The sequence below is a fragment of the Paenibacillus sp. GCM10027630 genome (assembly GCF_042676305.1).
Classification (GTDB): domain Bacteria; phylum Bacillota; class Bacilli; order Paenibacillales; family NBRC-103111; genus Paenibacillus_S.
The window spans coordinates 230,686-288,356 of sequence record NZ_JBHTGY010000015.1; the positions used below are offsets into that span (position 1 = coordinate 230,686).

The 57,671-nt window shown below is 45.5% G+C and carries 46 protein-coding genes; 12 read left to right on the top strand and 34 right to left on the bottom strand.

The genetic code is table 11. The features are described from left to right. Positions 1-43: 43 nt before the first annotated feature. The 3 genes from ACFQ0C_RS08710 to ACFQ0C_RS08720 form a co-directional block, all read right to left on the bottom strand. Positions 44-619, bottom strand: a complete 576-nt coding sequence (locus ACFQ0C_RS08710; RefSeq protein ID WP_379365870.1) for a xanthine phosphoribosyltransferase — start codon at positions 617-619, stop codon at positions 44-46. A gap of 224 nt (positions 620-843) precedes the next feature. Next, positions 844-3,525 (bottom strand): phosphoenolpyruvate synthase, encoded by a 2,682-nt coding sequence (locus ACFQ0C_RS08715; protein WP_379365872.1) that lies wholly within the window; start codon positions 3,523-3,525, stop codon positions 844-846. A gap of 11 nt (positions 3,526-3,536) precedes the next feature. Continuing rightward, positions 3,537-4,112, bottom strand: coding sequence for a TetR/AcrR family transcriptional regulator (locus ACFQ0C_RS08720; RefSeq protein WP_379365874.1), 576 nt, complete (start codon positions 4,110-4,112; stop codon positions 3,537-3,539). A 255-nt stretch (positions 4,113-4,367) separates the two neighbouring features. Between ACFQ0C_RS08720 and ACFQ0C_RS08725 the strand changes: the two genes are divergently transcribed. Beyond that, positions 4,368-11,246 (top strand): RCC1 domain-containing protein, encoded by a 6,879-nt coding sequence (locus ACFQ0C_RS08725; RefSeq protein ID WP_379365876.1) that lies wholly within the window; start codon positions 4,368-4,370, stop codon positions 11,244-11,246. Positions 11,247-11,409: 163 nt separating this feature from the next. Beyond that, positions 11,410-13,725, top strand: a complete 2,316-nt coding sequence (locus ACFQ0C_RS08730; RefSeq protein ID WP_379365878.1) for a UvrD-helicase domain-containing protein — start codon at positions 11,410-11,412, stop codon at positions 13,723-13,725. Between the two features lie 185 nt (positions 13,726-13,910). Here the strand turns inward: ACFQ0C_RS08730 and ACFQ0C_RS08735 are convergent, their stop codons facing one another. From ACFQ0C_RS08735 to ACFQ0C_RS08750, 4 genes are all read right to left on the bottom strand, one after another. Further along, on the bottom strand, positions 13,911-14,876 hold the full coding sequence (locus ACFQ0C_RS08735) for an ABC transporter substrate-binding protein (RefSeq protein ID WP_379365880.1): 966 nt from the start codon (positions 14,874-14,876) through the stop codon (positions 13,911-13,913). Between the two features lie 22 nt (positions 14,877-14,898). Then, positions 14,899-15,915 carry a FecCD family ABC transporter permease gene (locus tag ACFQ0C_RS08740; RefSeq protein WP_379365882.1) on the bottom strand — a complete coding sequence of 339 codons (1,017 nt, stop codon included), beginning with the start codon at positions 15,913-15,915 and terminating at the stop codon, positions 14,899-14,901. Further along, positions 15,916-16,851 carry a FecCD family ABC transporter permease gene (locus ACFQ0C_RS08745; RefSeq protein WP_379365884.1) on the bottom strand — a complete coding sequence of 312 codons (936 nt, stop codon included), beginning with the start codon at positions 16,849-16,851 and terminating at the stop codon, positions 15,916-15,918. 97 nt (positions 16,852-16,948) lie between these two features. Then, positions 16,949-17,812, bottom strand: coding sequence for an ABC transporter ATP-binding protein (locus tag ACFQ0C_RS08750; RefSeq protein WP_379365886.1), 864 nt, complete (start codon positions 17,810-17,812; stop codon positions 16,949-16,951). Between the two features lie 240 nt (positions 17,813-18,052). Here ACFQ0C_RS08750 and ACFQ0C_RS08755 point away from each other — a divergent pair, with 240 nt between their 5' ends. Both ACFQ0C_RS08755 and ACFQ0C_RS08760 read left to right on the top strand, forming a co-directional pair. Further along, positions 18,053-18,739, top strand: a complete 687-nt coding sequence (locus ACFQ0C_RS08755; protein WP_379365888.1) for a Crp/Fnr family transcriptional regulator — start codon at positions 18,053-18,055, stop codon at positions 18,737-18,739. A 66-nt stretch (positions 18,740-18,805) separates the two neighbouring features. Next, positions 18,806-19,198, top strand: coding sequence for a carboxymuconolactone decarboxylase family protein (locus ACFQ0C_RS08760; protein WP_379365890.1), 393 nt, complete (start codon positions 18,806-18,808; stop codon positions 19,196-19,198). A gap of 82 nt (positions 19,199-19,280) precedes the next feature. Here the strand turns inward: ACFQ0C_RS08760 and ACFQ0C_RS08765 are convergent, their stop codons facing one another. The 4 genes from ACFQ0C_RS08765 to ACFQ0C_RS08780 all read right to left on the bottom strand — a co-directional run bounded on the left by ACFQ0C_RS08765 (position 19,281) and on the right by ACFQ0C_RS08780 (position 24,748). After that, the gene (locus tag ACFQ0C_RS08765; protein ID WP_379365892.1) at positions 19,281-21,773 is read right to left on the bottom strand and encodes an S-layer homology domain-containing protein; all 2,493 of its coding nucleotides are present in this window, start codon (positions 21,771-21,773) and stop codon (positions 19,281-19,283) included. Between the two features lie 214 nt (positions 21,774-21,987). Beyond that, positions 21,988-22,971 carry a Rieske 2Fe-2S domain-containing protein gene (locus ACFQ0C_RS08770; RefSeq protein WP_379365894.1) on the bottom strand — a complete coding sequence of 328 codons (984 nt, stop codon included), beginning with the start codon at positions 22,969-22,971 and terminating at the stop codon, positions 21,988-21,990. Positions 22,972-23,323: 352 nt separating this feature from the next. Continuing rightward, entirely contained in the window at positions 23,324-24,088 is a 765-nt protein-coding gene (locus ACFQ0C_RS08775; protein ID WP_258215430.1) for a GTP pyrophosphokinase, read from the bottom strand. A gap of 450 nt (positions 24,089-24,538) precedes the next feature. Next, positions 24,539-24,748: a PspC domain-containing protein gene (locus tag ACFQ0C_RS08780; protein WP_379365896.1), complete on the bottom strand. Its 210-nt coding sequence runs from the start codon at positions 24,746-24,748 to the stop codon at positions 24,539-24,541. Between the two features lie 392 nt (positions 24,749-25,140). Between ACFQ0C_RS08780 and ACFQ0C_RS08785 the strand changes: the two genes are divergently transcribed. The 3 genes from ACFQ0C_RS08785 to ACFQ0C_RS08795 are packed head-to-tail and all read left to right on the top strand — an operon-like array spanning position 25,141 to position 26,517. After that, positions 25,141-25,839, top strand: a complete 699-nt coding sequence (locus ACFQ0C_RS08785) for a hypothetical protein (protein ID WP_379365898.1) — start codon at positions 25,141-25,143, stop codon at positions 25,837-25,839. After that, positions 25,826-26,386 (top strand): accessory gene regulator B family protein, encoded by a 561-nt coding sequence (locus ACFQ0C_RS08790; protein WP_379365900.1) that lies wholly within the window; start codon positions 25,826-25,828, stop codon positions 26,384-26,386. The genes ACFQ0C_RS08785 and ACFQ0C_RS08790 overlap by 14 nt, the downstream gene beginning before the upstream one ends. After that, positions 26,383-26,517: a hypothetical protein gene (locus tag ACFQ0C_RS08795; protein ID WP_258215285.1), complete on the top strand. Its 135-nt coding sequence runs from the start codon at positions 26,383-26,385 to the stop codon at positions 26,515-26,517. Before ACFQ0C_RS08790 ends, ACFQ0C_RS08795 begins: the two co-directional genes overlap by 4 nt. Before the next feature lie 79 nt (positions 26,518-26,596). On the opposite strand, the gene modB is transcribed toward ACFQ0C_RS08795, so the two are convergent. Then, positions 26,597-27,268, bottom strand: a complete 672-nt coding sequence (gene modB / locus ACFQ0C_RS08800; RefSeq protein ID WP_379365903.1) for a molybdate ABC transporter permease subunit — start codon at positions 27,266-27,268, stop codon at positions 26,597-26,599. 2 nt (positions 27,269-27,270) lie between these two features. Then, the gene (gene modA / locus ACFQ0C_RS08805) at positions 27,271-28,122 is read right to left on the bottom strand and encodes a molybdate ABC transporter substrate-binding protein (protein ID WP_379365905.1); all 852 of its coding nucleotides are present in this window, start codon (positions 28,120-28,122) and stop codon (positions 27,271-27,273) included. Positions 28,123-28,291: 169 nt separating this feature from the next. Here modA and ACFQ0C_RS08810 point away from each other — a divergent pair, with 169 nt between their 5' ends. Then, on the top strand, positions 28,292-29,236 hold the full coding sequence (locus tag ACFQ0C_RS08810; RefSeq protein ID WP_379365907.1) for a substrate-binding domain-containing protein: 945 nt from the start codon (positions 28,292-28,294) through the stop codon (positions 29,234-29,236). A gap of 96 nt (positions 29,237-29,332) precedes the next feature. Here the strand turns inward: ACFQ0C_RS08810 and ACFQ0C_RS08815 are convergent, their stop codons facing one another. Beyond that, positions 29,333-30,139 (bottom strand): helix-turn-helix domain-containing protein, encoded by an 807-nt coding sequence (locus ACFQ0C_RS08815; protein ID WP_379365909.1) that lies wholly within the window; start codon positions 30,137-30,139, stop codon positions 29,333-29,335. Between the two features lie 115 nt (positions 30,140-30,254). Here ACFQ0C_RS08815 and ACFQ0C_RS08820 point away from each other — a divergent pair, with 115 nt between their 5' ends. Together ACFQ0C_RS08820 and ACFQ0C_RS08825 are read left to right on the top strand one after the other, a co-directional pair. Continuing rightward, positions 30,255-31,463 carry an MFS transporter gene (locus ACFQ0C_RS08820; RefSeq protein WP_379366000.1) on the top strand — a complete coding sequence of 403 codons (1,209 nt, stop codon included), beginning with the start codon at positions 30,255-30,257 and terminating at the stop codon, positions 31,461-31,463. Positions 31,464-31,668: 205 nt separating this feature from the next. Next, a complete protein-coding gene (locus ACFQ0C_RS08825) occupies positions 31,669-32,652 on the top strand; it encodes an Ldh family oxidoreductase (protein ID WP_379366002.1) in 984 nt (327 codons plus the stop codon). Positions 32,653-32,902: 250 nt separating this feature from the next. On the opposite strand, the gene ACFQ0C_RS08830 is transcribed toward ACFQ0C_RS08825, so the two are convergent. The 19 genes from ACFQ0C_RS08830 to ACFQ0C_RS08920 form a co-directional block, all read right to left on the bottom strand. After that, entirely contained in the window at positions 32,903-33,322 is a 420-nt protein-coding gene (locus tag ACFQ0C_RS08830) for a hypothetical protein (RefSeq protein WP_379365911.1), read from the bottom strand. A 292-nt stretch (positions 33,323-33,614) separates the two neighbouring features. Next, positions 33,615-35,057, bottom strand: a complete 1,443-nt coding sequence (locus ACFQ0C_RS08835; RefSeq protein ID WP_379365913.1) for a DHA2 family efflux MFS transporter permease subunit — start codon at positions 35,055-35,057, stop codon at positions 33,615-33,617. Between the two features lie 96 nt (positions 35,058-35,153). Further along, entirely contained in the window at positions 35,154-35,729 is a 576-nt protein-coding gene (locus ACFQ0C_RS08840; RefSeq protein ID WP_379365916.1) for a TetR/AcrR family transcriptional regulator, read from the bottom strand. A 233-nt stretch (positions 35,730-35,962) separates the two neighbouring features. Beyond that, complete coding sequence (locus ACFQ0C_RS08845; protein WP_379365918.1) at positions 35,963-36,706, bottom strand: SDR family NAD(P)-dependent oxidoreductase; 744 nt, start codon at positions 36,704-36,706, stop codon at positions 35,963-35,965. 200 nt (positions 36,707-36,906) lie between these two features. Continuing rightward, positions 36,907-37,701 carry an energy-coupling factor transporter transmembrane component T family protein gene (locus tag ACFQ0C_RS08850; protein ID WP_379365920.1) on the bottom strand — a complete coding sequence of 265 codons (795 nt, stop codon included), beginning with the start codon at positions 37,699-37,701 and terminating at the stop codon, positions 36,907-36,909. Beyond that, positions 37,689-38,588, bottom strand: a complete 900-nt coding sequence (locus ACFQ0C_RS08855) for an energy-coupling factor ABC transporter ATP-binding protein (RefSeq protein ID WP_379365922.1) — start codon at positions 38,586-38,588, stop codon at positions 37,689-37,691. Before ACFQ0C_RS08855 ends, ACFQ0C_RS08850 begins: the two co-directional genes overlap by 13 nt. Next, entirely contained in the window at positions 38,585-39,397 is an 813-nt protein-coding gene (locus ACFQ0C_RS08860) for an ATP-binding cassette domain-containing protein (RefSeq protein ID WP_379365924.1), read from the bottom strand. Before ACFQ0C_RS08860 ends, ACFQ0C_RS08855 begins: the two co-directional genes overlap by 4 nt. A 19-nt stretch (positions 39,398-39,416) precedes the next feature. Then, positions 39,417-39,947, bottom strand: a complete 531-nt coding sequence (locus tag ACFQ0C_RS08865; RefSeq protein WP_379365926.1) for a CD3072 family TudS-related putative desulfidase — start codon at positions 39,945-39,947, stop codon at positions 39,417-39,419. Beyond that, positions 39,934-40,524 carry a CD3073 family putative ECF transporter S component gene (locus tag ACFQ0C_RS08870; protein WP_258215272.1) on the bottom strand — a complete coding sequence of 197 codons (591 nt, stop codon included), beginning with the start codon at positions 40,522-40,524 and terminating at the stop codon, positions 39,934-39,936. The genes ACFQ0C_RS08865 and ACFQ0C_RS08870 overlap by 14 nt, the downstream gene beginning before the upstream one ends. A gap of 493 nt (positions 40,525-41,017) precedes the next feature. Next, the gene (locus ACFQ0C_RS08875) at positions 41,018-42,064 is read right to left on the bottom strand and encodes an ABC transporter ATP-binding protein (RefSeq protein WP_379365928.1); all 1,047 of its coding nucleotides are present in this window, start codon (positions 42,062-42,064) and stop codon (positions 41,018-41,020) included. 1 nt (position 42,065) lies between these two features. Then, positions 42,066-42,926, bottom strand: a complete 861-nt coding sequence (locus ACFQ0C_RS08880; protein ID WP_258215270.1) for an ABC transporter permease — start codon at positions 42,924-42,926, stop codon at positions 42,066-42,068. Beyond that, positions 42,923-43,765: an ABC transporter permease gene (locus tag ACFQ0C_RS08885; RefSeq protein WP_379365931.1), complete on the bottom strand. Its 843-nt coding sequence runs from the start codon at positions 43,763-43,765 to the stop codon at positions 42,923-42,925. Before ACFQ0C_RS08885 ends, ACFQ0C_RS08880 begins: the two co-directional genes overlap by 4 nt. After that, positions 43,752-44,957, bottom strand: a complete 1,206-nt coding sequence (locus ACFQ0C_RS08890) for an extracellular solute-binding protein (RefSeq protein WP_379365933.1) — start codon at positions 44,955-44,957, stop codon at positions 43,752-43,754. Before ACFQ0C_RS08890 ends, ACFQ0C_RS08885 begins: the two co-directional genes overlap by 14 nt. A gap of 128 nt (positions 44,958-45,085) precedes the next feature. Beyond that, entirely contained in the window at positions 45,086-45,814 is a 729-nt protein-coding gene (locus ACFQ0C_RS08895; protein WP_258215267.1) for a GntR family transcriptional regulator, read from the bottom strand. Positions 45,815-46,076: 262 nt separating this feature from the next. After that, a complete protein-coding gene (locus tag ACFQ0C_RS08900; RefSeq protein WP_379365935.1) occupies positions 46,077-47,267 on the bottom strand; it encodes an iron-containing alcohol dehydrogenase in 1,191 nt (396 codons plus the stop codon). 13 nt (positions 47,268-47,280) lie between these two features. Then, positions 47,281-48,129 (bottom strand): AhlS family quorum-quenching N-acyl homoserine lactonase, encoded by an 849-nt coding sequence (ahlS, locus tag ACFQ0C_RS08905; RefSeq protein WP_379365937.1) that lies wholly within the window; start codon positions 48,127-48,129, stop codon positions 47,281-47,283. Positions 48,130-48,141: 12 nt separating this feature from the next. Then, positions 48,142-49,575, bottom strand: a complete 1,434-nt coding sequence (locus ACFQ0C_RS08910; RefSeq protein ID WP_379365939.1) for an aldehyde dehydrogenase family protein — start codon at positions 49,573-49,575, stop codon at positions 48,142-48,144. A 294-nt stretch (positions 49,576-49,869) separates the two neighbouring features. Beyond that, positions 49,870-51,573: a sigma-54 interaction domain-containing protein gene (locus ACFQ0C_RS08915; protein WP_379365941.1), complete on the bottom strand. Its 1,704-nt coding sequence runs from the start codon at positions 51,571-51,573 to the stop codon at positions 49,870-49,872. Between the two features lie 579 nt (positions 51,574-52,152). After that, a complete protein-coding gene (locus tag ACFQ0C_RS08920; RefSeq protein WP_379365943.1) occupies positions 52,153-53,154 on the bottom strand; it encodes an ABC transporter substrate-binding protein in 1,002 nt (333 codons plus the stop codon). An 843-nt stretch (positions 53,155-53,997) separates the two neighbouring features. Here ACFQ0C_RS08920 and ACFQ0C_RS08925 point away from each other — a divergent pair. Beyond that, on the top strand, positions 53,998-54,999 hold the full coding sequence (locus tag ACFQ0C_RS08925) for an ABC transporter substrate-binding protein (protein WP_379365945.1): 1,002 nt from the start codon (positions 53,998-54,000) through the stop codon (positions 54,997-54,999). Between the two features lie 144 nt (positions 55,000-55,143). Here the strand turns inward: ACFQ0C_RS08925 and ACFQ0C_RS08930 are convergent, their stop codons facing one another. After that, complete coding sequence (locus ACFQ0C_RS08930) at positions 55,144-56,058, bottom strand: MerR family transcriptional regulator (RefSeq protein WP_379365947.1); 915 nt, start codon at positions 56,056-56,058, stop codon at positions 55,144-55,146. A 138-nt stretch (positions 56,059-56,196) separates the two neighbouring features. Between ACFQ0C_RS08930 and ACFQ0C_RS08935 the strand changes: the two genes are divergently transcribed. Beyond that, positions 56,197-57,123: a methyl-accepting chemotaxis protein gene (locus ACFQ0C_RS08935; RefSeq protein WP_379365949.1), complete on the top strand. Its 927-nt coding sequence runs from the start codon at positions 56,197-56,199 to the stop codon at positions 57,121-57,123. Positions 57,124-57,671: the final 548 nt, after the last annotated feature.

Consider the following 57,671-nt stretch of genomic DNA (forward strand, 5'->3'; position numbering starts at 1 on the left):
CCCATCAGGACCAAGTTCCTCCGTTGTTGATATTCCTTGCTGTTTACTCCTCTATAAATTCAATCTTTCCTGCAGATAAAGACGCAATTCGAGCAAGGGAATCGACCCGGTACCCGGACTCTTTAAGCTTATTCGCTCCATTCTGGAACGATTTTTCGATCACTATGCCAATTCCCGCTACCTCCGCGCCTGCCGCTTCAACAATACGTGCCATTCCAATAGCTGCTTCACCGTACGCCAGAAAGTCGTCAATGATTAGAACCTTCTCACCTGCAGATAAAAATTTCTTTGAAATGGTGATCTCATTCTGCTGCTGTTTGGTAAACGAATATACGGTTTCAACATAGAGATTATCTTTCAATGTTAATGATTTTTGTTTTCTGGCAAAGATGAGCGGCACTTTCAATGTCAATGCGGTCATGATGGCCGGCGCAATTCCGGACGATTCGAGTGTGAGCACCTTGGTGACTCCGCTATCGGCATATCTTGTAGCAAACGCCTGTCCAATCCCCAGCATTAGCTCAGGATCAACCTGATGGTTGAGGAATGAGTCCACCTTCAACACTTGATCGCTTAAAACAATCCCCTCTGTAATTATTTTATTCTGTAAAGCTTTCATTACGGCCTCCATTCTTAACGGTTCTTCCGTTGGTCCCATACTTTCCTTCATCTTAACACGAATAATTTGGGCAGAGAAGTCGATGGGCTTGTTTGCTCAGCTTAAGCTGAGGAAAAGTGCACTCTTTCCCCTGCTCATGGAGAGTTACAGCTGCGTTAAAGATATACACTCTCGTTAAGTATGATAGGTACTTATGGAGGCGTTCCCTTAACACAGCCGGATGCTCAACCTTGTCTCTTCAGTATCAGCACGTAACCTCGCGTACCGTCGAGCCGAATATAGTCGCCATCCTTAATCCACTGCGTGGCGCCATCGATCCCGACGACAGCGGGCAGCCCATACTCCCTGGCGACTACGGCACCGTGGGTCATGAGCCCGCCGACCTCCATCACTAAGCCAATGGCCGAGTGAAATAATGGCGTCCAGCCCGGATCGGTGAACGGTGCGATCAGTATTTCGCCCTTGTTCAGTCTAGCTTCCTCTGGGCGAAGCACCACCCGGGCGAAACCTTCCACGACACCGACGGATACAGGCGTGCCGAGCAAAGCCCCATCCGGCGCATCCTTCTGCTTACGGTGACCGGTGATGATCTCCCCTTCGCTTGTCATAAGGCGTGGCGGCGTAAGACTCCGAAAACATGCATATTCCCGTTTTCGCTCAGCTATCTTCTCATCCAAGCTCAAGCGAATAAGAGGCTCCCCTTGTGTTAGCTGCAGCAGCTCATCAAGGGTCAGGTAATACACATCTTCCTCATGCTTTAGTACTCCCGCTTCAACCAGCAGCCTTGCTTCATCCATCAGTGCCTGGCGAATAAGGCCAAACGTCTGCATCATCAAATATTTCGGATGCTCCCTAATAGCCATCAAATTGCGGAACACCTTGATCAAGCGAGACATCAGCTTTGCCTTGAACCATCCGAATGGCAGCCCACGCACTCGTCTGATCAATTCACGAGCGGCTTCGTCTGCCTGGGTCGCTCCTTGCGCGAACCTCTCCCTGTGCTCGCCTGTTTCCATCGTTCGCATATGACTTTGAACCGCTGGAAGCAGCAAGCTCTCATCCTCACTCCACCGCGATTGCGTGATATCAATCTCGCCAGGACAGCGCATGCCGTAAAGCTGCATAAACCGATCCCATTGGCGAATAAACTCATCTCCGCCATCGGCCTGCTGCAAGATGCTGCGAAAGTTCGTGTTATCGCCTTGGCCAATGATCTCAGCAACCTCCGGATAACGTCTGGCCGTGTCCGCCAAATCGCCGATCATGAGGCCCATCTCACTAGTAACATTACCAGTAAGCGATTTATTCAGCACGTGTACCATCTTCGTGTCATCTAGCCATTTCTTTGTCAGCGACTTAATCAGCCCTAACGATATGATGCCAGCCAATGGATAGGCTATCACGTTGCGAAGAAGCGAACGTAGCATCATCCCGTCCTGCTCCTGCACACGCATGATCCGCTCAGCTCCGACTACACCTGTCAATTGTGTCCTGACCTCCGTCAGCCTTGCAGCCATCCATTCGTTCACGATTTGAACGGCTCTCGAGGTATCAGCGAACAGCAGGTTGCGGATCGCCTTACCGGCAATTGGCATAATCAGACGCAGCGCTCCCCGCTTAAAACCTTTTTGCCGCGGAAGGTTGCGAATGAACGACTCGCGTTGCACGAATTCCTCGACTCCGATGCCTATAAGCTCATCAATACCGCTCAGGAGCTTGGGGAAGAAGCGTCGAGCAGGCTTCAGCGTGAACAGCTTCGTTATATCGAGGAACATCCTGCCTCCCGCGCACTGCGTGAAGCTGCTCTCCGCTCGAACCGCAGCCTTGCCGAAAGGAATCATCGTACGCAGGACCGACAGCGCGAGCGGCCGCATGGCATCGGTCATCATCTGCTGGTGACCGAACGATAAGAGAATATGAGGGGATTCTCCCTCAGGAACGTTCATCTGCGGGACAGGATACAAGGATGTAATCGGACGGCTCTGAACCACATATATACGTCCCTCAGCATAACACCATTCAATATCCTGTTCCGATCCATAATGCTTCTCAATTCTCTCTCCCAAGGCAGCCAGCTCAAGGATCTGCGGGTCACTCAACGTTTGCTGTTCCTGCCTATCCTCCGGTAATTGTCGAGTAACAGTGCCTCCTTCAGGCAAAGGGAAGATCGCAAGCTTTTTCTTTGCAATCTTCTTGGCAAAGATCACACCTGCACGTATTTGGTACAAGTCGGCGGAAACCAAGCCCGACACTAGGGCCTCTCCGAGCCCAAAGCCGGCATCGATGGAGACCGTGCCGCGATGTCCGCTGATAGGGTCAGCGGTGAACATAATACCCGACATCTCGGGGAATACCGTCTGCTGTACAACCACAGATAGCAGCACCGCTCGGTGGTCGAAACCATTCTTCGCCCGGTATGAAATCGCACGGTCGGTAAAAAGGGATGCCCAACATTTGCGAATAGCTTCAAGCAATTGTTCCTCACCCAGCACATTCAAGTACGTGTCCTGTTGTCCGGCAAACGATGCCGTAGGCAGATCCTCAGCGGTTGCGCTGGATCGGACAGCATAAGCTTTGGCCTCTCCAGATCGGCGCCAGCTAGCCATTATTGCTGCAAGCACTTCAGCTGGGACTGCAACCGTCAACAGATGCTCGCGAATACCACGTCCCAGCGCTGCAATTTCATCCAGCTGATCAGCCTTAATAGCCGCCAAGCGAAGGAAAAACACCTCCATCTCGTCGCTTTGTTCAAGAAAAGCACGAAACGCTCCTGTGGTTACACAAAAGCCGGAGGGAACGGGAAAACCCGCTCGTGTCATTTCCCCCAGGTTGGCTCCTTTCCCCCCTACAAGAGGTAAGCTCGCTTTATCGATCTGTTGGAAGTCAAGCACGTAGCTATCCATCATGCACACGCTCCTTATTCGTTATTCTCCTTCCGAAGCCCATTGGTAAACAAAGAAAACAGAGTGTCCGCAACTTCTACCATGGCAACCCCATGCTTTGCTGCAAAATCAGGCCGTACGAAGGTTTGGATGCTTTGCAGCATAATAGCTGAGACTAATTTGGGGTTCAGGTCACGAATTAACCCCAACTGCTGCGCTTGGTTGAGTAGACCCTCAATAAATAGGAGCTGTCCGGCTCTAAAGTCTTCAAGCCGCTTCCACATCCCAGGAATATATTTCTGAATATCCTCCAGGAAGATAGGATTCAGCTTTATTATTTCTTGTTTGATCGCCGCAAAAGTATCCTCTAAAATTTGTATCGGATTGCCCTTCCGCTCCGCACCTTCGGCAACTTTGCAGGCTATAGCCTGCATCGTCTGCTCCAGCACCGCCTCGGCTATTTCTTCCTTGCCGCTAAAGTACAAGTACAGCGTTTTCTTACTCATGCCAAGCCGCGCAGCCAGTTCACTTAGTGTGACATTACGGTATCCTTTAGCATTAAAAAGTTCCGCTGCCGCTTGCACTATACGCATGTGATTCACTTCATCCACAAATATAACCTCCAGCAACAGAAACTAAGGAAACCACATAGGTATCTTTTAGTTTCCACTTTACTTTTTCCTGCTTGACCCTGTCAATCCCCCAATAAACCCGATATGATCCAGTACAGCAAAAAATAACTAATTCTACCAAAAACAGCTTACAAATTAGTCTTATTTATTGAAGAAATTAACAGAATAATAGCGAAACTTGTTATATAATTAAATTTAATGGTACTAAAATACTATGGAAAAAGGAGGATATGCATGCTTATCCAAAAAATGACTGACAGACTTAGGTCCAATCTGCCTGGTCAAAGTTTAACCAAACGATTAGTGCAATTATCTCTTTGCATCTGCTTTTTATTATCAGCACTTATGAGCCTGCCAGAGATAAGCTTTGCCTATGGGACCAGCGAAAGCAACTCCGGCTTTAAAGCCGTATCCGCTGGGTATTCTCACACGACAGCCGTGAAATCTGACGGCACGGTCTGGACCTGGGGAGCGAACGATCATGGCCAGCTTGGATATGATACATCCGGTGCAGATCAAACCAGTCCGAGGCAGGTTACAGGACTTCCCTCGAATATTGTTTCCATCGCAGCAGGCGGCAATCCGGAGACTGGAGCTGCTTCCTCCGCCTTTACTCTTGCTATTGATGCCAACGGCTATATTTACAGTTGGGGGAGCAATGAAAAGGGACAGCTGGGGGATGGCACTACCTTTAGCAGATTGACTTTCGCTAGAGTTAAAACCTCTGGCGGTACCGATCTGGTTGTACCTAACGGCAAGCTGTCTGCCGGATTTGATTATGCCGGTGTGTTGGATCCGATCAGCGGCAAAGCCTGGATTTGGGGCGACAATCAATTCGGCCAGCTTAGCAATCAGGACACGGGAAACAAAAGCTTATTCCCAGTCCCTGTAAAAACCAATCAATCTACAGAGCTTAGCGGGATTACAGAGCTATCACTCGGCGGACGGCATGGCTTGGCTTTAAAGGACGGTATTGTCTATTCTTGGGGCTCCAATGACCGTGGACAGTTAGGTACTGACGCTCCGTTGGAAAGCACCAGTCCATATGCTTCAGCTATTCAATCCACTTTTACAAACAGGAACGTCGGTAAAATCGCAGCAGGCTCCTACCACAGCGTTGCCATTGTTATTTCAGGTACCGGTGAAGGAAGTGAGCTATATACGAAATTGTGGTCCTGGGGCGATAACACAGTGAGGCAGCTCGGTATAGACCGAGATAGACTTGTTTCAGTCAATAATATCTTTACAGATACATATTCCGCATACCCACGCCCTGCTGATTTCTACTACAATTCTTACGCCCTTTTAAATAATCCTGCTGCCTTGGCAGCTGGCGGCAAGCAGTTGATTATCTTGGATATTTTAAACGGGGGCACGGAACTGGAATATTTCGAGGGAGACAATGGATCGATTCCCGGCAGAAATGAAAATCTAACAGCCCATATTGGAGAAGTCATCGCCGTAGCGGCAGGCCATCAGCAAACCTTCGCTCTCACCGCAAGCGGAAAGCTCTGGGGCAAAGGGATCAATGATCACGGTCAGCTCGGCTTGGGGGACTCAGCTTTCACCTCTATCAATGAATTTACCCAACCCTTATTCCCACTCCCTTCTGAGCTGAAATCACTGACTGCTGCGGAAGGAACGTTAACTCCGGCTTTCAAGCATTATGGTTATAGTTATTCTTTAAACGTCGGTACGGATACAAGCGAAGTTCACCTATCAGCCGAAGCTTCTTATCCGGATGCGAAGGAAATTAAACTGGGTCAAACAGTCGTTCCCGCTTCCCAGCTATCCGACTTTGCAGTTCCAGTCAGTTATGGTTTGAATGCCATTATGGTTCAAGTAACCGGTGGGGATAATTCAACCACCACTTATACCTTGCAGATCAATAGAGCTTTTCCCGATAAAGAGCAGCTGACTCAAACTATCGTTGATACCCTCAACACTCATGACAAGTCATCTGAAGGAATTTTACCAGGGCAGTATAGAACCGGCGCAAAAGCTGAACTAATGGTGGCTATTCAAGCAGCGCAAGCCGTTAACGCTAACCCTTCTTCCTCCCAAGCAGCAATTAATGATGCAAAAGCGGCACTGATGGCTGCAAGAGAAGTATTTAATAATAATTTGTCGCCGGATCGTCAGCCAATGTTTACTCTATTAAGCTTGGTTCAAGAAGTCTATAACATAACTACAGAGGGTACAGCACAGGGGCAATATCAAGCTGGAGCGAGGAATGAGTTGCTTAACGCAATCCATACAGCCACCGCAGCCAGAGATAATGCAGCCTTATCACAGGCAGATCTGACTGCAGCTGTAGCAGCTCTCCAAACTGCTTGGAATGATTTTGAATTGAAGGAAGTTCCTTTGGCACCTGTTGCTTTCCTGAACTTTGAAGGAAACAATGGAGGGTTTATAAGCAATGACCTGTGGTCGCACGCCACTCTTACCGCCGGTGATCTTCACGCACACTCCGGGTCAAAGGTATGGGCTCTCAATCTCGCAGGCAGTGTATCAGGAAACCATAAGGATACTCTTATTAGCCCGGATATGGACCTGACATCGAATAATGTCCAAGGCTTCAGGATAAGCTGGTGGCAGTTCAATTCCCCTATACTAGAGTACACAAACTTAGTTTTTGTTAGTAAAGATGGCGGAGCTAATTGGGATTTCATCCCTATTAACTTTGTACCGGGAGGGAACTGGGCCAAACGTTCCTTTGAGCTGGACGCCTCTTATGCCGTGAAAAATTTCAAATTCAAAATAGAGACGGCTACCAGCAATCTCGTTCCCGCAGCTATGCTGATTGATGACGTGAAAATCGAGCGGTTCTCCACTAACTTCAACCAATCCATTACAGACGCGCAGAAATTACATCAATCCTCCGTAGAGGGAACCGGATCCGGTCTATATGCGAGTGGTTCCAAGGCGCAGCTGCAGCAAGCAATTTCCAATGCCATTGCAGTTCGCGACAGCAATCCGGGATTTGAAGCAGTAGATGCAGCTGTTGTTGCTTTAAAACAAGCTGTACAGAACTTCCAAGCCTCCAAATACTTGCCGGGTACCCTATATAGCAATAATTTTGAAAATACTCCGTGCGGATTTGAGCGAAGCGGTACTTCCGAAAGCTGGCAATGTGGTACACCAACAATTGGCCCCAAATCAGGCCATTCCGGTAATAAGGCATGGGGGACGAATTTGAGCGGGGTCTACGCCGCTAGCCAAAAGAGCGATTTGACTTCCCCAGTCATTGACTTAAGTAGCGCCAGCACTGACGCTCCATTAACCTTGACGTGGTGGCAATGGGCTCAGACGGAGCAAGGCTATGACGGTTTAAGGGTGTCTATATCTAAAAACGGAGGCAATGAGTGGACTCAACTATTGGATGAAAGCGGCGGAGAAGAACGCTGGGTTCAAAAAAGATTCACTCTTGACCCCTCTTACGCCGTTGCCGATTTCAGAATGAAATTCCATTTCTATAGCGACTCCTCCGTCCAACAAGCCGGTGTCTTCGTGGATGATATCATTATCGATCAACTGAACACCAGCTCCTTGTTAAATGAAATTTGGCAAGCCCAGCATCTGCTTGAGCATAGCCAGGAAGGCAATTCGGTAGGTTATTATGAAACCGGAGCAAAAGCACCACTGAACGCTGCCTTACTTAACGGACAAACGGTAGCATTTAAGGCCGTGCTTACTCAAAATGAATTGGACAATGCACTTGCACCTATACAGCAGGCCATTGCACAGTTCAAAACGAAAGTAAAACAGCCCAACTTCTTATACAACAGTGACTTCGAAGCAAATAACGGGGGATTTACATCAGGAGGCACTATCTCCAGCTGGCAGTATGGAGTACCACAATCAGGACCGATGCAGGCGGCATCCGGTACGAAACTATGGGCCACCAATCTGACGGGAAATTTTTATTCTAACGAGGACAGCTACATCATATCACCGCCAATTCAACCATCACCTACGGAAGCGTGGAAATTATCTGTTAATTGGATGCAGTGGGTGCAGCTAAGATCCTGCTGCGGTTCCATCAAAGTGGAAGCCAGTAAGGATGCAGGAGTGAGCTGGCAGACCCTTTTTACACAAAGGCAACGTGGAGAGATAGAAGGTCCTTCTCCAGAATCCGTCATGAGCTCCTCGTGGCAGCCAATGCAAGTAGAGTTGGATCCTTCCTACAATGTTGAAGGGTTGAAAATCCGGTTTGCATTGCAATGGAATGCAAATACTTCGCCCGGCTGGTACATCGATGACGTACGGGTTACTGCGTATCCCAAGGATCTTGGCTACACCGTATCCGAAGCCGAAGGGTTAATCTCTCACACATTGGAAGGGACAGGAGTAGGGAATTATTCTGCCGGTTCCAAAGCTGAGCTGCAATTACACATCAATTCGACTAAAGCCGTGCTGCAAAACCCTGGTTCCACAACAGCTCAAATGCTGACAGCCCAATCCAGCCTGAACGAAGCCATTCAACAGTATCGCAGCAAATACGTTAGCGGCTTGCTAAACCAATTAAATAAAGGTTCTTACGTAGAACTCGGCGGTAAAAAATGGCTCCTATGGGACCCTGGCCAAAATGGACTTTTGTTAGGTATGGATGATGTGTATAAAATCGGGAGTAAGTCCTGGTCCAACGAAAGTGAGAGTAGCATTGACTGTATAAAATACGCCCCTGCAAAAACGGGATCGTTAGCCTACTACTTAAATGCAGATTTTTACAACAGCTTGTCTTCCCAGAAGGACTGGATTGACAACCATTCCTGGGATGTTAGGGATAATTCCGGCGCTGTAGTTTACGGTACCGATGGTACTGTAGAAGCAAAGGTCGGATTGCTTAACACCGAACAATATAAAGCTTTATCTGATAAAGAAGAATATGGCGGAGACGGCACCTTACGGCATGAAGAATGGCAAGAGTATGATTGGTGGTTGCTTACACCTAGGGTAGTTGAACAAAATAATTCTGAAGAAGATGAGTATGGGCAATTTGTCCACATTGTTGATAGTTGGGGAAATATTTATTTCAGTCAACCCCAGTCTGAATATGCAGTTAGGCCCGCTGTTCACTTAAACCCTTCCATTGGTGTAATTAGCGGAACAGGAGCTTTCAGTGATCCGTATCGACTGACCATGCTGTCTAATGCAAAAGAATTGACAAAAGTAACAAGCAGCCATGGAACTACCACATCTGTTGCAGGCGATTACCAGGTTGAAGTCCCTTATTCAGTAAGCTCTGTTAAATTAACCTGGGAGCTTTCCCCACAGGCTCGTATTGGAAATGTAACTGGCGCTGTATACGACTCGAATGGTTGGGTTGTATCGTTGCCAGATCCGGGAATAGCCTATGAGATTAAAGTACCTATATTTGCCCAGGACAACACAGTAGCTGAACATAAAATAACCGTTACCAGAAACCTCAGTTCCAGCGATGCTTCCCTATCTGTCGCGTCAAACACAGGTACCGTGGAAAATGTGGGGGCAGACTCTTTTAAAATCAAGGTCGCTCATGATGTAACGTCCGTTTCCCTAACACCAACGGTTCATAATGCATCTGCAATCAGTATTATTGGGGGAACTGTGACCGGTGCTGTTTACAACGGCGGAGTTATCACTATCCCTGAGTTGCTTGTTGGAAATAATACATTACAATTAAAGGTTACGGCAGAAGATGGTACTACAAATAATTACTCTATTTCCATCATTCGTTTATCAAACGATGCCAACCTAAGCAGCTTGATCATTGGCGGCACTCCACAATCATTGATAGCTAACCAAGCTTCACAAAGCATTACCGTAAACGTACCGTACACGATGGAAGGCTTGAACATTGCAGCTACCGTAGCCGATGCTACAGCGAAACTGCGTATTGATGGCCAAGATTCCACCAGCGGTAAGCCATTTTATAGATCGCTAAATGTCGGTGATAATACATTAGCTATCACTGTTACGGCAGCAGATGAGACGAAGACTTATGCATATCAAATTGTCATCAACCGTGCAGCTGATACTAGCAACGATGCTACTGTAACGAGCGTTTCGTATGGAAACATACTGGGATTGAGGTCAGGCAATACTTTTAGTTTCACCATGAACTCTGTGACACAATCTGTATATTTCTATATTCAACCGACCGTTTCTTCGGCACAACTAGTGAATGTGTCGGGTAATGTAACTGGAGTCACTTATGGCCGTAAGGGAACTGGCTATGAGCTTTATGTACCGATGCTTCGCAATGATGCAGAGCTTACGTTTAAAATCAGGTCTGCTAACGGCTCCACTGAAGCGTCCTACTCCATTAAAATCATTAGCGGAGCACCGTTGGGACAGCCCCAACCCGTGAGCTCCGTCAGTCCAACCATTACTTTCACTAATGGAGTTACTGTTGATTTGTCGAGTGCTGCGCTTGGTCCCGATGCCAGACTTACAGTTACACAATCGTCGGAATCTTATAGTAACTTCCCTCTTACTCTTGCGGGAGACATCCTGGATTTCACCTTGACAGGTGCGACTATCGATCAGAACCATCCTGTTAGGCTTGAGTTCCCTATAACTCCAGGTTCGGATAAAAGCCGTGTTGGAATTTTTCACTACAACAAGACCAAAGGGACTTGGGAGTATCAGCCAACCGTTATTACAGCAGATGGAAGAGCCGTTGCGTTCGTAACTCATTTCTCAACATACGGTGTGTTTGGAGCAAATCAAGTAGCAGCGGTTCAGCCAACAGAAACCCGACTGGCAAACGGGGAAACCGAGATTACCTTGACTACTGCAACCGCAGGGTCCGATGTAATCATTTACTACACCCTTAACAACACGCCACCAACCTCGGGCAGTCTGGTCTACGATCCAGCTAACAAACCTAAGCTGGCTGCCAATCAGACATTGCAAGCTTTTGCAGCTAAACCGAGCATGCTCAATAGTGTTGTAACAGTTGTTATAGCCCGTGGGGACAAAGTAATTGACATTAGCTATGTGCTGCAAAACATCCTTCTGAAGAAGGATGTTGACGGCAAACCCGGCTTTACTAGGGATGATGTGCTTCAACTATTACAGTTGATTCAACCTCGAGTTGTTACACCTACAGTACAAGTTCCACATTAATTACCAAGCAGGATTTCCTCGTGAAATCCTGCTTTTTTTTGTAATTGCATAAAAATGAGGCGTGCACAGAAATTCCCTTTCCTCCACAAAGCAGTCGTGACTATGTTAAAATAACACAAGTTAAAGCTTTTTATGGCAATGAACAATGAAACAGGTGATCTTATTGAGCGAACCCCAATTTCACAAAGTCCCTCTGGGAGCAGGCAGTAAGACTATTCCATATGCTCCGATGGCAGAGCTTACAACCAGTACAGAAATTGTTACTGACGATGACAGCGATGCTTTCTTTTTCCGTGATTTAGAGATGCAAGGTATCCGGTTAAACGCACCTCAGATTCAAGCCGTCCGGCACTTCAATGGTCCTTTGCTGACATTAGCGGGAGCAGGCTCAGGGAAAACAACCGTCTTGGTATGCAGGGCAGCTTATTTGGTAGCCGTTCATCGCGTTGATCCCCGAAGCCTGCTGCTCGTTACTTTTTCGAAAAAAGCTGCCGAGGAAATGAAGGAGCGTATTTCGTTAATGCCTGGCTTGAACAAACAGCTTGCCGCTACTATTCAGGCACGAACCTTTCATTCCTTCTGCTTGCAAATCATTCGCACCCACGGCTTCGATCAGGAGATTATAACCAACACACGCTATCAGCAAATTTCCGTTAAGCGTATCCTTCTCGAAATGGGGCTGCAGGAAACGTATCAGCCGGAAGTGCTGCTTTCCCTGCTGTCTTCGTACAAAATGCAAATGATTGAGCTTAGCGAGTTACCCGATAGTACAGCCGAAGAGAAAGAATTAAAGCAAATTTTTCTCCGCTACGAGGAATGGAAACAGGCCAGCCACCAAATCGATTTCGACGACATTCTGTTAAACTGCTACCATTTACTGAAGCAAAAGCCTGCTGCGCTGCGTTCACTTCAGCAAAGATTCACCTACATTAGCGTGGACGAGTTTCAAGATACAAATCTGGTTCAGTATGAGCTGATAAAAATGGTAGGTTCAACGCATGAAAATCTGATGATTGTCGGCGACGATGACCAGACGATCTACTCTTTTAACGGAGCGCGCCATGAATTTATACTACAGTTCGATCAGCGCTTCCCAACGGCAAAAACAGTTACACTGGACATCAACTACCGCTCCACTCCCAGCATTGTGGGTCTCGGTAATGCCGTCATCCGACATAATAAGGAACGTAAGAAAAAGACGCTGCGCGCCACCAAACATAGTGAAGCTGCACCTCCGCAATATATAAGACCTTCGAACAGCGATGAAGAAGCCGAATGGATTCTTAGTCATCTGCTGCGTCAAGTAAACGAAAGCATACGAGGCTATGGGGATGCTGCCATATTGTACCGCTCAGCCAGCAACAGCCGGGCCATCATCGAGCAGTTTATTCTGCATAATATCCCTTTCATCGATTACGGTGATAAGGAGTCCTTCTACGAGCAGTGGATGGTCAAGCCAGTTATCGATCACCTTTCTCTTGCCTTGAACCGCCGCAGCTTTGAAGCCATTGAAGGTATACTTGGAACTCTCTATATTAATCGCGAGCAAGGCATCCGAATCATTCAAGACCAAGAAGCCATTCAAGCCAAAAAGTGGCCGCTCATTCATCTGCTGGGGCTCCCCCAGCTTAAGGATTTTCAGAAGGAAAAAATCAAAGAACGCATCAAGCTGATTAAGTCCTTGGCTTCACTCAAGCCATTAAACGCCATTCAGTTGATCCGCCGCGACTTTTACGATTCCTTTCTGGAAACTAACAAGCAGAATAAGGTGACACATCAAAAGGAATTGTTAAAAGAAACATTGGACGAGCTGGAGTCCTCAGCCAAAAGATTCGATACGCTGGAATCCTTCCTGTCTTTTGTCCAAGAGGTAGTGGAGAAACGGCGAGACATGAAGCTGCAGAAGTCAGACAATTCGAACCATAAGGTGTCATTGATGACGATCCATAAATCGAAGGGGCTGGAATTTCCGGTCGTCTATTTGATCGGGGCTTGTGAAGGTAATATGCCGCATAGCTCGGCCTTGGATGTTAAGCAGATGAAAGATGTATTTCCTCGGGAAAATAGTCGTAATAAAGAAGCGGCTGCCCTGGAGGAAGAACGCCGACTTGCTTATGTAGCCATAACTCGGGCCAAGGATGATTTGATCATCAGTTCTCCAGCCTACTACCGCGGTAAAAAAGCAGATCCATCGCGCTTCCTTTTGTCCGCTTTTCCTAAACCTAAGTTGGATGCCAACAGTCCAAGTTCTACACGAACAACAACTACCACTCGGAAATCAACATTAGGAGGCCCCATTGTTCCTGCAAGGATCACCCCAACTGGAATTATTGAGGCTTGGATATGCACAAGCAGCCGCTGCAAAACCTGGCAAAGAATCACCTCGTCAGCTGACGCAGAGCTTTCAACTAAGGCTTGTCCACTGTGCAAATCCGCGATGGCTAAGGGCAGCAAGGATCTATCTGTACGAAATGATTAATAATGTACAAGAGGAGCTCTCTTAAAAGGGTATACCCAATAAGTAAAACCTCTGCCATGCACAAAAGAACCTTCAACCCGCTAAAAGGGATCGAAGGTTCTTTTGCAACCAACCATATAAGGACAAATCGGAGGCTCAATTCTCCTAAACCGACTTTTGGAACAGCCACACTTTTCTGCCGCAGCTTACTTCGCGAATATTTTTTCCGCATCATCCATCGCCATTTTGGCGCCCATTGCCGAATAATCGAGCCATGGCTGCTCTGGAACTACGTAGATGTGGCTCGCTTTTACCGCCTTTAACCCTTGCCAAATCGGGCTTGCTTGCAGCTGCTGGTACAATTTCTGCGCTCCATCCTCTTTATTGAGAACAATGAAGATCGCATCCGCATCATAATCAGGAAGCACTTCCTGAGAAATCACTTCAAATGCTTTATCTTTACTTATTTTATCGACACCTTTGGCCGGCTTTAAGCCCATGTCTTCATATAGGAGCGGTCCTATTGGACGTCTTGTACTAAAGACGCGCAATTCTTTGGCAGTAACACGTACGGCCATTACGGTTCCGTTACCGATTTTATTGTTCACGAGCGCTTTTACACGTTCTGTCTGAGCTTGATAAGCTTTGACGAAATCATCAGCCTGTTGTTCGCGATTAACAAGCTTCCCGATTTTCTTCACCTGATCCCGCCAAGTCCCGTCGTCCAGATTAAATACTTCTGTTTTCGCGATTTTTTCATATTTGGCAATATCTTTTCCCGCGTACTGCTGGTCAAGGTAGATCACCTCAGGCTTAAGCGAAAGCAACGTCTCCATATCAGGGTCTGTTACTACACCGAGTGGTTTTGTATTTTTCAATCGGTCAGCCACATGAGGTAAGAACGCCTTCAAATCTCCGCCGATAACGGAGCCGACAGGGGTAATACCAAGAGCAAGCAGGTCATTGGTCAGATGTATGGATACCGAAGCGATTCTGGGCTCCTTGCCAGCTGCTGCTTTATCCGCGCTTGGTGCCGCAGGCTGAACAGCAATGCTTGACTGGGAGGCTGTGCCCTGCTGAGGTGATGCCGCTGGTTGCGGCGCCTTTTCACCGCATGCCGATACAATAAGAATGGACATAATGGTCAGTAAAATGAATAAAGTCTTTTTCATAAATGATCCCCTTAAATAAGTTTTATTTGGTTTTGCGAAGTAAATACAGAAAATAAGGTGCGCCCACTGCTGCGACAACTATACCGGCCGGTATTGCATTGGGTTGGAAGATAGATCGTCCTATCGTATCCGCAACCACCAATATAACCAAACCGATGAGACCCGAGATCGGCAGAACGTGCTGATGCATCGGCCCTACAAGACGGCGTGCCAGGTGAGGGGCAACCAACCCTATGAAGCCGATCCCTCCCGCCATGGATACACTTGCGCAGGATAATGCTACAGCAGCGGCTAACAACTGCAGCCTCCGCCTGCGTACAGAAGTTCCTATACCCGTTGCCAATTCATCTCCCAGTGTGAACGCATTTAATGCTTTGGATTGAAAAAACGCATACGGGACAAAAATCGCAATCCACGGAAGCAAAGCATACACATGGATCCAGTCCCTCCCCCAAACATTTCCGACCAGCCATCTTGAAGTGAAGGCATACGTTTTTTCATCAAGCCTCAATGATAAAAAGAGCGTAATAGCACTAAAACCCGCCGCTACAGCAATTCCAATTAAAATTAACCGCACAGGCAGCAAACCCTTATGACGGTCGTTGGCTAACCAAACAATCAAACAAGCTGTCACTACTCCGCCCGCAAAAGTAAACATTGGAATCAACAGCGCAGCATTACCCGTCATGGATTGAAAATAGGTCACAAATACAATAAGACCAAACGAAGCCCCTGCATGGATACCTAGAATACCCGGATCTGCCAGAGCATTGCGAGATAATCCTTGCAGAATGGCTCCGGAAACACCCAAGCCGATTCCAGCTAACATCGTAATTACAATACGGGGAAGTCGATAGTCGAATAGCACTAGCGTATTATCAGCGCTGCCATATCCGAATAAGGTTTGGAGCACATCCGTGGGGGGAATCCGAATCGTACCTGTATTCAGGCTGATAACAATGACACTGAAACAGATAAGCAGCAGAATGCAGGCCACCTTAACCGCTTTCTTCCCTCTGACATGCGTGAGATGGTTCATCTACAAGCTCCTCCTTTCTTTATGAGCCAAATAAAGAAAGAAAGGAACACCGACAAGCGCAACCATTACACCGATGGCAAGCTCCCGCGGCGGATTAACCATACGTGCTCCCAAATCGGCCAAAACCAGCAGAACAGCGCCTAATAGAGCAGACACCGGAATGATGAACCGATAATCGACGCCAACCAGTTTGCGCGAGATATGTGGAATGACCAGACCGACAAATCCAATCGAACCAACAGCTGATACCGATACACCAGCCAAAATCAACGCCGCCGTCATGCCGAGAGCTCTTATCCGTCTTGTTTTGACACCCAGATTGGCAGCTACCTCGTCACCCAATGAAAGCAACGAAATGGACCGTCCCAGCACCAAGGTCCCTACGAAGGTAACCGCCAGGATAGGTACCAGCAGCTCCAAATGAGACCACTTTACACCGGAAACACCTCCTGCGTACCAAAAGGCCAAATCCTGGCTCAAATCATAATAAATCGCCACACCGGAGCTGAGTGAATGTAATAACGCTGCGACTACGGCACCCGCTATCGTTAGTTTTAAAGGTGTTAACCCCCCAGCTGAGCTTGATCCAAGCAAAAAGATGAATAAAGCGCTGAGTGCAGCCCCTGCAAATGAAAGCACCATCAGTGCGGAGTACGGCAAATTCGGCAAAAACGCAAAACTAAGCGCCACGACAAACATAGCGCCCGCATTAATTCCCAAAATCCCTGCATCAGCCAATGGATTGCGCGTCACGCCCTGCATTAATGCACCCGAAACCGCAAAGGCTGCTCCAATCACGGCCGCTCCTATTACTCTCGGAAGCCGCAATTCATGAATAATCTGATGTGTTGTCAATGCCGGATTATAATGGAGGATTGCTGTCCATACCGTCTCAAGCGTCATCTCTTTGGCACCGAATGATATGGCTATAAACATCGAAAACAACAATCCAATCACAGCCACGATAAGAACTAGGCTTAGAATCGAAATGTTAGTAGGGGATATAGAACTTTTCTTCTTAAGATCCATCACTTTAAGCCTTTGCAGAGATTAGCTGCTGCTCAGACCGAGGCTCTTCCGCAACGACTTTATGGGGATTGGTGACCGGAATGGAGCCCGCCAGCTCGTAGGGTAAGCAAAGAGGAACGCCCGTGCGAGGATCGGGGTAAATATCCGCCTCAATGCCGAATACCATACGAAGCACTTCCTGTGTCATAACCTGCTCAGGCGATCCTTCGCTTACTACTTGACCACGCTGTATAGCTACCATATGCTGGGCATAACGGCTTGCATGATTCAAATCATGAACCACCATAATGATAGTACGTCCTTCTTCCGCGTTCAATTTCTGCAGCAGTTTCAAAACTTCGAGCTGATGCGCCATATCCAGAAAAGTAGTAGGCTCATCGAGAAACAGGATATCCGTCTTCTGTGCCAGAGCCATGGCAATCCAGGCACGCTGGCGCTGTCCTCCGGAAAGCTGGTCAACCGGGCGATCATGGAAGTCAGTCATCCCCGTTACTTCAACTGCCCATTGGATAACCTCTCTATCCTCTTTGCTAAGGGAACCGAATCCCTTCTGATGGGGAAATCGTCCATAGGACACGAGCTCGCTCACCGTCAAACCGTCCGGTGCCGTAGGATTTTGCGGCAATATAGCCAGCTGCTTAGCAACTTCTTTGGTCGTTTGTTGATGAATGGATTTGCCGTCCAGGAATACTTGCCCGCCTCTGGGCTTAATAATCCTTGCCATGGATTTTAGAATCGTTGATTTGCCGGAGCCATTGGAGCCTACAAGAGCGGTTATTTTGCCGATGGGAATCGATAAATTCAAATCTTTAACTATTAAAGCGTCGTCATAGGCGACATCCAACTTTTTGGTAAATAAGCCGGTCATCAACAAATCCCCCTAGTCTAAGCATGCTTATGTATTAACTCATTATTTTTAATCAAACTTCATCCAATTATAGTGAAAATGATAATTATTATCACAACTTAGATTTTATATCCCTTATCCATCGATTGTCAATGAAAAACATTCTCACTTATTAAACAGGACCACCCTAAATTAACAGGATATCCCACTTGTAAAGAGAATGTTTAAATCACAACACCTCAACAAACCAAGGAGACCGATATGGACAACACTCGCATCCAGCAGATCATCCACCTATTCCCCTTCTTTTCATCGCTTTCTGAACATGATTGGCAAGCATCCGATATCGTTACTGTCGATTCATCTACAAAGCATTCTATAATAGAGGGCCACCTGCTCCAGCATGCCCTTTTTATTCTGCAAGGCAGCGTCCGGATTTATAAAATGAATCCAATGGGCAGAGAGGTAACACTCTATCGCATTCAAGGTGGAGAGTGCTGCTCCTTAATGATGTGCAGTATATTGGGAGAAACGGAATACGAAGCATCGGCCGATGTGGAAGCCACTACAGATATTCTCATCATGCCGGTCTCTCTATTCAAGCATTGGCTGGATCAACCTCAACATAAACCGCTTAAACAATTTATTTTCAAACAAATTACCCGGAAGGTAATTAATGTCACCCAGCTTCTTGATGATATTGCATTCAAAAGCATCCATCACCGGCTTGCCGCTTTCCTGATACATAGATCATCTGACGGCTCGAAGCATCTGACCCTCACGCATGAGCAATTGTCTTCTGAATTGGGAACCGCACGCGAGGTTGTAAGCCGTACATTGAAGGATTTCGAGAGAAGGGGCGCATTGCGATTAGGAAGAGGCCGAATTGAACTTATTAATCTTCCATTGCTGGAACAAATTTTATTTAATGTAACTAAGTCACGGTAACCCTCTGCCTCCCCCTCTATAATCAAAAGTGAAAGCAGATTTCATTTTTCCAAGGAGGGAAACCCAATGAGTTCATATTACGACAAAACAGATCTTCAGCGAATTCCTGAGCTAGTAAAGCTAGCTCCTCATGCTTCGGCAGCTTTTTTTGCCTTCGAGCAGGAAGTGTACCACTCATCCTCCGTATTGCCCGTGAAAACAAAAGAGCTGATTGCTATCGTAACCGCACATATTACCGGCTGCCCTTATTGCATTGATGTACATGTCCGCAAGTTTAAAGAGCTTGGAGGAACTATGGAGGAAATTGTCGAGGCCTTGCTTACTGCTGCCTCCACGAGAGCGGGTGCCATTCTAAGCCATGGGGTCCAGGCTATCAAAGCTTTTGAGGCGCACCCAGGCAAAGAACCGGCATCAAGCGTTCAGCAGCAGTCCGATTCTTCACCTTCATGCTATTGTTAAATGCTAGAGATCGAACAAAAAAAGGAGCTCCCCACCTGCTTGGATGGAGGAGCCCCTTCTCCTTATATCAATGTATTCACTATTAGTAATTCAATGTAACAATACACCATGACCGCTGAAGAGTAGGCGACACCAGCTCGATACTGAAGCTTTGCAAATTTTTCTTCGAATAGTCGAAGGAGCCGTCGGCTTTTTTGGCATGAGGCTCATAATGAATCCGGAGCTGGTCATCTATCCAGATCTTATCTTTCGCCGCCTCGTCTTTCACACTCCATTTCGGTGGATTTTTGTCTTCCGTATCTACGATCACCTTCATTTTCAGCAAATCCAAATTATTTGTGAAATCCTTCGTCTTATTATCACTCGTGTTCTGATATTTGTATCCAAACTGATCTGTCGACTGAATAAAATATCTAAAAAACTGGCTTTCATCCTTCGTATCCTGACCATTATTATCTCCGAACTTTAGAAACTCCCACACATTAGGTTTGCTTTCCAAATAATCGGAGCCTTTGATTTTTTCAATCGTCCCATCCAGCTTGCGGATTTCATACACGGTATTTAAATTAAAGCTAAGCGCAATGTTTTTTAAGGCTACCGCTTTCGTTGCCGGCTCCGCATACTCGATACTTAATTGTCGTTTCGTCAATTTCTTGACTCCATTAGGAGTTTGGAAGGTTACATCCATATCGAATAAATCCATGGGTTGAATGCCATATACTTTATAGACGGGAATGTCAGCTACATTAATGCCGGGAGCACCAATGAGCGTATCCTTTTTATTGGCAGTAATACTTTGAACGATGGATATCGGATTGTTGGAGTCATCTTTTAACACCTTGGTAATATCAATTCTTCGGTTTTTATCGTCTGTAGCGATGATATTGACTTCTTTGCCGTAATACGAATATTTGGCGTTCAGTGTGGCGATATCATCCTCGCTGGTTAACAGCTTGCGTTCAAACAAATATTTACCGGCTGCAAAATGCGAACCATTCACATCTACTTCATAAGTCATCTTGGGGTCCAGATCTTTCCAGTTATAAACCTTCAAATTACTCGCTGCTGAGGCGATCTCTTGAGCAGTATTTTTATTAATCACAGTTGCAGTAATTGTATATTCGGAGCCCTCAGGGCCCACCGGCTTATGATTAGGCTTGAACATAAACTTATTCATATCCCCGCCTTGCTCTATGGGAAGCTTCCAGCTTTGCACATGTTCTGCAGCATCCAGCTTCTGCTCATCCCATGGAGTGGTAAATATCCCTCCTGCACTTTGCAGGCCAGGCTCGCCGGAAATCCTTTCAAGCTTATAATTAATCATATAAGAGCTGCTGTCCAAAGAAGAAGCTGCATTAAATATTTTCCCATACTGATCCTTCACATTAAATATGAAGCTTTGGGGCTGGTCATTCTCAGCGAGTACAACCATTTCCTTGGAATTGACCTCTATACTTGTCGGAATACGCATGGCTTTTACTTGAGTCGTATGGGTTACAGCCACATCATTGATATGAGTTAGCTTGGCACTAACTGAAGCGTCTCCTTCAGCCGTTACTTCTTTTATAACAACTTTGCCGAGTCCAACCGAGCTTTGACCGATGGCCGGATTATCCAACACAATGCCCCCGGAAGCAGATACTTCGATATAACCATTGCTGTACAAGGTTTCGATCTGGCTGGCGCTAAACTCATAGTTATTAGGCCCACCCACCTTTAATCCTATGACTGGCGGCTGCCACACTGTAGATATTCTGCCGTCAGCGTCGTAATATTTATCCCCTACGCTCAGGGTAGAGGTTTTGTCCATATCCAGCTGGATACTTGTAGGCAATACGGTTATACCCGCAGGCAGCGCCGTGCTCGCTGCTGCTGCTGTGCCACCAGCAACCGGAGTCGCCGCCGTCTGAACGGCTCGTCTCGCTTCGAAGCTAGCTAGTGCCAATGTTTTGCGAGTCGATGCGACTTTGCCGCCGAAGCTCCCTACAGCCACTTGAGTCATAAGCTTGTTCTCAAGCGCCAGCGTGATGTAGCTCTTCGCCCAGTCATCCACAGTGCTGTCAGAAGTCGGAGTAACCCCTGCATCCTTCCATTTGAGTCCGCGAATCAAAAATGCCGCCAGCTCTTGTCGGGTAACAGTACCTGATGGGTTATACAGCTTTCCTTCCTCATCGACACCATTGGTGAGTCCAGCCGCTTTTAGCGCCTCGATAAAGGGCAGCGCATAGCCGTTAGCCGGATCATCGGATCGGACATCCGTAAACGAGCTTTTCGTGAGAGCTTTATTAATGGGCAATGCAAAAATAATGGCAGCAACCTTGGCAAATTGGGCACGATTCATTTTATCGTCCACACCAAATACAGTATCGGAGACTCCATCAAAGACATTGTCACGAAGCAATTCATCAAGCTTGTCCTTCACCTCTTGCGGGAGGCCTTTTAAATCTTTGAAATCCTCCGATTTCTTAACCAACGAAGCCTGCTTGGCAGGTACTTCTGTATTTTCAGCAAGAGCAACCGGACTTAAAGACACGGCAACTAGAACCACCGATAATAACGATGATAACCACTTCATTATCCATTCACACTCCTATTCAGAAATTTAAAAGATTCACAGTAACCATTATACGTTCAAAAACAGTAGGCATTATAAGCGCTTTCATGCAAATTATTAGGTTGATACTATCTTTATTGCGATATTTATTGAAAATATAAAGAGCGCCATGGACGGCGCCCTGCTGCTACTCCTTATGAAAATCCAGGTCAGGATCTTCCCAGTCAGACATCCATTACGCCGTTCCCATGGTAACACCTAATTCGGCAAGCCATTTCCTGTAAGCTATCGACAGCTGATCGGATTTCAAGCTTAATTCAGCCTGCAGATCCAGCGGGAGCTCCTCCGGCTTTTGGTTTTCCAAGATGATAATATCCTGATTCATAATTTCATCATTCGTTCGAATGTAGACTTCAATATCTCCGGGATTGAAATTAATTGCATGAACTGTATAGGTTACAGAGGTCTGAGCATCGACAGGATAAGTAATCATCAAAATGCACATAACGTTACCTGCACCGAAGCTTTTCTTTAAAAAGGCAGTAAGAGGGCGGTAAGCTTCTTTTACATAGATAATCGGGATCAGGCTGCGATCGGTTGAATCGAAAGCATATTCAAGCATCGTCACTTCATCAGTAACCAGCCGATCTTCAATCCGATTCACTTTATAGCTTGGAATTTCCGAGTATTCCGGACTGCTAAGAATTCCCTGATGAACCCACATTAAATGCGAATAATCGAGGAAGTTTTCAATCACCCGCGGCCCGCTGCAATTGACACGATAGGGGCCGAAGGTATACGTAGAGAAGCCGGGATCTGAATAAGGTTGAATACCAGGGATAGGCTTGACAGGTGAGCCTATGCACACCCATATCAAGCCGTACTTTTCTTCACATGCATATACTTGAGCTTTCGCTTTTAAGGGGATAGTCGCCTCTTTGGATTGAGCAGGTATACATACACAATTTCCATGAGCATCATACTGCCAGCCATGATATGGACATACGATCGTATCATTCTGAATGGTACCAATCGACAAAGCGGAGCCGCGATGAATGCATAGATCTTTAAATGCGTGTACGCCTTTACTTGTTCGAAAGACAACAACGCGCGCTCCCATAATGATGACTTGAACAGGTTTGTCTTTCACTTCTTCACTCTTTAATACAGCAAACCACTCATTCACGAGAAACTCATCCATCATTATCGACTGCTTCATCTTACCTGCCTCCTTCAAAATAATTGTGTTAGTTTAAAGAAAGTTACATGTATGTCAAAGTAACTAACACGTCAATAAACAAAAAAAACTATAGAATCGGCATCCATAAGATCACCGGTTCCATAGTTAGGAAATACAATTTCCCCGCATAAAACCTTTGTACTACAAGAGTTTCATACGAACGGTCGAATATTGAATTATTCAAAGCATAATGGAATAAACCGCTTTTTGTCAATAACTCCTTGCTGCTGTTTCTTGCTACAAAACAAAATTTCAGACTTTTTAACAAAATCTATGTTATATTTTATGACGCGTGCACAAATCAGCTTCTTGTTTGAATAGTCGAATCTCTTTATTGGCCCAACTTGCTGTTTCCATTATCGATGAGCTCCAGCAGCCCCTTAGGCAGCGCAAACTGCTGATTATTAATGATGATTCGATTCAATGCTTCATCGGACATCTCCGCTTGCTCCTCTTTGATTTCCTCTATTTCTTTATGAAGACGCTCCATTTGCTTGTCCAGAGCAGATGCAGCATTTGCAGCCTCTTTTAATTCTTCTAGAAGCCGCGCCGGTACCGTCTGTTTGCTCAGGTTGTACTTGTAATAGATTTTATGTTCCAAGCTTGCCCAAAAATCCATCGCAATCGTTCGAATCTGAACCTCCATGCATACCCGTTCTTGTCGATCAGACATAAAAACAGGTACCTCGATCAGCAAATGAAGGCTTTGATAACCGTTCGGCTTTGGATTCTTGATGTAGTCCTTTTCTTCCAGGACATTAAGGTCGCTCTGATTTTTTAGCAGCTCACTGATCACGTAAATATCCGATATAAACGAACAAGTGATCCGCAGTCCGGCAATATCCTTAATATGGTTTCTAATGCTGGGGAACGAAATGTCGCCCCCTTTTCTATAAAGCTTGTTGAGGATACTTTCCGGAGACTTTAAACGAGATTTGGTATGCTCAATAGGATTGTATTCGTGTAGAAATTGGAATTCCTCCACCAGAATCTCAATTCTCGTTTCCATTTCATCCAGAGCAAATTTATACATCATCATGAATCGGGTTATTTCATTTTTAAACTGTTTTATTTGATTTATTGGAAGTTGGATCATCACGTCGGTTCCTTCCTTACTTCATTTCATATTTTCTTCAACTAACTGCATTTTAACACTCGTCTTTAGTTTAAAGTACTTGAACGGTTTGATGCAAATTCTGCGGTTCAACATTTGGGTCAACGGTCCCGAAATGCTGCTTTCACTAGTAGTCATTAAAAAGACCATCCACACGCCTTATGGCTGAGAATGGTCGTTTACTGTGCACTGTGCCGTCAATCCCTTACGAATAGTTAACAGTCTGCTAGTGGGAATCTGATGTGGATATCTTGATCTGTGGATATGTTGGCAAATGTCTTGAAACTTATGCACAACAAGGTTTTTATTGCTGTGTATACTGTGCATAAATCTGTGGATATATTTTGTAGCAAAGCTTCGTTATTCCTTCACCTTGTAAGCTGTTCCACCATATGAACCTCATCTACTGCAACCGCGGCAGCATGGATCGAGTTAGATTGAATGATAGGACTGTACATAGGATTGTTTGGGGATTAACAAGCTTGCGATGAAATATACAATCACGGTTGTTCCAAAGCTGCATAAACCAGCAATAATCATCAACAACCTCACTAGAGTAGGGCTAATTCCGAGAAATTCCGCTATTCCTCCGCATAATCCGGTTAATCTCCTATTTGAAGTAGAACGCTGCAACTTATTCATTTGAACCTGCTCCTTTTCATATATGTGCTTTCAACTATCGTTTAAGTCTATTTTCTAAAATGTATTTCATGTTTTAATTGTAGTATTTATGAGATGCCAGGAAAACAGACCGGCGGCGGTTTTGAAGCCCAGACTCCAGACGGGGGAGTACACAATCTCAGGTCGGGTTAAGGTCATTTCCAGCTTCCCCCTCTTATTCCAGATCATATGATTAGGAGTCTTCTGGTTTGTAAAAACCAGCTAATCCAGTAGTTGGGAAAAAGCAGTATAAAGAGTGATTATCCTAATAATAAGGACAATATCCCTATACAAAACAGTAAATTTTCACTAGTGAATTTTGTCGAATATGATATATTAGTATTATATTTATTCCTAGAGGCGGGTGAATTCATGTGAATATCACTATAAATATCTTTTTTTCATTTATAGAATTTCTTGCAGGTATTACTTTTGTGAACGCTTTATTCCGTATTCCAAGATACCTCGATCCGAGACGAATAAAAGCATTAAGTATCTCACTTATTAGCGCTTGCATTTCGGGTTATATAAATACCTTCTGGCAAAATCCGCTGGCAAGTATTTTTGTAATTATTCTCCTTTGGATCATATCCTTTGTTGTTATTTATCACATTACGATATGGTTAAGCACACTTATTGGGATACTATCAGCAATGGTTGGTGTAGGACTTGAGTTTGCCGCCTATTTGATTGGAGATTTGCTTCAAGGCCTGACCAATCACGCACTTTCAGATACCGAAAGAAATATTTATTTATTGGGCGTATCGGCCATAATATTTCTAGTTGCTTATTTCTTAGAAAGCCGGAAATTAGGTTTAGTCATACCCAAGATGTTTTCGAAGCCTACATATAACAAGCAATTTCTGCTTCTTTCCTTCTTATTACTGACCGGATTGCTTATATTAATCATTACGAGCACCATGTATTCTACCAAAGTTGGAATTCTCCATATTATTATTGCATTATCACTTGTATTTACTTCCTATATTGTTGTATATTTGGCCTATAGGTATAATAGAAAAGTCCTAAATGATAAATACAAACGTTTAGGAGATAACCGTGAACATTATTGATAAATTATCGCTCCGTATTGCTGAGTACTCCGTCAAGCACAATCCGAATTCATATTCTTTGGAAGTTACCTCTTTTTCTTTTAAAATTTTTTTCAATATGGTACTTACTATACTATTCACGCTGCTAGTCTGTTTTTTTACGGGAGAACTAAAAACAGCCGTTATAGTAATTATCTCTGTTATGCTCCTAAGAGTAGTAAGCGGTGGAGTCCATTTGGCGTCAGGTCTTGGCTGTAGTATTTTGACCGCGGTCATTTTCCTGATCCTGTCGCATGTACATATAGCAGCTCTACCTGGTATCTTTATTCTTCTTCAAGGACTTTCCGTTATATTCCTATATCTCTATGCACCCAAAAATATTAAGCGCTTTTTTCGTTTACAACCACACAACTTTAGACATCTAAAGTGGGTTGCTATAGCAATGGTAGTACTAAGTTCATTTTTATACTCCTACACCATTGCGTTAACATTCTTTTTTCAGGCTCTTTCCATTACCCCTTTATTTGAGAAACTATTCTTAATTTTTGAAAGGAGGGAAAACTCATGAAAAAGCTTATGTTGTCTTCAATCCACTTTGTTACTTTGGCAGTTGTATCTCTTGTTGGCGTAGGAATTAACAGCTGGAGCTATTATTCTCCTGAATTGCCTAAAGAACTCGAAGAGAAATTCAGCAATTAAAAACCTTTCATATGGCGTAAAAATAACGCATCCATCCTGCAAAGGATGGATGCGTTATTTTTTTATATTCTCTGGTTAATCAGTTCTTCGCTTTGCGATTTACAATCAGCAGCAATACCATAGAGATGAGGATAATGGCTCCTGCCCAGTACCAAGCGAGCGTCTGGTTTCCGGATTCAACTGCAATATAGATGGCTGTAGGCAAGGTTTGAGTTTTATGAGGGATATTTCCTGCTATCATAAGCGTCGCGCCAAATTCCCCTAACCCTCTTGCAAAACCAAGAATGTACGCCGCGGTAACCGAACGCCACGCCAAGGGCAAGGTTATATATCGTACAACCTGCCACTCGTTGGCTCCCATCGACCTTCCTGCATCCTCCAGATAACTATCGACAGAAGCGAGTCCCGTCTTCATCGTTTGATACACCAAAGGAAAAGCTACTACAATCGAAGCGATCACAGCAGCCCCCCATGTGAAAATGATAGACTGAGCAAAGAAAGTTTCCATTAGCTGCCCGATCCAGCTCTTTTTCCCGAAAATAACTAGAAGGATAAATCCGACAACCGTCGGGGGCAGCACCAAGGGCAATAGAAAAATAGTTTCTACTAACGTTTTTCCTCTAAAGCTTCTGCGAGACATCGCCCACGCCAATACTCCACCAAACAAAAGAACAAATACGCTGGAAACGACAGCAACCTTTAAGGAAAGGAGAATCGGGGAAAAAAACTCATTCCAGTTGATCGGCTCCATACTTATTTAGGGACAGTGAAGCCATATTTTACAAATACATCCTGCGATTCTTTACTTTGTAAAAAGGTGTAGAAATCGGCGGCTTCCTTACTATGCTTGGTTGATTTTACAATACCTGCAGGGTATTCAATGGGTGTGTACAGCTTGGAATCCACACTAAAAGCTACTTTAACCTTTTTGGAGGTCAGCGCATCCGTTTTGTACACAAAACCGGCCTCTGCATTCCCAGACTCTACATAGGTCAGCACTTGACGCACATCTTTGCCTTGTACGATTCTAGGTTGAAGCGAATCCCACAGCTTGCTGCTGGTCAACGCCTCTTTAGCATAGCTGCCGGCAGGAACGGTCTGAGGTTCACCTACCGCTAAATGTTTGATAGCTTCATTGGTTAAATCTTCTATCTTCTGAATGGCTAATTTTCCATCATCCGGTGTAACGACAACCAATTCATTGATTAACAGATTTTTTTGCTGTGAAGCGTCAATCAGCTGCTTGTCAACGAGGGTTTTCATATTTTTCGTAGCTGCAGATAAGAATAAGTCCGCCGGAGCTCCTTGCTCGATTTGCTGTTGCAGGGCACCTGAAGCTCCAAAGTTAAAATTCAGCTTAATTTGTTTGTTTTTGCCCTCGTAATTGGTTTGAATCTCTTTTAACGCATCGGTTAAGCTGGCTGCCGCCGATATGGTGAGCTCCACCTTTTCAACCGGTGCTGATGGCGTTGGTTGAGATACAGGTGCCGGTGCTGGTGGCGGGCTTGCTGGGGTTGGTTCCTTTGGGCTGGCACAGCCTGAAAATAAAATAGATGCAACAGAGAACACCAACAAAACATGGTTAAACTTACTCAAATTCAACATTCATTCTCCTCCGAATCTAAAATAGATATATTTATATATAATTAGAACTAATTAGTATTTCCATTATTATATAAAACCATCTTCTTTTAGTAAACAATAGGGATTGAAATACATAATCCATCGGCTTATGATAGATTATAATGGATCAAGCCCCTCTGGAGGACGACAAATGACAGCTGACATTTCCTATACAACCGAAGAAATTTCCAAGCTTTTAAAAATTTCCAAGCTTACCGTATATGATCTCATAAAAAAAGGCGATCTTCCCGCCTATCGTGTCGGCAAACAAATGCGTGTAGACGCCTCGGATCTGGATGCATATAAAACACGCGCCAAAAGCGGCCAAATCTACGTGCCCAAAGCCGATACGACCGTACAGCAGCAAATGCAGACAAAGCCGAATGCAAAAAATTCACTTGTCATTACCGGCCAAGACGTTAGCCTTGATATTCTAGCTAAACACCTGGAGAGAAAAGTACCCTACTATAGACCGCTCCGTTCTTATGTAGGGAGCCTTGACAGCTTAATTTCAATGTATAAGGGTGAATCCGATATTGTCAGCACTCACCTTCTTGACGGGGACACTGGTGAATATAACCTTCCCTATATCCGAAAGCTGCTAATAGGCTCCTCTTATCTGGTTGTAAATCTTGTGGCAAGAAGGGCTGGACTGTATGTGGAGCAAGGGAATCCCAAACAGCTATACGGCTGGGCCGATCTTAGAAAACCCGGACTTCGGCTGTCAAATCGAGAGAAAGGCTCCGGCGCACGTGTTCTTCTCGATGAGCAGCTTCGTCTCCACGGAATTTCACATCAATTGCTAGATGGTTATGAGCAGGAAGAATCGAATCACATGGGCGTGGCAGGCAAAGTCGCCTCCGGTGAAGCCGATTTCGGAGTAGGTATTGAAAAAGCTGCCTATATGGTGGGCGCTGTTGATTTTATTCCGCTTATCCAAGAACGGTACGACCTTGTGATGTTAAAAAAACCGGAAAACCTTGAATGGATTGAGAAGGTGAAGGAAGTATTGCAATCGGCGGCCTTCCATAATGAGCTGCGCCCTATTCAAGGCTACGACTTATCACAGACAGGACAGGTTTTGTTCGAAACCTGATTTTCAAACGAACATTAAAGAAGCTAACCCGCTGCTAAAGCCGGTTAGCTTCTTCGTCTTTATTGCTCCAAACCAACTCATTGCCTACCCTGCATTTTAGTTGAAGGAGTTTCGAAACTGCTCAGGTGTGGATCCGACCGCTTTCACAAAAGCTCTGTAAAATTGACTGACACTTGAAAATCCAAGGCTAAGGCTGATGTCCGTAATAGACATGCCTGATCTTTGCAGCTTCAGCTTGGCCTCGTCCATCCGCAGCCGGAGCACGTATTGATACGGAGTCACGCCGAATGCCGCTTTAAAGGACCGGATAAAATGATAACGGCTTTGCAGCGCTATAGAAGCAAGCGTATCAATCTCGACCTCATTCGTGTATTGTGCATGGATATATTCCAGTACATTTCCCATAAACGGATCGGTGCCGACCAAAGAGGCTCGTTCGATAAGATCCGTATTGCTTTTATGATTTCCAGAGAGTGCACCGTATAAATAATAAAGCACCTGTGACTCCATCTCTTCTTGCGCCAAACGATCTGTCGGATCGTAAGCCAGCAGCGCACTCATCCATTTGCGGAACTTTTCACTCAGGAAGGAAGGGTCGAACTGCTGCCGCAGGGCAAATTCAATCTCCTCGCTTCTGGCAAGCTCCTTCAGGCTGTTTTGGTTGATTTTAAAAACAAGTACGCTCGACTGCGTCCCTATCTCGAAATAATGATGATCCTGAGGATGCTGTACAAGCCCGCTCCCGTCAACCAGCCTGTAATTTTTATTTTCCTGCGTCAACAAGCATGAACCATAAATCGGGATGGTAATCTGGTACTCGTTATCATGGAAATGCGGGAGGTTGACGAACTCCCCTTCAATACGCCATAACTCCAACTGTGGCGTGGTTATTTGAACGATCATTTGCTCTCACCCTTTTTCATTATATCAAAAATTGCGTTTTTTCAGAGCAATAATTGCGAAGACAACCCACCCTTGGCTTCTATAAGATGGGAAGAAAAAGAAAAAGGTGATCATGATGTCTCAACCCGCAACAGCTGGAACAGCCAAACAAGCCGCCAATGTGATGTTGATCGGGGTCAGTTTAGCGCATTTGCTGAATGATGCAATGCAGTCCGTTGTTCCCGCCGTATTCCCGATTTTTCAGAAATCGATGCAGCTCAGCTTCGCCCAGATCGGTTGGATTGCGTTTACCCTCAACTTGACCGCATCGGTACTTCAACCGCTAATCGGGTATTATACGGATCGTAAGCCAATGCCGATCTTGCTGCCATTGGGCATGGTATTTACTCTGCTTGGCATGATAGGTCTTGCTTTCTCCCCTGGTTTAGCAATGCTGATTATTTCTGCCGCCTTCATCGGTATTGGCTCCTCGGTGCTGCATCCCGAATCCTCACGCGTAGCTCACCTTGCAGCAGGCAAAGGCAGGGGGCTCGCGCAATCCATCTTTCAGGTCGGAGGCAATACCGGTCAGGCACTCGCACCTCTGATGGTTGCCTTTATCCTGACTTCGCAGGGGCAGCTTGGATTTCTGTGGTTCACCCTGCTAGCCGTTGCCGGCATTATCATTCAATGGAATGTGAGCCGATGGTACGGTGAGCAGACCCGTTTGTTGCATAGAGCGGAACGGCATGCCTCTACTAATAACGACCAAACGCTATCCAAAGGTTTTGTATTTTTCGTGCTGAGCACCTTGATCGTCCTGCTGTTTTCCAAGTTCGTTTATTTGGCAAGTATGACCGGGTACTACTCATTTTATTTCATGGAGCAATATCAGCTGCCGCTGGAGAAGGCCCAGATCTCCCTGTTTGCTCTGCAATTCGCTGGAATGGTCGGAACTTTACTGGGAGGTCCGCTAGCTGACCGTTTCGGCAGAAAAAAAATCATCTGGTTTTCGATTCTCGGAACGGCGCCATTCTCCATATGGCTGCCTTACGCTAGCCCAACTGGATCGTTCTTATTATGCTTAGCAATCGGCGCCATCCTGATGTCAGGCTTCTCCGTCATTATCGTGTACGCACAAGAAATGCTCCCAGGCAAGGTGGGAACTATAGCCGGTCTGTTTTTCGGATTGTCCTTCGGCATGGCCGGACTTGGCTCAGTCGTACTCGGCTGGCTGATAGATCAGACCGGAGTTGCCTTTATGATTCAAATATGTGCCTTCCTTCCGCTGCTTGGCTTATTCGCGCTTCTGCTGCCTAAAGATTCGAAGCTGATGCGTCAATAAATCAACACATGTTTATTTCTTCGATACGGTTCAGCATAACGGGTCTATCGGCGAAAAAAGGTATAAGGGCGCAGCGTTCAGTGGAACCATTCGTTAATTATGACGATATTGGCTCACGATGGATTGTCTGCGCTAAGATATTTCCATGATATAATTATAAAAACTTGTATGTACATGTATAGAAGGAGATTCAGCCGGGAGCGTGATGAAATTAATGCGATATGATCTTAAAAGTGCAAGAGAGTTGGCTATACGTGTGTGTGTTGCCGCTGGTGCGAGCAAAGCGATGGCAATCTCTCTGGCTGAAGCAACTGTCGCTGCGGAATGTTCTGGTCGGAGTTCGGTTGGATTTGCTCATCTTCCCGACTATCTGGACGGTTTTTTGTATGGTCGCATTAATCGCATAGAAGAGCCTGTGATCTTCTTTCCAGCCCCTGCTCTTATTCAAGTCGATGCTAAGGGGGGTATCGCCCAACTTGGTTTTGATCGTGCATTCGAAGAATTGCTAATACGGGCAAGCACTTATGGTGTAACCGTATTTTCGTTACAAAACAGCTATACGGCTGGAGAGTTGGGCTTTTACGTAAGGCGGCTTGCCCGTAAAGGATTGGTAGCGCTGGCTGCGACCAATGGATCTGCTTTAATGGCTGCGGGACAGAGCAGCGAGGCTGTTTATGGCACTAACCCGCTCGCATTCGCTGCGCCTGTCGACAACAGGGCACCCTTGGTTATCGACCAAGCATCTAGCGCCACAGCGTTTGTCAATATTCGGCAGGCGGCAGAGCGGGGGGAGATGATCCCCGAAGGCTGGGCCATCGATGGGAAGGGACAACACACAATGGATTCACGTGAAGCGATCAAGGGGGCTTTACTTGCTTTCGGGGGTGCTCGTGGTGCTAATATCGCACTTATGGTTGAAATACTCGCCGCAGGTACGACAGGTGCGAACTGGTCACTTGATGCTCCATCCTTTGAGGATGGGAGTCGCTCGCCTGGTGTAGGCCTGTTCATTGTGGCCCTGAATCCCGACCTACTCTCTCCCGGTTTCTCCGCTCGAATGGCGTCACAGATCGAACGCTTGTCCTCCAAAGGTATTCATGTCCCCGGAGGCAGCTGTACTGAGGATGAAATTGAAATCGACCTTCCGTCTTCACTTGTTGCTACCCTTGAGAAATATTGTTTGCATTAACGAAGCATTTTGCTGAACAACCCGCTTCCGTCAAAACGGCTGATGGGGACGTTGCTTTTTCACCATCGTTGTGTAGAAAACCAGTTTACTCTGAACGAAAAAACTTGCCGTCATTTATGGTACAGTTCACATATCATCTTGGAGGCAAAACTTTTAGGGCACCCTTTAATGGGTGCCCTAAATTATGGAAATGGTTCATTGCTCTGAACCGTGTTTCTAAGTTATTGAGTCGCTTTTACCGAAAATCTTTTTACTCCTCAGTCCCGGAGGTTGAAGCATCTTCGAAATAAGTGAACTCCCAATCCTTCTCAACAGCATCATATGTTGTTGCGTCTACGAAGTATGGAATATCGGAGAATGTGATTGCAACCTCTTTACTTTCGCCTGGGGCCAAGTGAACGGAAACCCCAGTGGCAGTCAGTTCGTATGCTGCTGTATCCCCTGCATCGTTGCCTAATGTCAGATCGATGACTACTTTGTCGACAGTTTCAATACTTTTATCGCCAGTATTTGTAGCTGCAACTTTAAGAGTAAACACATTGTTTTCATCATAGGATACGCCTGTTGCTTTAAAGTCCATGGATGCATCGGCGAAAGCAACTGCGGATGTGCCAAAAATGGACAAGCTCAAGAGTCCGGCTAATGCTATTTTTTTAAAAGTGTTTTTCATGTAAATTCTCTCTCCCTGTGATATATTAGTAACTCCTTTGAACTTACTAGCTTGATCAGTTGTTATAAACTTGCTGCTTTAAAGACGACATTCTTCTATACACTTCACTCCTTATCCAAACCGTAGCGGGTGCAAGATTTCTGTGCACAATTGGAGAATATCATAGCAAGTTTAAAAACAGTTTAAAAAAATGCACCCCGGACCTGTTGCCGCCGAGCAGTGGATACAATGGCCCTTCCCGAACGTTAGTATAAATGAGCAAGAATGCATGGAGAGGCATAATGAAGCGGACTTACGGCCGGCTTGTGGTTTGGACTCGCTTAATAAATAGAGCAGCAATCAAACCGGCAATGGAGACCGACATCACGAAAATAAAAACATTTTGGACTCCGGAAGTCAGCGCTTCTGAAATCGAAGAAGGATCGTTTGGATTCATCATATTATTCATAAAGCTTTGCTGACCAGCCGTCATGACACTTACAGCAACCGCAGTCCCAATGGCTCCAGCAATTTGCTGCATCGTATTCATAACTGCTGTTCCATCCGGGTATAGCTCACGTGGAAGCTGATTCAAACCATTTGTTTGCGCAGGCATCATAACCATCGATATACCGAGCATCAGAATGCAATGAAGCAGAACAACCAAAGTAATGGTAGAAGCCGTAGTTAAAGTTGAGAAAAACCAGAGCGCCACCGTTATAACAATAAGTCCGGGAATAACCAGCCACTTGGGTCCATATTGATCAAATAACTTTCCGGTAATGGGCGACATAATTCCATTGATAACACCACCCGGAAGCAAGATCAAACCCGTTGCTAACGTAGATACGGCAATTCCAGCCTGCAAATACATCGGTAAAACCAGCATGGAAGCTAGTATGATCATCATAGATACAAAAACAACTATTAAACCAATCGTATACATAGGGTACTTAAAAACTCGCAGGTTTAACATCGGTTCCTTCATAAGCAATTGTCGAATTGAAAACACAATAAGAGCTAGGACTCCCACAATTATGGATAGGATAACCTCTGAATGTCCCCATCCCCCCGAACCTTCACCTGCTCTGCTGAATCCAAAAACAACGCAACCGAAGCCGATAGTAGAGAGCATAATGGATAACCAATCAACCCTAGGCTTGGTGGTTGCAGACATGTTCTGCATATAAACGATTCCAGTAAATAGAGCAATAGCCAAGAATAATGCCGAAATCCAGAAAATCCAGTGCCAACTTAATGCCTGAATTAGAAAACCCGCGGCAGTTGGTCCGACTGCAGGCGCAAACATGATAACAAGACCAATCATTCCCATAGCGGCCCCCCGCTTTTCAGGAGGAAAAATAACTAATATGGTATTGAACATTAACGGTAGCATGATCCCTGTCCCGATTGCTTGAATCACTCGCGCTGTCAATAACACTTCAAAATTCGGAGCCATCGCAGCAACCAAACTGCCGATTATGGAGAAGCCGAGCGAAGTTAGAAACAGCTGTCTTGTCGTAAATCTCTGGATAAGAAACGCTGAGATGGGAACCAGAATTCCCAAGGTCAGTAAGTAACCTGTCGTAAGCCATTGTATGGATGCAGAAGTAACATTAAACATTTTCATCAGATCCGATAACGCAATATTTAAAGCTGTTTCACTAAATAATCCAATAAATCCACTAATCAGGAAAGCAATTAATATAGGGATAACACGAATCTTCTTTTGCGTCTCTTGCTTTTGGGAATTCATAAACACTGCTCCACTCCTATATACCTTTTATTTATCTATATACTTAAAAATAAGTAGACCGTTCTATATAATTCAAACAAAGAAGCCTTACACAAGTTAACTCCTTAAAAGTGTAAGCACATGCTCAGCGACTTGCAGCAGCGGTTGATTGTCCTGTCGGGTAATTGTTAATATGGTAGCTCCCTCCATCATACTGATAATAACCATACCTAAGCTATGAGCCTTCTCCTCTGAAAAGCCCTCCTCCATCAATTTCTCAGCAATCATGGCATTCCAGTCTGCAAAAACGAGCTGGCATTCATTTCTTAATGCACTGCTCACCGTAGAGGTTTCAGCGGCAACCCAAAAACCTAATGGGAGGAAATTTCCATACCCGTCTCTATGAACATCCATTGCCAAATTTCTAATAAAATTTTGAATTCCTATAATAGAACTCTCATGGTTTGAAAAGTTTTCCTTAAATTTATTCATCAGAAGATTACGGATATGTTTGATACACTCAAGAGCCAACTCTTCTTTTCCCTCAGGAAAATAGTAATAAAGAGAACCCTTGGGAGCTCCACTTTCTTTGATGATCTGATTCAGGCCAGTACCATGATAGCCCTGAGTTACAAAAAGTCGAGACGCGGTAGCTAAAATATTATCTCTCGAGCTTTGCTTTTGACTTACCATTGTTCCACATCCTTTTCGATTATACCAATCGGTCTATATAATAATAACTCGATTTTTTATTTAATGTCAACAAGAAGCAGCAAAATGAGATGAAACAATACCGTTCGGTTCACAACAGTATAACTGGAAAAAACCCGCTCACCGAACGGGTTTAATAGCAAGGAGGCGAGCCTTTGCGTAACCAATCGACAATTATTGTCACTCGTTGGGAAAACGGCGCGGCAATTCTCGTTTTATTGAGCCGTGTAGCCGCCATCTACGAGAAGGCTGGTGCCTGTAATGAAAGACGCGTCATCACTCGCAAGAAAAAGCACAGCCCTTGCAACCTCCACCGGCTTTCCAAGCCGACCGATTGGATGCAGACTGATGAGGTGCTGGTTAACAGCCTCATTTCTTCCTGCAATCAGAGGGGTATCTATATAGCCAGGGCAAATGGCATTAACGCGGATACCTTCTTTAGCATACGTGATTCCTAAGCTTTGCGTTAGCAGCTTGACTCCACCTTTGGCGGAAGCATATGCGGTTACTCCGCTTTTGCCCACATGGCTATGTATCGAACCGCAATTCACGATCGCCCCGCCCGTGCCTTGCGCCAGCATTTGTTCAATTGCATATTTGTCACAAAGAAAAACTCCCGATAGATTGATATCGATTGTTTTTTGCCACTGTTCATAGGACAGCTGATGAGCTGGGGCGTCATTTGCGATGCCTGCGTTGGCAAACAGAATGTTTAGCTTGCCATACTTTTGGACGGTTTCGTGAACCATGGCTTGAACATCCACTTCTTTGGTAACATCTGTTTTTACAAATAAGGTATCATGGCCCTGATCGTTAAGCTCTCGCGAAACTTGTACGCCACGATCAGAGAAATCGGCAATGACTACTTTAGCTCCCTCTGCCGCGAATAAGCGCACCGTCTCTTCCCCGATTCCGCTCGCTCCACCAGTAACAATAACTACTTTATTTTGAAATCGCATCCGAATACCTGCCTTTTCTCATTTGCCTTCTAGCGCATTATTTAGCACCTTCCTCTATAATTAGTAATTATTTGAATAATCATTCATGAAAAATCGGCGCCCCTCCCCATAGCCTCACAGGCATTTCTTGTCGCAGATTAGAAGAAAGAGGCGCACTGCATTAGCAGCATGCCTCTTTCTTTTGAACAGTTGCTCATTGATTATTGTAAAATAGATAAGGCCAGCATTATGACGGATACTAGCAAGACGAGATAATCCCGAAACTCGAATCGGTATATCCGAATGGGCGTCCGCCCTTTATCACCCAGGTAACAACGAGATTCCATTGCTGTTGCTAAATCTTTAGCGCGCAGAATCGCAAGTACAAACAAAGGTACCAGCATCGGAAGAACTCCACGAAAACGAGTCAATACCCCTCTACGGTGAAAGCCTCCTCCACGTGCAGTTTGCGCCTTTTGGATTTTATCGAATTCCTCCAGCAGCAGCGGAAGAAATCTCAAGGCAATAGAAAACATCATAACAGCCTCATGAACGGGAACCTTCCACCTTTTGAAACCGTTCAAAAGCAGCTCCATGCCCTCCGCCAAAATAATAGGCGATGTTGTTCTCACAACAAGAGACAAGAGGATAACGATTCCGAATATTTGTTCGCACATCGTGACACCCTTTATCGCACCTTCATAAGAAAAATCCACATAGCCCCAATGAATCATTACTTCCCCTGGTTTCGTGAGCAGCATAGATTGATAGATCATTGTTGAAGCAAAAAACAACAATAAGGAAAGACACGTGAAAGCCAGCACACGCCAAGACAGCTTAGCAACCGCCCATAAGGCGATAAGCAGGACAAGCTGCAAGGTTTTCATCTCCAGATTGTGAGATAATAAAAGACCTAATCCAAACAACAAGGAGGCGATTATTTTCATTCTCGGGTCCCAGCGCTCCAGTAAGGAATCCTTCTTCTGATAAATGAGATAGCTGGCTATGGATGACATAAGCTTTCCTCTCCCGTTAATTGCTGCTTTTTCTTGAATAGACTGATCAGTAACGGAGCGACTTCACTGATCTTATACGGGCGATTCACTTCAATACCGCACACTTCCAATAATAATTCGCGCAGTTCCAAGGCGGGAAGCTTCTCCCAGCCCAGAGACGCCAGCAGCATCTGGTTGGATAGCAGGTCTTGCGGCGAGCCGTCAGCTACAATGGTACCATCCTTGATAATCAATAACCTCGATGCATGCTCCAGCATTTCCTCGAGCTGGTGGCTAACCCATAAAATCGTCGTCCCTTGCTCCTTATTTAGACGGTGCAGCATGTCGAACAATGAAGTTCTGGAGGGGTAGTCCAGACCAGCCGTAGGCTCATCCAGAATGATCATCTCCGGTTCAAGAACCACGACGCCCGCAATGGCAACCCGTCGCTTCTCTCCGCCGCTTAACTCAAAGGGACTTCGCTCTGCGAATGCATCATAATCCAGACCGACTGCTTCCATCGCATACTTTACTTTCGCTGCCTTCTCCTCGGGGGTATATCCGCTGTGACGCAACCCGAAAGCAACATCCTCCGCCACCGTTACCGAAAAGAGCTGATGTTCCGGGTACTGAAAAATAAATCCGACCCGGTCAAAGAGCTCAGGACGCTTTGCAGTAAAGGGATTCGTTTCGTCCAAAAGCAGGTTTCCGAAGGTGGGTTTCAAAAATCCTTTGATCAATTGCATGAAGGTAGATTTGCCTGATCCCGACTTCCCGGCGACCGCTAACATTTCACCGCTTCGAATAGCAATATTCACCTGCTCTAATATGCAAGGAGTATCCGTAGCTTTCGCTTTCCTGCTGCGTCTCTCGTAACTAAAGGAAACTTCCGCGAGTTCTATGTTCATAGCCATTTCCTCAATTCCTCAATACTCGGAGAAACAGATATGGGGATCCCCGCTTTGCGGAGCGATAGTGCAATACTTCGGTCAAAGGGGAGCTCCAATCCACAAGATGTCAACAGATCTTCATCGGTTAAAATATCATCAGGTTTACCGATTTGATGGATACGCCCTTCCTTGAATAAGACAAGGCGATCCGCATGCAGAACCTCCACAAGATGATGAGTAATATAAATAATAGCAAAAGGATGCTCTTTACGCGCTGCATGCAGCGTATCAACAAACTGACTCCTCGCAATAGGATCGAGCATAGAAGTGGACTCATCCAAAATTAAATACCGCGGGGAAAGTGCAAGGACTGAAGCAAGCGCCAGTTTTTGTTTTTCCCCGCCCGATAATTGGCTGACCAGCCGATCCTCATCTACATTTAATTGAACCAAATCCAACGCCCAGCGGATTCGATTACGAATATCGTGATGCGGCCATCCAATATTGGATAAACCGAAGGAGATATCCTCTCCTACCGTTACTCCCACCTGTTGGTTTTCAGGGTTTTGGAAAACGATTTGAACCAATCTGCGAACGGAGGGAATGTCTGTCGGATCAGTCGTAGACAATTCATCTACTGTGATTGATCCTTCCGTTGGCCATTCGATACCGTTAAGCAGCTTGGATAAAGACGACTTTCCGGAACCATTGGGACCCAGAAAAGCAATAAATTCGTCCTGCTTAATGTCAAGGTCAATATCTCGCAAAGCCCAACGATCCGCTTCGCCCCCGAAGTAGGAGAAGGAAACATCGCGAATACAAATCATGATTTCCCCACCGCCTTTTCTAGTTGTTCAGATCAGTTGCTTGCCGTGAAGAATTCGATGTTTCCCGACGGGATGCTACAGGACCAAAAATGCTTTTGTCATCTGTGGGATCAAAGGTCCCTTCTACCGTATTAGGAATTTGCCAGAAGAAATCAATATGGACATCTGCTTCCATGGCCATATCTAGCAAATCCTGTATAAATACACCTTTCCCGGGATCGCAAGAGGGGCTACCTGCTATGCCCAGCCCCCCTACGATAGTGTACCCGTGATCTTGATAAACCTTTAATTGCTCAATGACAGGTGCCAGTATTTTACGGTTATGCGCATGAAAATCAGGTGTATCATACTGTTCAACGGTCATTGGCGGACGCTCAGGTCCGAGAAATGTAAATTCGGGGCAGGGAAGCTGAATAATTCCATAGCCCTGCTCATGAGACCATTCAACAACAGCGGTCATTACCCCATTGCTCCGCGCCTTCTCAGCAACCACCGCGTTTTGGTTCAGCACGCAGTGAGAGGTTACGATAATTTTCTTATTTCGCTTCATGAGTAGCCCCTTTGGTGGCTTGCTTAAAATTAGGGCGTTTCAACAACGACTGAGGAATACTTTTGATTACGTAATAAATCAAGACCGCAGATAATATTTTATCAATTAAGTTATCGAACAATCTCGGCAAAAATGCAGAGGCGAATACGCTGGATCCTGCTTGCTTAAGCCATAATACGGCAATATCCTGCGCGCCTCCCGTCAATCCACCAAACACTCCTATAGCGATCACTGTCCCTACAGCTGGGCACAAGATGCCAAGAATTATACCGGCGACAATGGAATTACCCAGATTATATCCGCGTTTGATCGAGATAAATCCGACTACAAGCCCAACAATCGCATTGACAAGAGCAAAGGGAATGGATGTATATGACTTTGTAACGCCCAGCACCAGATTGGTAAGAACACCGACAAGTGCTCCCCAATAAGGACCAAAGATGACAGAAATAAAGATAGTACCAATTGTATCCAGAAAAAGGAACGGGATTTTCAAGCTTCCTATAACAGTACCGGCGATCACATTGATTGCGACTGCCAACGCACCCAAAGTTATGATTAATGTTTTCTGATTCATGCCAAAACTACCTCCAAGGATTCAAATAAAAACAGAACTTTCTATAAGTAGAACGTCACGCTTTAATAGTGAATCCAAATTCCCCCTTTGTACATAAACGAGACAACATTTTGGCGCCTTACGAATGTTACCTACCGACGAATAAAACCAAGTTAGCTTATAGTATTACTATACTTATTCATTGTATGTATTATTTTATATAAGTCAATATGCTTTTCAAAAAATAAATACTAAACGGAGCTCGGCATATAAAACGATTCAATTCATCGTCTGTAAATAAAAGTGAGCCGTTTCAATTAGCGTTGATGACTCCGTATAACACAAAGAGGAGCCTGCCGAATGTAGGCAAAGCTCCTTTTCATTTTTGTAGATTTTTGGTTCGTTTCCGGCTTTTCAGAAAATAATTCGCAAACTCTTATACCGTACTCTCCACTTACTTCCAAGACGGGAGACAATCCAGGTATTCTTGTATAAAAAGAGCGATTTAATCCGCTTATATGTCGAACCAATACGTTCTCGCTTGAGGTATTTTCACGATACAAGGACCTGCTTGGAGAAACGCATCGTCGTCAACGAATATTTGTTGGCCTTCTATTTCTACCATATAGCGGTAATACGATCCCATAAATAAGTGATGGCGAATCACGCCTTCCAGAACAAACTGTCCATCCTCTTCCCGAACCTGCTGCTTGCCTTCTCCAGCCTGGTTTATATGCCCAGCCGCATGAGCATGCAGCTCAGCCTCGACGACCGGCTCTATCTTGGAGTCACCAGAGCGAATGACAAGTCTTTGCAGCGTACCATTGCGATAAAGAGAAAGCGTATGACTTTCTCCAAGAAAATGAGCTGTGAAGTAGGTGGAAGGCTGCCGATAAATCTCTTCCGGTGTTCCCGCTTGCTCTACTCGGCCTTCATTCATGACAATAACATAATCCGCCATCGATAATGCTTCTTCCTGATCATGGGTGACATAGACGGCGGTAATTCCAAAAGATTGCTGGATGCTCCGAATACCAACCCGAAGCCTCTGACGCACCTTCGCATCGAGATTCGATAACGGCTCATCGAGCAAAAGCACCTCAGGCTGCACGACCAACGCCCGCGCTAAGGCAATGCGCTGCTGCTGTCCACCGGAGTATTGCTGCGGATAACGGGTGGTCACATCCGACGTATCGATCTCCACCCTGTCCAACACTTCACGAACTCGGGCTTCACGATCCTGCTTGGCAACCTTTTGCAGCTTAAGACCATAAGCCACATTATCGAACACACTCATATGCGGCCAGAGCGCATAATGCTGGAAAACCATAGCCGCTTTCCGCTGCTGGGGCGTAGTATGAGTCACATCGCGGTTCCCGAAAAGGATACTGCCCTCGTCGGCCGTCAAAAATCCGGCGAGTGTCCTTAACAGCGTCGTTTTCCCGCATCCGCTCGGCCCAACGATAGCCGTTAACCCGCCTACGGGCAGTTGCAGGTTAATGTCCGTAATCCCTCTCTTTTTACCGTAACGCTTATTCAAGCCTTGAATGGTGATGCCCATCTTATACCCTCCCGAATGCAGCCAAATATTCTGAACGCATAAACCGCTGCAGGAAAAACAGCAATACGATTCCCGGTATCATCAACAACACAGACGTTACCGATGCGACCTGCATCTCATAGCCATTTGCAGCATTGTACATAAAGACCGGCATCGTAATATGAAAAGGAGCTCCAATTAATAAGCTTCCAGTAAATTCATCCAACGAATATAGAAAAACCAATAACGAACCGGCGATAATCCCCGGAGTAGCCATCGGCAGCACCACATGAAAAAAGGTGTACACTTTGCCGCCACCCAACATATAAGAGGCCTCTTCCATCGATTCTGCAACAGATTGGAATACGGATACCAGTGTCCATACGGAAAATACGATGGCACCTACCAAATGGATCAGGGTCAGACCCGTCAGCGTACCTACGAGATCAAAACGATAGAGAAAGACCATAGCATTCGTAAAAACCGGAAGCTGTGGAAATGCCTGAGGCAATAAAAACAGCAGCAAAATAATATGCTTTAAAGGAAGCCGGTTACGGGCTATTAAATAGGATAAAGGAACGGTTAGAACCAAACAGAGCAGGGTGACCACAATCGCAATAACGAAGCTAAGTCCGAGAGAGGCGAGCATTTTACCTTCGAATACTTGATTCCAATATTTGAATCCCCAAGCGTTCGGGAATGGGTTAGGCCAGAACCATTTCTCCGCTAGAGACCATAAAACGAGGCTCGAGAGAGGACCAAAAATGAAAAATATTGCTGCCGCATAAATCAGCAGGCGACGCGTCATGCGGACGACGGGCGCTTTTCTATCCAGCCTACCCAGCGAACCATTAGAAGCAGTTGCCGAAATAACTTTGTTCATTTCTTCGCCAACCCCTTTAAGTAATAAATGGCAGCTCCCATAGAAGCAATGTAGGTAATAACGCCAATGGCATTCGCTAATCCGTAATTATGCTGATAAACGCTTTGATGGTATAAATCCATCATTAGCATTTGCTTACCGCCTGCGTTGCCGAGCATTGCCGGTATGGAGAAGCAGCCGAGCATGGATGTGAAGGTTAGCACCGCCATAACACCAATACTGCTTTTGTTCATAGGTACGAGAAAATGCCAGATCAACCTTAGCTTGCCCGCTCCCATTCCACGCGCTGCTTCCAGCATGCCTTCATTCACCGATCGGAAGCCGCCCAGCACCAAAAGCAATGCCAAACCGAGATTTTTCCATACCAAAGCGGCTATGAGGCCAAACGTAGTGAATGCAAAGGATGGCAGCATATCCGGATTAAACCAGCCTGTTATGGCAATCGCCGAATTGAGCGTACCATGTGGAGCCAGAAATACCCGCATGGCATGCCCTACTACGACAAACGGAACAAACAAGGGGATTTTAAATATAAATTCCAGCACAGGGTAGGCGCCTAACCGAAGAAAGCCACCGATCATCGCGGAGAATACGATGAGCAAAGCGAGACTGACTAAACAAACCCAAAGTGTAAACACTAAGTCGCCGCCATATAAAGAAATTGCTTCAGCATAATTGGCAAACGTCCAGACATCTTCTTGTGAGCGAAGGCTTGAAATAAAGGAGAGAACAAATGGATACACAAAAAGCAGCGCGACAACGGCAAGAGCGGGAGTGGCGAGTCCCACTCCTGCTGCTTTGTGCCAAAGAACGGTGGCGGATGAATTAGTTTTTCTCATAGGCCGTTTTCAGATGGTCAAAATAAGTATTAATCGGGAACGACTGCCCCCGTTTGTTCAGGTCGTCTGCTGTAATATCCTTGAACAGCTTTTTCTTACCCGCTTCACTAACATTCGGCAGTACAACTGTTGCGTCTATACCCGGATACCAGCTGTTTTTCTCGACGATGACTTTAGCTTGAATTTCTGGAGAAGTCAGCAAATCGGCATATAGTATGGCAGCTTCCTTATTTTTGGCATTTTTCGGAATAACCACGTACATCGGCTGACCAGGCATACCCGGATCGAGGATTTTCAGACCATAGTTAGGATTCATACGGCCCTCATCCACCCATAAGTTAAACATATCGACCCATACTGGCCCCATGTCGATCTCACCGCGGTTCAGCATATCCAGCGTTCCATTATTACCATTCGTGTAAGTAACCGGCAGTGCTTTGAGCTCTTTAAGAATAGCTGGCCATTTCTGTTCCAGTGCTGCATCGAAAGGGCCTTGGCTCATTGTTTTGTAATCGCCTGATTTCCAATAGGTATAGGCAGTGGCAAAGGCAACTCCACTTGCACCATTTTGAATGCCGTTATATCCAAATCGTTTGGGATTAGCCTTGATCCAAGCGGTTAATTCTTCGAAAGTAGCAGGGAATTGCTTTACTTTATCGGGGTTAAAAGCAAAGGCGACCTGACTGTGGAACAGAGGAATGACATAGCCTTCCACATTGGTGCCCAAGCTGTTTTTACTATCGGGGGAAACTACGTACTGCTTGTTGGCTGATTGCGGCACCCATTTGTCCAGAAGATTGTTATCAATGAGCTGCTGCATGCCGCTTTGATGCACAATCGCGAGATCGATATCCCACTCTGTCTTACCTGCATCTTTTTGCGCCTTTAACTTCTCGAATATTTTTTGTGTTCCGCCATCCCCTGCTCCTGAGTTGACGACGCGAACTTGAGACCCGGCATATTTCTTTTGGAACTCTCCGACCACATTTTTCTCCTGTAGATCGGTCATGTTCGTATCTCCGGCTGTTGCCAGATTAATTTCATACTTCTTGGGTGCCACCGCAGCAGGAGCTGCTGCATTCGTTCCGCCAGTAACGGCAGGAGTGCTAGGTGCAGCATTATTCGTTGCACAGCCAGCTGATACTACGGTAGTAACCGTCAGAGCACACAGCACGTTCATGAGTTTCTTCATATTCCCCACCCTTTTCGAATTATAGAAGCGCTGTCTAGACATCTTCTTTTCTTAGTATAGAAGGGGTTTGTTAACAGGATGTCATTTATATACGAAGAAATTATTAAGTTAGCGTTTGTCCAATCGGATTAACGCCGACGGTTCACCCAGAACTGAAACACATCATTACGATAGTAGTCATACGAAAACAACACGGGCATATGCTGCTGGTCAAAATGGATTTGCTTCATCATCAGCACAGTCGTGTCCCGCTTCACTTGAAGCTTCCGGCATATGGGATCTGTATGATGGGGAACGACCAGTTCCGTATTCGCACCCGTCAGCCGGATGCCGCATTCGACTTCAAGAAATCGGAGCAAGGAGCCGGTAAAGGTCTTTGTTTGAAAAGCCTGCTCAACCAAGGCTAGAGGCATAATATTAATATTATGGGCAACCGGCTCCTCATTAGCGGTTCGGGTCCGCTCATTAACAATCACAGGACTGCCCAGCGGAATTTTCAAAAATTGCGCCCATTCCTCTTGGCAAGGCTCGGTCCGGATATACTGCTCCAGTTGGCCCTCCACCAATCCCGCTGAACGGATAATCTCTTCGGTCGAAGTGAACCGGTCAATGCTGCTTGGAATGGAGCTTAACGGCCTTTTCACAAAGCGCCCAACTCCCTTTCTCACGTCCAGCTTGCCTTCCAGCTCCAACTGCTTCATCGCAGCGCGAACCGTTTCCCGGCTCACTTGAAATTGGTGGGCCAGCTCTATTTCTGCAGGCAAACGATCACCTAACTTAAGCTCCCCACTCTTCATCTTCGCATCGAGACTTTCTTTAATTTTTATATAATGACTAACCTTCGTCTGATTTGCCATGTCTGCTTCATCCTATCTTTGCTATGGAATAGACCTATTCTTGCTTCTATCCTATCAGACTCCTTAATAAGTGTAAAAGAACATATGGGCCAGCTTCAAAAAAATTTCGCAATTTGCAATTATCGGCAGCCTATCCTAGACGAATTGAAATAAGGGGTAAGCTTCGCTCACCCCAAAACATATATATTCTGGTAAGAAAATCCGTCTAAACTGCATTCCAGCAAAAATCTCGTTTATACGTACTCTTCACCTATTTGGTTTATTAAGATCTCATCCCCGGCTCTGTAATGATCCCATCAAAGGCCGACTGGTAAATGGTTCGTATATCTTCCTTATGAAGAGTAAGAGGACTTCGGGACAAAAGCCTCTTCTGCTTGATTCCGTCTTCCGCCAAGCTCTCCAATGCGCTTTCAGGAATATTAAATCCACGCAATGTGTTCGGTATGCCTACATCTCTAACTAATCGCTCCAGCTCATCTACGCATTTGCGCGAGGCTTCTTCTTCTGACAAGTAGCTGGCATAGCCGCCCATGGCTTGTAAAATATCCGCCATCCGTTTCGTGCAGCTGCTGCGGATATAACCCATCACATAGGGCAGCAGCACCGCATTGGATTCCCCATGTGAGACATGAAACTGGCCGCCAAGCGGATAAGCCAGCGCATGAACGCCGGCAACCCCGGCGTTGAAGAAAGCGATTCCGGCCATATTGCTGCCGTAGCTCATATCGATTCGTGCCTGCTGATCTTGGCCGTTTTTCACAGCTTTCCTAAGCGAACCGCTAATTAGTCGGATCGCCTGCAGTGCCAGACCGTCCGTGATAGGGTTGGCATTCACAGAAATATAAGCTTCAATAGCATGCGTCAGAGCATCCACGCCGGTTGCAGCAGTAACACGGGGCGGAACCGATACGGTAAGCTGCGGGTCGACGATAGCCACATCAGCCATCAAATAGTCGTGCGTCACTACATCCTTGGTCGTTTCCAGCGAAAGAACCGCAATGTTGGTCACCTCGGAGCCTGTGCCGGACGTTGTTGGAATCAGAATCTTGGGCAGCCCTTTATTGCAAAGCTTTTTCGTTCCCGTCAAATTTAAATATTCAGCAACCTTGCCTTCGTGCGTGGCCAGCACCGCGGCCAGCTTTGCCAAATCCAAAGCACTGCCCCCACCGACGCCGATGACCAGCTCATAATTGCCTTCCCTCGTATAGGCGACCAGCTTCTCGCCCACCTCAAGCGGGGGCTCCGGGACTACATCCGTAAACACGACTACGTCATAGCCCTGTTGCCTCAGCCTTGAAGTGATGGGCTCTATCATACCTAGTTTCTCAAGGATTGAATCCGTTATCAGTAAAATTCGCGATGGTGAGTATTTCTCCACCTCCGGCCACAGCTGCTCCAATGATCCCCAGCCTATATAATTAAGCGGCGTATAAACCAGCTTGGACAAGCTCATAGATGACGCCCCCTTATTCGTAATAACCTTCAGTTGATTTGCGGAATTGCTTGAATTGTTCCGGATCATGTCCGAACCAGACTTGCGAATTAGTTTTTTTCGCAAGGGTTCGAATTTTTTCGACGGTGTTCGAGTAGCCAAGCGAGTCATATATGATTCCCGGAGGCTTAATCGGAGGCCCATAGCTCTCCGCCGTGTAAACGGCATCAGAAGCAAGAATGATTCCGCCTGTTTCCGGCATTTCGATATGCAGCCCGAGCATGCCCCATGCATGGCCGCCACCGAAATTAAGAATTTTCACGCCTTCGGCCAGCTCCAGATTATCCTCTCCCCGCTTAATCGTTTTCCACTGCAAATGGCTCTTGATCCAGGCATCAATATCAGCCCAAATATAAGCGCCCTCTTTTTGATTGCGCGCATAGGATTGAAGGGTTCCGTTCAACTCGTCTTCATGGACAATAATCGTTGCATTAGTGAACATCTCCAAGCATCCGGCATGATCCAGATGCAGATGAGAAGCAATGACAAACTTGATTTCCTCCGGTCTTACCTTCAACTGCTCCAGCCGATTATGCAGGTAACATTCCTCGCTCGCTACCCATGGAAACATTTGCTGAGTAGATTCAGCCCAACGACCCTCCACGCCCATCGAGTTTGGATTGCAGGAGGTGTCGAATAAAATTTTGCCTTCAGGATGATCGATAAGAACCGTATAAATTGGAAATTCTACAAATTGTGTAGGAGCGTTCGGATTAGCGAGAGTAGCCGGGTTGTGCATCGCGATCATCCAGTTTTTATCCATGCTCATCCGACCGTTATCCATGACATAAAGCTTAGGGTGTGCTTTAATAATATTCGACATATGAGATTCCTCCTAGAATTGGGTTTTAATCGAAACAAATTTTAAATCCGTCATCTCTTGTACCGCATATTTAACGCCTTCACGTCCATATCCGCTTTCTTTAACACCGCCGTAAGGCATATGATCTACCCGAAATGTAGGTATATCATTTATGATCACGCCCCCTGCTCGAATTTCACGGGCTGCACGGAAAGCCTTATCAATGTCTTGCGTATAAATGCCTACATTCAGACCATAAACCGAATCATTGACCATCTCGATAGCTTCATTTAGGCTGCTATAAGGAACTATCGACACGACCGGTGCAAAAACCTCCTTGCAAGAAACAGACATATCCCGCTTGACATCCAGCAGCACTGTCGGCATGTAGATTGAATTCTCTCGGCGGCCTCCGCAGCCGATTCTTGCCCCATTCGCAACCGCCTCCTGCACCCAGGAGTCTATCCGCTCCATTTCCCGCTCATGAATCATGGCACTAAGATCCGTCAGCTCATCAGAAGGATCACCGACTCGAAGCTTTCCGGTCTCATTGATAAAGCTCTCAGCAAATTCGTTATAGATCGATTCATGAACATAAATGCGCTGCAAGGATATACACACTTGCCCGGCGAACGCGAATGCGCCTTCTACACATCTGGGAATAATTGTGTGAATTGGAACATCCGGTTCGACTATTAGCCCTGAATTGGAGCCGAGCTCCAGCGTGATTCTGCGAAGTCCGGCCTTCGCTTTAATCTGCTTGCCTACCTCCGAGCTCCCGGTGAACGTAATTTTTTTGACACGCTCATCCTCCACCAACGCATCGCCGAGCTCCCGGCCGCTTCCAGTGATAACTTGCAAAGCTCCATCCGGCAATCCGGCCTTCTGGAACAGCTCGGCAATAAACAGCGCGCTTAGCGGCGTCTGCTCCGCTGGTTTGAGCACAACTGAATTGCCCGCGGCTATAGCAGGGCCGACCTTGTGAGACACAAGATTGAATGGAAAATTAAATGGGCAAATCGCTATAACCGTGCCCAGAGGCTCCCTCCAAGTAAAGCCCAGCCGTCCTTCCCCTCCAGGAGCCGCGTCCATAGGAATGGTTTCACCATAGATGCGTTTCGCTTCCTCAGCGGAGAACTGGTAGGTTGTAATAGTGCGTCCAATCTCGGCTCTTGCGGTACGTATCGGCTTGCCGGCTTCCAATGACAGCAATTGCGCCGCTTCTTCCCTTCTTTCCTTCAGCTGCTCCACTACCTTGGACAAAATTTCAGAACGCTGATGGGCAGGCATCTTACGCATCGTTTCAAAAGCTCGGTGCGCCCCGTCTATCGCCTCTTGAACATCCCCAACATCGGCTTTGCTGATGTGCGCCAGCACCTTACCGTCATAAGGAGCACATAAAAGATAACTGCGTTCTGTCACCTTCCATTTCCCATCAACAAAAATCCCTTTTGTTTCCGCTTCCAATAGAGCACCTCCTTCACTTTGATCACTTCATTTATATACAAGCAAAAATCATGCCAATTCAAAAAAGGCCGCCTTTACGCCAAAAAAATGACTTTCCGAAATCCTGCCGGTGAAAAATATCACCAGTCGTTCCAACCCGTTGTATTCCCAAGCAAGAAAACATAGCTGCCCCTTCTTGCAGACGACGTGATCCGTAGGTGCAATCCGCAGCCCTAATAGTAATGTTTCCCTTCTCCTCCTTTGCAAAAAAAGGTGGTGAATTATATCACCGCTCTGCGGAAATAATTCACCACCTCATCTATCTGATTTATTATCCTTTTCCCACCGCTGCAATTTTTTCACAAGGGTAGAATGATCAATGCCAAGCTGCTCCGCCGCTTTTCTCAAAGAGCTATTTTTCTCAACGACTTCGTTTATTATTCTCCGCTCAAATTGCTGGACCCTGACCTTTAAAGTGAAGAAAGAATCGGATTGACTTTGATCCTGAATGTGCAGCGGCAGATGCACCGGCTCAATCATTTTGGCTGGGACCGAGACGATCATATTCTCGATCAAATTTCGCAGCTCCCGGACATTGCCTGGCCAATGATACTTCTTTAGCATTTCCTTGGCTTCATGGGTCATCTGCTTGTCTATCCGGTATTGCCGGCAAAAATAAGCGAAATAATGATCCATTAAAGGCGCAATATCCTCTTGCCGCTCTGCCAAGGACGGAATGGCAATTTCCACTACGGCCAACCGGTAAAACAAATCCTCTCTGAATTTACCGCTTTTAATCAGATGCCTAAGATCTTGATTGGTCGCCGCAACGATTCGTATATCCAGTTGACGCGACTTCGTCCCTCCTATGCGTCGCATTTGTCTTTCCTGAAGCACTCTTAGGAGCTTGACTTGTAGAGCTAAGGGAAGCTCAGCGATTTCATCGAGCATGACTGTTCCTTGATCGGCCAGCTCCAATAGACCAATCTTCCCATTCCGGCTAGCCCCTGAGAACGCGCCTGCTTCATAACCGAACAACTCGGACTCCAGCAGCTGCTCCGGGATGGCGCCGCAGTTGATTTTGATAAAAGGCTGCTCTCTTCGTTCACTTAGATCGTGTATCAGATTTGCCATTACTTCTTTACCTGTACCGGATGGGCCATATAGAAGTATGCTGGTCGGATAGGGGGCCACCTGTTTAATGTGCTCGTACACTTTAATAATTTGCGGGCTGCGAAAAATAAGGGTCTGCTCGGTCTCCTCACTCTTGATCGTATACCGGTTGTTCTGAATCTGGGAGAACGTATGGGCTTTCTCCAGCTCCTTCTTCAAATCATTAAGATGTGTAATATCGCGAACACTGGTTACGACCATCTCCAGCCCCCCTTGTTCATCAAACACAGGGTTGCCTGTCACGATCACATCCTTCTTGCCTCCAATTCGTTGAATGATGGAGATTCGCTGCTTCCTCTCCAGCACAAGCAAGGAGACCGATTGATCGAAATATCCCTCCGACATTAAATCCACCATCCGACGGCCTATCAATTCTTCTCTGCGGAAACCGGTTATTTCTTCATAAGCCGTATTGACCTGCATCGTAACCCCGTCCTGATCCACTACATAAATACCGTCGGTCGAAAATTCGATAATCGATTCCATCTGCTTCAGCAGGTTCTGGTAATGCTCCATCTCCGATATGTCCTGAATGACTGCAATGGCTCCGACCCGTTCCCCACTTTCGTACAGCGGTGTCCGGTTGACCATACAAGCTCGACCTGAAATCACCATCTTTTCGCCTATGGAGCCCTCTCCCCCCTCCAGCACTTCATGCATCCTAGAATGAGGGATCAGTGATTTAATACTTTTCCCCTTCCATTCATCATCTTGAACAGACAGAAGCCTTTGGGCCGATTCATTCATCAGAGTAATCTGGTTGTCCGAATTTACAACAATAACGCCATTATGCATGGAGGCTATTATATTCCCCCACAAATTAGCGGTAACAGACTCATAGGACATGATGAACAAGCCTCCTTCGTACACCTATATCAAAAGTGAAAAAGCATCACTGACATGCACCTGCGTAACCCCAAGCGAGAGCCTGAGTATAACCTCATGTTACAACACAATGCTTGCTGTGAAAAGGTCGCCTGCCCTTACCTGCACATCTAAAACAAAAAGCAGTTAACACAGAGAATACTCTGTACTAACCGCTTTTCTTACCTTACTTCTTCCTACTCGAGTTTAGCTCAAATTTATTCCGATGAAACTCTTTAATCATATCTTTGAAAAAAATACTTTCTTGTTCACTCAAACCATACTGATTATCTTTATGAATCATATTCCCAATGTGGCGTTTCAAAATCTCACTCCGGCGTCCTAATAATTGCGTATAAGTCAAATCAGTCATCTCCCTAGTTGTTTTCATACGTTAGCTGTCTTATTAAGTATAACAAACAGCCTTTTTTATGAAAAACCAGCTAAGGGGACCCTAGGCTAGATAACCTTTGCTAACCATGCATAAGACACGCTGGAAGCCATATAAACGGAAACATCCTCCACTATCCTCCCAATACGGCTTATTAACAACGATATCGCTTATTTTATTTCGAAATATTTGTACAGATCATCTAACATTGCGTTTGCTGCAAGGGAGCCACCGGCTAAATTCCAAGTAACGACATCTACTTTAAAATATTTGCCGTTTTTAACACCCTTCAGGTTTTTCCAAAGCGGGTGAGAAGTCCAATCCGTTTGTGACTTTTCCACAGTAGGCTCACTCGCATTAAGACGGGTAATATCAAAAATATAATCCCCATCTAGCTGCGACATTTGTTCTTTTGTAGTTATTTGGACAACAGCCTTACCTTCCACCATCTGAGCCTTCGGCCTCGGCAAACCAAGCTCCTTAAATATCGTTCCGGCAAATCCTGTTGCGTAAGAACGCGCACTGCCGTCTCTCTCAAACCGTATAATCGATACTTCCGATTTGGCCAGCTTATCCCCGGCCTTCTGTTTAAACTCTGCAACACGTTTGTCCCACTCGCTCATAATCTTCGCTGCTTCATCCTGCCTATATAACGCATCTGCGCCGATCTTTAGATTTTCTTTCCAGTCAAAAATTTCTTCTGTGATCACGGTAGGAGCAATACTTGACAGTTGGGGATAGATTTTTTCGTGTCGAGGTTTCGTTCCAATGATCAAATCAGGCTTTAACGCTACAATAGCCTCTATATTAGGTTGATTTTCATCTCCAAGACTTTTTACCCCATCCATGTTGGAGCGCAAATAGTTATACCAAGGCTTTTCTTCCCATGATTCAACAGAACCGACAGGCTTGACTCCCAGATGGACCGCTATATCAGTCATACCATTGAATAGGACTACGACCCGTTCCGGCTTTTTCTTCAAAGTAACTGTGCCCATAGCATGCTTGATCATTTTTTCTCCGGTTGTGGCAGCAGACTGACTCTGATCCTTCGGTTTAACAGATTCTGGCGAAGCTGCCGTACTGCCCGCATTTCCGCCTGGTGCCCCAGGGCTGCAAGCAGTAACCGTAAACGAGAGTAAGAGTACCATAAGCATAGGAAAACCCTTCATTGTATTTCTTCCTCCTTATTTAGCAAAGCAAACACAGGATAAACACGTTTTATTTGAAATGTGGTTACTGAGCCCTTTTTCTATTTGTCATTGATAATTGTTATCAATTATAAAATTCATTTCTTGCAAAGTACATATCTGATTCTATCAACTTCAGATACTAAATTTGTCGTATCACCATCAGTGAAGACCGCTACCGATTATACGGTCAGTGCCATGCGGCTCTGTTAGTTAAATACCTCAAAAATGCAAAAAAGACAACGGATTCAACGTACCACATACATACGATTCCTTTGTCTCTTGGGTAATCTCATGGTCTCCGTACCCAGAGGAATGAAGTTATTGATGGCAACTAAGGCGTTCACCTAAAAAACTGCAGCAGGTTTTGCTGCTTTTGCCAGAAAAACATTTTCAAAAAACAACAGCTAGTTAAGCACGTCTTTATAATAAATGCTTGCCTGTTTGCCGGAATTCGTTGAGGAAATGTAAGAGGCAAAGCCCATAGCCAATCGAGCAGTACGCGGCTTCTTTGTCCAATTCAGCTTTCACATCATTGTGATCCGTTCTCGTAATAGTTTCATGTCATTGCTCAATCTCATTGTTCAAGCCGTGGAGGAACGGTAGTACGTCAGGCTGTATTTATTGCGATTTCAATTATCCTTCAAGCGCCATCTGGCCCCACCATAGCATCTATAGCCTGCCTCCAAAACCATTATCCGAAATATGATTAAAACGGTTGACAAATGTTATTAAAGCGGAGTAAGATATAGAATTGTCTGAACTGGTGATAATGATTATCATTATTGCAATTAATGAGTGATTATTTGGGAGGTCAAGTTAAAGATGAAACAACCTATTTTAAAATTTCGAATGAAGCCAGCGGCTCTTATGGCTATTATTATGATGCTGTCAGTTTGGCTAGTCGCTTGTGGCGCAAAACAGGCAGAACCACAGGGCGCAGCTCCAGCCAAGGGTGGAGAAGTCGCTAAGGCAGAAGGCCCGCGCAAAATCAAACATGCAATGGGTGAAACGGAAGTGCCCGCTCATCCGCAGCGTGTCATCATTTTGACAAATGAAGGAACGGAAACGGTGCTTGCTCTCGGCGTGAAGCCTGTGGGTGCTGTTGATTCTCCTTACGGCAGTCCGTGGTTTGATCATATTAAAAAAGAATTGGATGGTGTTAAGCCGCTTGGCGGAGAATCGCAGCCGAACCTGGAAGTAATTGCGGCTTTGAAGCCCGATCTTATTCTAGGAAACAAGATGCGCCAGGAGAAGGTTTACGCTCAGTTATCTGCTATCGCGCCGACTGTATTCGCAGAAACGTTGCGCGGTGAATGGAAATCGAATTTTGCCCTGTTTGCCAATGCATTGAACAAGAAGGCAGAAGGAGACAAAATCGTTGCCGCTTACGACAAGCGAATTGAAGACTTTAAGAAGAAAGCCGGAGATCAGCTGAAAGATAAAGTAGCGGTCGTACGGTTCATGGGCGGCAAAACGAGATTTTATTATGGAGACATGTTTACCGGAGCTATATTCAAGCAGATCGGTATGCCACGTTCAGATCCGAAGAGTGATGAGAAAGCATTCGAGGATATTACGAAGGAGCGTCTTCCAGAGCTTGAAGCGGCGGATCGCGTGTTCTATTTCACCTTTGAAAACGGAGACAGCAAAGCAACGAAGCAGGAGCAAGAATGGCTGAACGATCCGCTTTGGAAGAACTTGAAAGTAGTCAAGAACAATAAAACCTTCCAGGTGAGCGATGCCACTTGGAACACAGGCGGCGGTGTAAAGTCAGCCAACCTGATGCTTGACGATATGTACAAAATCTACGGTGTAACTCCGTAAATTAATTTCGTAAGAGGCTGTCTCGGAAGCAGAAACATTCTGTTCCGTAGACAGCTCTTTTTTTGTATGGTGACAGGTTTCATTTTGCAAAGAGGAGCCGTTCATTTGTTCATTGGTTTCTCATTGCTGTAGACATCAGAAGCATCAGCGTCGATCATAGAAGGCTTGATTAGGTTTTATGATTGCCGCTTGATACCATGCCTCCCAGTCTGCTTGATTGGTGGACTGAACATACGGTGATAATTGCGCAGTGTTTTGGTTAAAGCCCGTTCCGCCAAGCGCGAAAATTAAATCAGGGAACTTACGTAAAATTGCTTCGACCCAGCTTTCCATCATTTCGACATACTTAGGGTCACTTATTGAAACAGCAATGACTGAAACGTTCTTCTCCTCGATTAAAGAAGCCAAATCGCCCAAAGGTGTATTCGGTCCTAAGTAGATGACCTCCAGCCCTTTTGTCCGCAGAAATAAGCTGAATAACATGAGCCCAATGTGATGGTGTTCCCCCTCTGGACATAGAGCTATCGCTTTAGGGAGCTGTGGATGAATGGGAAGAATTCTGAAAAACTGTAGGATACGCTGCATAATCAACTGAGTTGAGAAATGCTCCTGGGCAGTAGAAATTTCCCCATTCTCCCAATTCATACCTAATTGAACTAAAACAGGAGTAAATATATTATGAAATACGTCTTCATAGTGATAGATAGAAAAAGCCAGATCAATCGTTTGGTGTGAGCTTGTCGTATTAAAATCTATCAAATCCCTGTATAGATTTTTAATGAGATCGCAGCAAGTTTTGCTTATATGAGATGCTTGAGATTCCATTGATGGAGTTTTAAGCTCTTTTTGTTTCAGCAAGCAGACTGCTTCGCCAATCTTCATGTTGTGATCAGTTAATTGACTTTTTAACCATGTAAGAGTGTTAATATCGGATTCGCTATATAAGCGATGCCCGCCCTTACTCCGAATAGGGGCGATGATCTGATATCTGTTCTCCCAAGCCCGTATAGTTACCGTGGGAATGCCAAGTAGTTCAGAAACCTTTTTAATACTATACATAACTTGTACACCTCTGTTTTATTATACACAAACCCTATTTATAAGGTAATTATTTGTTGTTAATTTTGTATAACTCATGTATAGTTTTTATTATAAATTTATACACAAATTATATCACAATAACAAGGCGGTAGCTTAATGAACGATGCAAAGAAGAGCAGGAATGTCAGTACTCAAGTGTTGGATGAGAATGCTGTACTTGCAGCGATAGAGCAGTCATTGGCTATGATTGAGTTCGATGCTCACGGGAAGGTTTTATGGGCTAATGGCAATTTTGCAAAGGTTATGGAGTATGACACTGCAGAAATGTCGGGGCTGTCGCACCAGCAGTTTTGCACTTCGGAGTATGTGAATAGTTCTGAATATGTGAAGCTTTGGAATGATTTAAAGAGTGGGCGTCCTTTCCAGGAAAAAATATTACGTGTAACTAAAAATCAGCATCTGCGATGGTTTGAGGCGACATATACCCCTATTGTGAACACGGAAGGTGAAGTTGTAGCTGTTCTTAAAATAGCAACAGACATTACGAAGCGTGAACATGATACCGTTACAGTCACAAATGAATTGCAACAAATGGCGGAGAATCTCATGGAACGTGCAGAAGCAGGGGTCTTAAGCAGCCATCAGATTGCAACGGCGATCGAAAAGGTTGTAAATGAATCGGATAACAATATGCACGCTCTCCAATTGTTGGAGCTTAAAGCTGACGCTGTTCAAAAAACAACGAAAGCGATCCGAGAAATTGCGTCTCAAACCAATTTACTCGCTCTAAATGCGGCAATTGAGGCTGCACACGCTGGAGAGTACGGTCGGGGGTTTAACGTGGTGGCTGTTGAAGTTCGCAAGTTGGCTGCTCAAACAGAGGAAGCAACTAAAGAAGTAAACTCCACTCTACAGGATATTGCCGCTCAGGTTGCAGATATCTCTAAAGGCATAAAACGTGCACAAACGGTCATATTAGACAGCCAGCTGCGAACACAACATGCTGTTGATGAATTTACCGGCATTGGCCAAGCTGCACGCCAACTCGATAACCAGGCCAAGGTACTAGGAGATTTACTATAAAGGATACACATCGAATGAACAGGATAGAGAAAATATTCATTAACTTTATTCCAACGTCCAGCTACTGTCCAGAGTTCTACTTGAAATCTATTGTTCAATTAAATCGATTAAGTATGGACCCCTCTCTACTCGTGTTTGAAGTCGTAGAAACTGAGAAAGCGGAAGTTCTCCCGCGCTTGGTAAACAATTTCAGCCTATTACAAGGGACAGGGGTTTGCGTACGTGTATTCGCTCCAACTCCTCATAATCGTTCACTCCTTCCTCTTTCTAGAGACCTGTTCTCCATTCTTCTTTCAGCAATTGTATAGGCTACCGCCTCAGTACACCCTCCTTATAAGCAACCACCTCAATTTAACATCCATCTGCTAACAACTTACACGCCTGCCCCCCTTCAAATAAAGATATATCACTTCCTCAATTACAACAAAACCCATTATATGGGTAATTCCTCACAATTTTCGCCCTCGCCTTACATCATTCCGTCGTTTCGACTTTTAACACAGCGCCAAACATGTAAGGAAACATGCCATAAAATAACCTAAAAAACA

What these genes read in the sequence shown, in the direction of transcription:
- ACFQ0C_RS08710 (WP_379365870.1), bottom strand. Translation starts at nt 619, where the DNA reads ATGAAAGCTTTACAGAATAAAATAATTACAGAGGGGATTGTTTTAAGC.
- ACFQ0C_RS08715 (WP_379365872.1), bottom strand. Translation starts at nt 3,525, where the DNA reads ATGATGGATAGCTACGTGCTTGACTTCCAACAGATCGATAAAGCGAGC.
- ACFQ0C_RS08725 (WP_379365876.1), top strand. Translation starts at nt 4,368, where the DNA reads ATGCTTATCCAAAAAATGACTGACAGACTTAGGTCCAATCTGCCTGGT.
- ACFQ0C_RS08735 (WP_379365880.1), bottom strand. Translation starts at nt 14,876, where the DNA reads ATGAAAAAGACTTTATTCATTTTACTGACCATTATGTCCATTCTTATT.
- ACFQ0C_RS08740 (WP_379365882.1), bottom strand. Translation starts at nt 15,915, where the DNA reads ATGAACCATCTCACGCATGTCAGAGGGAAGAAAGCGGTTAAGGTGGCC.
- ACFQ0C_RS08745 (WP_379365884.1), bottom strand. Translation starts at nt 16,851, where the DNA reads ATGTTTATAGCCATATCATTCGGTGCCAAAGAGATGACGCTTGAGACG.
- ACFQ0C_RS08750 (WP_379365886.1), bottom strand. Translation starts at nt 17,812, where the DNA reads ATGACCGGCTTATTTACCAAAAAGTTGGATGTCGCCTATGACGACGCT.
- ACFQ0C_RS08755 (WP_379365888.1), top strand. Translation starts at nt 18,053, where the DNA reads ATGGACAACACTCGCATCCAGCAGATCATCCACCTATTCCCCTTCTTT.
- ACFQ0C_RS08760 (WP_379365890.1), top strand. Translation starts at nt 18,806, where the DNA reads ATGAGTTCATATTACGACAAAACAGATCTTCAGCGAATTCCTGAGCTA.
- ACFQ0C_RS08765 (WP_379365892.1), bottom strand. Translation starts at nt 21,773, where the DNA reads ATGAAGTGGTTATCATCGTTATTATCGGTGGTTCTAGTTGCCGTGTCT.
- ACFQ0C_RS08770 (WP_379365894.1), bottom strand. Translation starts at nt 22,971, where the DNA reads ATGAAGCAGTCGATAATGATGGATGAGTTTCTCGTGAATGAGTGGTTT.
- ACFQ0C_RS08775 (WP_258215430.1), bottom strand. Translation starts at nt 24,088, where the DNA reads ATGATCCAACTTCCAATAAATCAAATAAAACAGTTTAAAAATGAAATA.
- ACFQ0C_RS08780 (WP_379365896.1), bottom strand. Translation starts at nt 24,748, where the DNA reads ATGAATAAGTTGCAGCGTTCTACTTCAAATAGGAGATTAACCGGATTA.
- ACFQ0C_RS08795 (WP_258215285.1), top strand. Translation starts at nt 26,383, where the DNA reads ATGAAAAAGCTTATGTTGTCTTCAATCCACTTTGTTACTTTGGCAGTT.
- modB (WP_379365903.1), bottom strand. Translation starts at nt 27,268, where the DNA reads ATGGAGCCGATCAACTGGAATGAGTTTTTTTCCCCGATTCTCCTTTCC.
- modA (WP_379365905.1), bottom strand. Translation starts at nt 28,122, where the DNA reads ATGTTGAATTTGAGTAAGTTTAACCATGTTTTGTTGGTGTTCTCTGTT.
- ACFQ0C_RS08810 (WP_379365907.1), top strand. Translation starts at nt 28,292, where the DNA reads ATGACAGCTGACATTTCCTATACAACCGAAGAAATTTCCAAGCTTTTA.
- ACFQ0C_RS08815 (WP_379365909.1), bottom strand. Translation starts at nt 30,139, where the DNA reads ATGATCGTTCAAATAACCACGCCACAGTTGGAGTTATGGCGTATTGAA.
- ACFQ0C_RS08820 (WP_379366000.1), top strand. Translation starts at nt 30,255, where the DNA reads ATGTCTCAACCCGCAACAGCTGGAACAGCCAAACAAGCCGCCAATGTG.
- ACFQ0C_RS08825 (WP_379366002.1), top strand. Translation starts at nt 31,669, where the DNA reads ATGAAATTAATGCGATATGATCTTAAAAGTGCAAGAGAGTTGGCTATA.
- ACFQ0C_RS08830 (WP_379365911.1), bottom strand. Translation starts at nt 33,322, where the DNA reads ATGAAAAACACTTTTAAAAAAATAGCATTAGCCGGACTCTTGAGCTTG.
- ACFQ0C_RS08835 (WP_379365913.1), bottom strand. Translation starts at nt 35,057, where the DNA reads ATGAATTCCCAAAAGCAAGAGACGCAAAAGAAGATTCGTGTTATCCCT.
- ACFQ0C_RS08840 (WP_379365916.1), bottom strand. Translation starts at nt 35,729, where the DNA reads ATGGTAAGTCAAAAGCAAAGCTCGAGAGATAATATTTTAGCTACCGCG.
- ACFQ0C_RS08845 (WP_379365918.1), bottom strand. Translation starts at nt 36,706, where the DNA reads ATGCGATTTCAAAATAAAGTAGTTATTGTTACTGGTGGAGCGAGCGGA.
- ACFQ0C_RS08850 (WP_379365920.1), bottom strand. Translation starts at nt 37,701, where the DNA reads ATGTCATCCATAGCCAGCTATCTCATTTATCAGAAGAAGGATTCCTTA.
- ACFQ0C_RS08855 (WP_379365922.1), bottom strand. Translation starts at nt 38,588, where the DNA reads ATGAACATAGAACTCGCGGAAGTTTCCTTTAGTTACGAGAGACGCAGC.
- ACFQ0C_RS08860 (WP_379365924.1), bottom strand. Translation starts at nt 39,397, where the DNA reads ATGATTTGTATTCGCGATGTTTCCTTCTCCTACTTCGGGGGCGAAGCG.
- ACFQ0C_RS08865 (WP_379365926.1), bottom strand. Translation starts at nt 39,947, where the DNA reads ATGAAGCGAAATAAGAAAATTATCGTAACCTCTCACTGCGTGCTGAAC.
- ACFQ0C_RS08870 (WP_258215272.1), bottom strand. Translation starts at nt 40,524, where the DNA reads ATGAATCAGAAAACATTAATCATAACTTTGGGTGCGTTGGCAGTCGCA.
- ACFQ0C_RS08875 (WP_379365928.1), bottom strand. Translation starts at nt 42,064, where the DNA reads ATGGGCATCACCATTCAAGGCTTGAATAAGCGTTACGGTAAAAAGAGA.
- ACFQ0C_RS08880 (WP_258215270.1), bottom strand. Translation starts at nt 42,926, where the DNA reads ATGAACAAAGTTATTTCGGCAACTGCTTCTAATGGTTCGCTGGGTAGG.
- ACFQ0C_RS08885 (WP_379365931.1), bottom strand. Translation starts at nt 43,765, where the DNA reads ATGAGAAAAACTAATTCATCCGCCACCGTTCTTTGGCACAAAGCAGCA.
- ACFQ0C_RS08890 (WP_379365933.1), bottom strand. Translation starts at nt 44,957, where the DNA reads ATGAAGAAACTCATGAACGTGCTGTGTGCTCTGACGGTTACTACCGTA.
- ACFQ0C_RS08895 (WP_258215267.1), bottom strand. Translation starts at nt 45,814, where the DNA reads ATGGCAAATCAGACGAAGGTTAGTCATTATATAAAAATTAAAGAAAGT.
- ACFQ0C_RS08900 (WP_379365935.1), bottom strand. Translation starts at nt 47,267, where the DNA reads ATGAGCTTGTCCAAGCTGGTTTATACGCCGCTTAATTATATAGGCTGG.
- ahlS (WP_379365937.1), bottom strand. Translation starts at nt 48,129, where the DNA reads ATGTCGAATATTATTAAAGCACACCCTAAGCTTTATGTCATGGATAAC.
- ACFQ0C_RS08915 (WP_379365941.1), bottom strand. Translation starts at nt 51,573, where the DNA reads ATGTCCTATGAGTCTGTTACCGCTAATTTGTGGGGGAATATAATAGCC.
- ACFQ0C_RS08920 (WP_379365943.1), bottom strand. Translation starts at nt 53,154, where the DNA reads ATGAAGGGTTTTCCTATGCTTATGGTACTCTTACTCTCGTTTACGGTT.
- ACFQ0C_RS08925 (WP_379365945.1), top strand. Translation starts at nt 53,998, where the DNA reads ATGAAACAACCTATTTTAAAATTTCGAATGAAGCCAGCGGCTCTTATG.
- ACFQ0C_RS08930 (WP_379365947.1), bottom strand. Translation starts at nt 56,058, where the DNA reads ATGTATAGTATTAAAAAGGTTTCTGAACTACTTGGCATTCCCACGGTA.
- ACFQ0C_RS08935 (WP_379365949.1), top strand. Translation starts at nt 56,197, where the DNA reads ATGAACGATGCAAAGAAGAGCAGGAATGTCAGTACTCAAGTGTTGGAT.